55 protein-coding genes and 1 riboswitch (1 of these 56 running past the window's edge) are annotated in these 57,671 nt (G+C 46.8%); of the genes, 45 read left to right on the top strand and 10 right to left on the bottom strand.

Annotated elements, in window-relative coordinates:
• On the bottom strand, positions 1-302 hold the 5' portion of the coding sequence (locus IJ369_RS08780) for a nucleoside recognition domain-containing protein (protein ID WP_290718211.1). 802 nt of this gene lie to the left of the window's left edge; 302 of the gene's 1,104 nt are visible here — the first part of the coding sequence; it begins with the start codon at positions 300-302; its stop codon lies off the left edge, out of view.
• A 66-nt stretch (positions 303-368) separates the two neighbouring features.
• The gene (locus tag IJ369_RS08775) at positions 369-1,595 is read right to left on the bottom strand and encodes a nucleotidyltransferase (protein ID WP_290718209.1); all 1,227 of its coding nucleotides are present in this window, start codon (positions 1,593-1,595) and stop codon (positions 369-371) included.
• Positions 1,596-1,928: 333 nt separating this feature from the next.
• On the opposite strand from IJ369_RS08775, the gene IJ369_RS08770 reads away from it, so the two are divergent.
• The 16 genes from IJ369_RS08770 to IJ369_RS08695 all read left to right on the top strand — a co-directional run bounded on the left by IJ369_RS08770 (position 1,929) and on the right by IJ369_RS08695 (position 18,735).
• Positions 1,929-2,984, top strand: coding sequence for an ATP-binding protein (locus IJ369_RS08770; RefSeq protein ID WP_290718207.1), 1,056 nt, complete (start codon positions 1,929-1,931; stop codon positions 2,982-2,984).
• A 193-nt stretch (positions 2,985-3,177) separates the two neighbouring features.
• Complete coding sequence (gene pta, locus IJ369_RS08765) at positions 3,178-4,179, top strand: phosphate acetyltransferase (protein ID WP_290718205.1); 1,002 nt, start codon at positions 3,178-3,180, stop codon at positions 4,177-4,179.
• Between the two features lie 106 nt (positions 4,180-4,285).
• The gene (locus IJ369_RS08760; protein WP_290718203.1) at positions 4,286-5,482 is read left to right on the top strand and encodes an acetate/propionate family kinase; all 1,197 of its coding nucleotides are present in this window, start codon (positions 4,286-4,288) and stop codon (positions 5,480-5,482) included.
• Between the two features lie 48 nt (positions 5,483-5,530).
• On the top strand, positions 5,531-6,037 hold the full coding sequence (locus tag IJ369_RS08755; protein ID WP_290718201.1) for a YceD family protein: 507 nt from the start codon (positions 5,531-5,533) through the stop codon (positions 6,035-6,037).
• Positions 6,038-6,039: 2 nt separating this feature from the next.
• Entirely contained in the window at positions 6,040-6,219 is a 180-nt protein-coding gene (gene rpmF, locus IJ369_RS08750) for a 50S ribosomal protein L32 (protein ID WP_066090780.1), read from the top strand.
• A gap of 158 nt (positions 6,220-6,377) precedes the next feature.
• Complete coding sequence (gene plsX / locus IJ369_RS08745) at positions 6,378-7,370, top strand: phosphate acyltransferase PlsX (RefSeq protein ID WP_290718197.1); 993 nt, start codon at positions 6,378-6,380, stop codon at positions 7,368-7,370.
• 111 nt (positions 7,371-7,481) lie between these two features.
• On the top strand, positions 7,482-7,724 hold the full coding sequence (locus IJ369_RS08740) for an acyl carrier protein (protein ID WP_290718195.1): 243 nt from the start codon (positions 7,482-7,484) through the stop codon (positions 7,722-7,724).
• A 2-nt stretch (positions 7,725-7,726) separates the two neighbouring features.
• Entirely contained in the window at positions 7,727-8,425 is a 699-nt protein-coding gene (gene rnc / locus IJ369_RS08735; protein ID WP_290718193.1) for a ribonuclease III, read from the top strand.
• Between the two features lie 226 nt (positions 8,426-8,651).
• Positions 8,652-9,683 (top strand): Bug family tripartite tricarboxylate transporter substrate binding protein, encoded by a 1,032-nt coding sequence (locus IJ369_RS08730; RefSeq protein WP_290718191.1) that lies wholly within the window; start codon positions 8,652-8,654, stop codon positions 9,681-9,683.
• Positions 9,684-9,754: 71 nt separating this feature from the next.
• Positions 9,755-10,261 (top strand): tripartite tricarboxylate transporter TctB family protein, encoded by a 507-nt coding sequence (locus IJ369_RS08725; protein ID WP_290718189.1) that lies wholly within the window; start codon positions 9,755-9,757, stop codon positions 10,259-10,261.
• A 14-nt stretch (positions 10,262-10,275) separates the two neighbouring features.
• A complete protein-coding gene (locus IJ369_RS08720) occupies positions 10,276-11,778 on the top strand; it encodes a tripartite tricarboxylate transporter permease (protein WP_290718187.1) in 1,503 nt (500 codons plus the stop codon).
• Positions 11,779-11,957: 179 nt separating this feature from the next.
• The gene (gene uvrB, locus IJ369_RS08715; RefSeq protein WP_290718185.1) at positions 11,958-13,931 is read left to right on the top strand and encodes an excinuclease ABC subunit UvrB; all 1,974 of its coding nucleotides are present in this window, start codon (positions 11,958-11,960) and stop codon (positions 13,929-13,931) included.
• A gap of 148 nt (positions 13,932-14,079) precedes the next feature.
• Positions 14,080-16,911 carry an excinuclease ABC subunit UvrA gene (gene uvrA, locus IJ369_RS08710; RefSeq protein ID WP_290718183.1) on the top strand — a complete coding sequence of 944 codons (2,832 nt, stop codon included), beginning with the start codon at positions 14,080-14,082 and terminating at the stop codon, positions 16,909-16,911.
• Positions 16,912-17,083: 172 nt separating this feature from the next.
• Positions 17,084-17,392 carry a hypothetical protein gene (locus IJ369_RS08705; protein ID WP_290718181.1) on the top strand — a complete coding sequence of 103 codons (309 nt, stop codon included), beginning with the start codon at positions 17,084-17,086 and terminating at the stop codon, positions 17,390-17,392.
• Positions 17,393-17,526: 134 nt separating this feature from the next.
• Positions 17,527-18,201 (top strand): single-stranded DNA-binding protein, encoded by a 675-nt coding sequence (locus IJ369_RS08700; RefSeq protein WP_290718179.1) that lies wholly within the window; start codon positions 17,527-17,529, stop codon positions 18,199-18,201.
• Positions 18,202-18,225: 24 nt separating this feature from the next.
• A complete protein-coding gene (locus IJ369_RS08695; protein WP_290718177.1) occupies positions 18,226-18,735 on the top strand; it encodes a cob(I)yrinic acid a,c-diamide adenosyltransferase in 510 nt (169 codons plus the stop codon).
• A gap of 255 nt (positions 18,736-18,990) precedes the next feature.
• On the opposite strand, the gene dapB is transcribed toward IJ369_RS08695, so the two are convergent.
• From dapB to IJ369_RS08680, 3 genes are read right to left on the bottom strand one after another with little or no spacing between them, the layout of a single operon-like run.
• Positions 18,991-19,743, bottom strand: coding sequence for a 4-hydroxy-tetrahydrodipicolinate reductase (dapB, locus tag IJ369_RS08690; RefSeq protein ID WP_290718175.1), 753 nt, complete (start codon positions 19,741-19,743; stop codon positions 18,991-18,993).
• Between the two features lie 13 nt (positions 19,744-19,756).
• The gene (dapA, locus tag IJ369_RS08685) at positions 19,757-20,638 is read right to left on the bottom strand and encodes a 4-hydroxy-tetrahydrodipicolinate synthase (protein WP_290718173.1); all 882 of its coding nucleotides are present in this window, start codon (positions 20,636-20,638) and stop codon (positions 19,757-19,759) included.
• A gap of 53 nt (positions 20,639-20,691) precedes the next feature.
• Complete coding sequence (locus IJ369_RS08680; RefSeq protein WP_290718170.1) at positions 20,692-21,690, bottom strand: aspartate-semialdehyde dehydrogenase; 999 nt, start codon at positions 21,688-21,690, stop codon at positions 20,692-20,694.
• A 135-nt stretch (positions 21,691-21,825) separates the two neighbouring features.
• Positions 21,826-22,001, bottom strand: a riboswitch (Lysine riboswitch).
• 165 nt (positions 22,002-22,166) lie between these two features.
• Between IJ369_RS08680 and IJ369_RS08675 the strand changes: the two genes are divergently transcribed.
• The 14 genes from IJ369_RS08675 (at position 22,167) to IJ369_RS08610 (ending at position 35,020) form a co-directional block, all read left to right on the top strand.
• A complete protein-coding gene (locus tag IJ369_RS08675; RefSeq protein ID WP_442859676.1) occupies positions 22,167-22,388 on the top strand; it encodes a small, acid-soluble spore protein, alpha/beta type in 222 nt (73 codons plus the stop codon).
• Positions 22,389-22,475: 87 nt separating this feature from the next.
• A complete protein-coding gene (locus tag IJ369_RS08670) occupies positions 22,476-23,222 on the top strand; it encodes a class I SAM-dependent DNA methyltransferase (RefSeq protein WP_290718166.1) in 747 nt (248 codons plus the stop codon).
• A gap of 16 nt (positions 23,223-23,238) precedes the next feature.
• Positions 23,239-24,117: an Hsp33 family molecular chaperone HslO gene (gene hslO / locus IJ369_RS08665; protein WP_290718164.1), complete on the top strand. Its 879-nt coding sequence runs from the start codon at positions 23,239-23,241 to the stop codon at positions 24,115-24,117.
• A 22-nt stretch (positions 24,118-24,139) separates the two neighbouring features.
• Positions 24,140-24,565, top strand: coding sequence for an NUDIX hydrolase (locus tag IJ369_RS08660; protein ID WP_290718162.1), 426 nt, complete (start codon positions 24,140-24,142; stop codon positions 24,563-24,565).
• Between the two features lie 701 nt (positions 24,566-25,266).
• Entirely contained in the window at positions 25,267-25,593 is a 327-nt protein-coding gene (locus IJ369_RS08655) for a hypothetical protein (protein ID WP_290718160.1), read from the top strand.
• The gene (locus tag IJ369_RS08650) at positions 25,580-27,568 is read left to right on the top strand and encodes a V-type ATP synthase subunit I (protein ID WP_290718158.1); all 1,989 of its coding nucleotides are present in this window, start codon (positions 25,580-25,582) and stop codon (positions 27,566-27,568) included. Before IJ369_RS08655 ends, IJ369_RS08650 begins: the two co-directional genes overlap by 14 nt.
• Before the next feature lie 8 nt (positions 27,569-27,576).
• Positions 27,577-28,068: a V-type ATP synthase subunit K gene (locus tag IJ369_RS08645; RefSeq protein ID WP_290718156.1), complete on the top strand. Its 492-nt coding sequence runs from the start codon at positions 27,577-27,579 to the stop codon at positions 28,066-28,068.
• A gap of 30 nt (positions 28,069-28,098) precedes the next feature.
• Positions 28,099-28,659: a V-type ATP synthase subunit E gene (locus IJ369_RS08640; RefSeq protein WP_290718153.1), complete on the top strand. Its 561-nt coding sequence runs from the start codon at positions 28,099-28,101 to the stop codon at positions 28,657-28,659.
• A 14-nt stretch (positions 28,660-28,673) separates the two neighbouring features.
• On the top strand, positions 28,674-29,651 hold the full coding sequence (locus IJ369_RS08635; protein ID WP_290718151.1) for a V-type ATP synthase subunit C: 978 nt from the start codon (positions 28,674-28,676) through the stop codon (positions 29,649-29,651).
• Positions 29,644-29,961, top strand: coding sequence for a V-type ATP synthase subunit F (locus tag IJ369_RS08630; RefSeq protein ID WP_290718149.1), 318 nt, complete (start codon positions 29,644-29,646; stop codon positions 29,959-29,961). Before IJ369_RS08635 ends, IJ369_RS08630 begins: the two co-directional genes overlap by 8 nt.
• Positions 29,962-29,986: 25 nt before the next feature.
• Positions 29,987-31,762, top strand: a complete 1,776-nt coding sequence (locus IJ369_RS08625) for a V-type ATP synthase subunit A (protein WP_290718147.1) — start codon at positions 29,987-29,989, stop codon at positions 31,760-31,762.
• Entirely contained in the window at positions 31,759-33,135 is a 1,377-nt protein-coding gene (locus tag IJ369_RS08620) for a V-type ATP synthase subunit B (protein ID WP_290718145.1), read from the top strand. Before IJ369_RS08625 ends, IJ369_RS08620 begins: the two co-directional genes overlap by 4 nt.
• Before the next feature lie 6 nt (positions 33,136-33,141).
• Positions 33,142-33,846: a V-type ATP synthase subunit D gene (locus IJ369_RS08615; protein ID WP_290718143.1), complete on the top strand. Its 705-nt coding sequence runs from the start codon at positions 33,142-33,144 to the stop codon at positions 33,844-33,846.
• A gap of 103 nt (positions 33,847-33,949) precedes the next feature.
• Positions 33,950-35,020 carry a glycosyltransferase gene (locus tag IJ369_RS08610; protein WP_290718141.1) on the top strand — a complete coding sequence of 357 codons (1,071 nt, stop codon included), beginning with the start codon at positions 33,950-33,952 and terminating at the stop codon, positions 35,018-35,020.
• 281 nt (positions 35,021-35,301) lie between these two features.
• Here the strand turns inward: IJ369_RS08610 and dpaL are convergent, their stop codons facing one another.
• The 3 genes from dpaL to asnA form a co-directional block, all read right to left on the bottom strand.
• The gene (gene dpaL, locus IJ369_RS08605; protein WP_290718139.1) at positions 35,302-36,501 is read right to left on the bottom strand and encodes a diaminopropionate ammonia-lyase; all 1,200 of its coding nucleotides are present in this window, start codon (positions 36,499-36,501) and stop codon (positions 35,302-35,304) included.
• A gap of 24 nt (positions 36,502-36,525) precedes the next feature.
• On the bottom strand, positions 36,526-37,416 hold the full coding sequence (locus IJ369_RS08600; protein ID WP_290718137.1) for a LysR family transcriptional regulator: 891 nt from the start codon (positions 37,414-37,416) through the stop codon (positions 36,526-36,528).
• A gap of 382 nt (positions 37,417-37,798) precedes the next feature.
• On the bottom strand, positions 37,799-38,806 hold the full coding sequence (gene asnA / locus IJ369_RS08595) for an aspartate--ammonia ligase (RefSeq protein ID WP_290718136.1): 1,008 nt from the start codon (positions 38,804-38,806) through the stop codon (positions 37,799-37,801).
• 200 nt (positions 38,807-39,006) lie between these two features.
• On the opposite strand from asnA, the gene IJ369_RS08590 reads away from it, so the two are divergent.
• The 3 genes from IJ369_RS08590 to spoIVA all read left to right on the top strand — a co-directional run bounded on the left by IJ369_RS08590 (position 39,007) and on the right by spoIVA (position 43,554).
• Positions 39,007-39,390 carry a BlaI/MecI/CopY family transcriptional regulator gene (locus IJ369_RS08590; protein ID WP_290718134.1) on the top strand — a complete coding sequence of 128 codons (384 nt, stop codon included), beginning with the start codon at positions 39,007-39,009 and terminating at the stop codon, positions 39,388-39,390.
• 2 nt (positions 39,391-39,392) lie between these two features.
• Complete coding sequence (locus IJ369_RS08585) at positions 39,393-42,002, top strand: M56 family metallopeptidase (RefSeq protein WP_290718132.1); 2,610 nt, start codon at positions 39,393-39,395, stop codon at positions 42,000-42,002.
• A 73-nt stretch (positions 42,003-42,075) separates the two neighbouring features.
• Positions 42,076-43,554 (top strand): stage IV sporulation protein A, encoded by a 1,479-nt coding sequence (gene spoIVA, locus IJ369_RS08580; protein ID WP_290718130.1) that lies wholly within the window; start codon positions 42,076-42,078, stop codon positions 43,552-43,554.
• A 35-nt stretch (positions 43,555-43,589) separates the two neighbouring features.
• Here the strand turns inward: spoIVA and IJ369_RS08575 are convergent, their stop codons facing one another.
• Positions 43,590-43,949 (bottom strand): acylphosphatase, encoded by a 360-nt coding sequence (locus tag IJ369_RS08575; RefSeq protein WP_290718128.1) that lies wholly within the window; start codon positions 43,947-43,949, stop codon positions 43,590-43,592.
• 10 nt (positions 43,950-43,959) lie between these two features.
• A complete protein-coding gene (locus IJ369_RS08570; RefSeq protein WP_290718126.1) occupies positions 43,960-44,244 on the bottom strand; it encodes a DUF4491 family protein in 285 nt (94 codons plus the stop codon).
• Between the two features lie 214 nt (positions 44,245-44,458).
• On the opposite strand from IJ369_RS08570, the gene IJ369_RS08565 reads away from it, so the two are divergent.
• The 12 genes from IJ369_RS08565 to ftsY form a co-directional block, all read left to right on the top strand.
• Entirely contained in the window at positions 44,459-46,108 is a 1,650-nt protein-coding gene (locus tag IJ369_RS08565) for an HlyD family efflux transporter periplasmic adaptor subunit (protein WP_290718124.1), read from the top strand.
• Between the two features lie 39 nt (positions 46,109-46,147).
• Positions 46,148-46,867: a YggS family pyridoxal phosphate-dependent enzyme gene (locus IJ369_RS08560; RefSeq protein ID WP_290718122.1), complete on the top strand. Its 720-nt coding sequence runs from the start codon at positions 46,148-46,150 to the stop codon at positions 46,865-46,867.
• A gap of 31 nt (positions 46,868-46,898) precedes the next feature.
• A complete protein-coding gene (locus tag IJ369_RS08555) occupies positions 46,899-47,423 on the top strand; it encodes a cell division protein SepF (RefSeq protein ID WP_290718120.1) in 525 nt (174 codons plus the stop codon).
• Positions 47,424-47,443: 20 nt separating this feature from the next.
• The gene (locus tag IJ369_RS08550; protein WP_290718225.1) at positions 47,444-47,725 is read left to right on the top strand and encodes a YggT family protein; all 282 of its coding nucleotides are present in this window, start codon (positions 47,444-47,446) and stop codon (positions 47,723-47,725) included.
• Between the two features lies 1 nt (position 47,726).
• Positions 47,727-48,518: a YlmH family RNA-binding protein gene (locus IJ369_RS08545; RefSeq protein WP_290718118.1), complete on the top strand. Its 792-nt coding sequence runs from the start codon at positions 47,727-47,729 to the stop codon at positions 48,516-48,518.
• Between the two features lie 12 nt (positions 48,519-48,530).
• Complete coding sequence (locus tag IJ369_RS08540; protein WP_290718116.1) at positions 48,531-49,010, top strand: DivIVA domain-containing protein; 480 nt, start codon at positions 48,531-48,533, stop codon at positions 49,008-49,010.
• A gap of 117 nt (positions 49,011-49,127) precedes the next feature.
• Positions 49,128-49,616 carry a signal peptidase II gene (gene lspA / locus IJ369_RS08535; protein WP_290718114.1) on the top strand — a complete coding sequence of 163 codons (489 nt, stop codon included), beginning with the start codon at positions 49,128-49,130 and terminating at the stop codon, positions 49,614-49,616.
• A 2-nt stretch (positions 49,617-49,618) separates the two neighbouring features.
• The gene (locus tag IJ369_RS08530) at positions 49,619-50,533 is read left to right on the top strand and encodes an RluA family pseudouridine synthase (RefSeq protein WP_290718112.1); all 915 of its coding nucleotides are present in this window, start codon (positions 49,619-49,621) and stop codon (positions 50,531-50,533) included.
• A gap of 15 nt (positions 50,534-50,548) precedes the next feature.
• Positions 50,549-51,478 carry an aspartate carbamoyltransferase catalytic subunit gene (locus tag IJ369_RS08525; protein ID WP_290718110.1) on the top strand — a complete coding sequence of 310 codons (930 nt, stop codon included), beginning with the start codon at positions 50,549-50,551 and terminating at the stop codon, positions 51,476-51,478.
• Entirely contained in the window at positions 51,475-52,746 is a 1,272-nt protein-coding gene (locus IJ369_RS08520) for a dihydroorotase (protein WP_290718108.1), read from the top strand. The genes IJ369_RS08525 and IJ369_RS08520 overlap by 4 nt, the downstream gene beginning before the upstream one ends.
• 28 nt (positions 52,747-52,774) lie before the next feature.
• Positions 52,775-56,341: a chromosome segregation protein SMC gene (gene smc, locus IJ369_RS08515; protein ID WP_290718106.1), complete on the top strand. Its 3,567-nt coding sequence runs from the start codon at positions 52,775-52,777 to the stop codon at positions 56,339-56,341.
• 23 nt (positions 56,342-56,364) lie between these two features.
• On the top strand, positions 56,365-57,671 hold a 1,307-nt coding region (gene ftsY, locus IJ369_RS08510), incomplete at its 3' end, for a signal recognition particle-docking protein FtsY (RefSeq protein ID WP_290718104.1).

Here is a 57,671-nt window from a genome sequence, read left to right as displayed (position 1 = left end):
GTGATCTTCGCCCCCATGGGATAACCGGAAAGGATACCTAGAAAGAAAGAAAATGCGGCAATGCCGGGCAATTTAAACAGCGGCCCCATCAATGGGCGCAACGCGGCGCCCATCCGCTCTGCAGTACCAATGCGCAGAAGGATGCCACAGGCGGCAATGAAAGGGAACAGGGAAGGAAATACTTTCGTTAGCCAGAGTTGGATGCTCTCCGCAGAAGCGGCAAGCATGGCTTGGGGAAAACGCAATAGGGCATAAATCAGAAAACAGGCACAGAACCCTAGTATCATAGTCGATTTCTTCATGGGAAAACCTCGTTTCAGAGATAACTATGATACAAGAGTATGTGTGCCTGTTTCAAAAAATTCTATTTACAGGATGACCAAAGGTTTGGTAAAGTCCAGGTTTGGCCCGCGATAAATAGGGTTAGGATATGCCAGGGCATGCAGGTCTGTGGCTGTTTTTTCCAGAGCCAGCAGAGCCAAACCATCCTCATTGAGAATATCGGGGGCTTTTTTCAGATTGGTCAATACGGGACATCTAGCATTTTCTGTCAGGTCTGCCAGAATATCGGAACGTTCCTTCTGGAAGCCCAGCACGCGGATATAGGGCATTTTGGGTAGATTCAGAAAATAAGCCACTTCCTTTTCCTTGATATCCAGCAAGATATGCAGCAGGATGCGCTGGATCTTCGTGCGGGTATAGCGTTTTGTTTTGATGAAATCCATGATGTCCTTCATTTCATAGCAGGAATCGATGGAATGGAGGATACGATTTTCCAGACCTTCGACGACTTCTGCCATTTCCTTGATGTCCTCAGCGGAGGTGGTGCGCAGCTTATAGTGCAGAGCGGGTGCCAGTTCTTCCCAGAAAACAGGAGCCGTACCCAGAGACAATGCTTTATTATACAGATTATGGGTGTTTTCCGGCAGCTGTGTCATGGCTTCTGTACTGCGGCCTTCGGCAAGAGCTTTGCGGATGGCTGCGGCGGAAGCAAAGCCCTCTGTCAGGGAGGGACTGTTGTAATCGCCTTCCCGGCGGATGGTCATAGGCTCCATGGAGCAGGAATAATAATCCAGCGCTTTCAGATATTCCAGTCCAAGAATATCATTGGGGCGGGATAAGATCTGGCTGTTGATATGGGAAACGGTCTCCAGCGCTTTTGCGCGGGCAGCAGGGTAGGAAAGGCCTTCATCCAACTGTTCCTTTAGCAGGCGCTGAAATTCTTCTGTTTCATTGGCCATCACCTTGGCTGCTTCCTGCAGAGAATATAAATTTCCGATTTCGGAGCCGAAGCAAAGCACATCTACAATACCACTCTCCTCCAGAATACGGACGGCGGCCCGGGCAAAGGTTTCCGCGTTGGCGGCGGCAAAAAGGACAGGCAGCTCCAGTACCAGGTCTACGCCGTTTAAAAGGGCAGCCTCTGTTCTTGTCCATTTGTCGAAGATGGCGGGCTCGCCCCTCTGTACAAAACTGCCACTCATCACGACCACAACGCGGTCTGCGCCGGCTTTTCGTTTGGCTTCTTCGATCATATATGCGTGTCCCTTATGGAAGGGGTTGTATTCGGTAATGATACCAAGGGTCTTCATCATTTCTCATCCTTTCTTTATGCAGAATAAAATATTTCAAAAGCAGGATTTCTCTTAGTCCATACTGGATAAAATTTCCAGTTTTTTGCGCTTTTGTGGACAAATTTATGCCATAAAAAGACGATTTTGAATTTAGTAAAAGTATACCACATTTTTTGTAATTTTTTGAGAAAATCGTCTGGAAATTTTCTGAAATTAGGTCTATACTTGTGGTAACATGGGGGTAAAAGGGAAGTGGTAATAATCTCTTTCTTTTTTCCTTCTGCAAACGGAGTACGATTGAGCAAAAAAAGGAATGATAATTCCTTTGATATACAGTAGTAAGAGGATGATAAAGTGGAGAGGTTTGTAGAAAATCCAGATTTTCTGCAGGAACTTTTTCTGGAAGAGACCTGGAAAAATGTTGATAAGATCGATGGATTTATAGAATCCAAAGCAAATTTAGAAGAATTTGAAGTAACGGAAGGGGAAGTAAATAGTCTGTATCGCACGATGCACAGCATCAAAGGCTCTGCGGCGATGATGGGATATCCTGCTATTTCCGAAACAGCCCATGCGGCGGAGGATCTGTTTTCCTATCTACGAGAGGAGGCAAGTCCCGCCCAGAAGGATCTGCAGACGATTTTGCAGCTGCTGCGCATGGTTTCCGGCTTTTTGAAGCGGGAGCTGCGTCGACTGGAAACGGACGATGAAGTGACAGATTTCGGCTGGGCAGTGGTGCGCCGCATTAAAAATTTCCTTTCCCATGTGGACAGTGAAAATGAGCCGGAAGGCCCCAGCTATCAGATCGCCTATACCAGAAAAGGGAAAAAGCGGATTCCATATACCAATTTTGAAGCGTTGCTCCCTCAGATGGATCGCCTGGCAAAGGTAATGGGCCGAGAACTGGAAAAAGAATTCATGGTAAAAGTATCCGGTGCGGACACAGAGGTGCCCAGAGATATTTACGATAAAGTATCCATGGCGGTTTTGCAGATGATGAAAAACAGCATGGATCACGGGCTGGAAGCAAAGGCTGACAGAGAACAAATGGGGAAAACCCCTGTGGGTGAGATTTCTTTGGAAATCAGCAAGGCAGCCCAGAAAGTATTCGTTGCTTTCCGTGATGATGGCCGCGGTCTGAATCGTGATCAGATATTACAGAAGGCAAAGGAAAAAGGCATGCTGAAAAAGGCGGAAGAGAAATATGAGGACAGTGAAATTTATGCATTCCTGCTCCGCCCCGGCTTTACCACAAAAAGCAGCGCAACCCTGTTTTCTGGCAGAGGTGTCGGCCTGGATGTGGTGAATGCTGCGGTGGCTTCCCTTGGCGGCAGCATCCGTATCGAAAGCCGCGAATATATGGGCACGACCTTCTTTATGGAATTCCCCGTGGTGGATGAAATGCCCTGATATGACAGGGGAAAATTCCGGTGGAAAATGAAGATTTTTTTAAAAAAATTACGGTTTTTTGCGGGATGGTCTTGTATACAGAGCGTGTTTTGTTTATAATAAAATAGATATGCATGTCCGTTTTTTTGGACGGATTGCTATATAAAAGGTAACGTAAACTTAAAAGTATTTTATAAAATGGGAGGTAATACCTGTGGACTTTTTAAGCACAATGAAAGCAAAAGCAAAGGCAGACAAAAAAGTTATCGTACTGCCCGAATCCTATGAAAAAAGAAACCTGGAAGCAGCAGCTGAATGTCTGAAAGATGAACTGGCAGACATCGTTCTGATCGGTAATAAAGAAAAGATCATCGAAGCAGCTGGCTCCTTCGACGTCTCCAAAGCAATCTTCGTAGACCCCGAAAACTACGAAAGAATGGATGAAATGGTTGCTGGTCTGGCAGAAGCTAGAAAAAGCAAAGGCATGACTCTGGAAGAAGCAAGAAAGATCCTGCTGGACGATTCTTTATTCGTAGCTGTTATGCTGGTTAAAATGGGCGTTGCCGACGGTATGGTATCCGGCGCGATCCACTCCACAGCTGATACACTGAGACCTGCTCTGCAGATCCTGAAAACAGCACCCGGCACAGAACTGGTATCCTCTTTCTTCATCATGGTTACAAAAACACCTCAGTACGGCGATGACGGCATCCTGCTGTTCGCTGACTGTGCGCTGAACCAGAACCCCAACCCCGCAGAACTGGCTTGCATCGCTGGCGATTCCGCAAAATCCTATGCTGCATTCGTAGGCAAAGAAGCAAGAGTTGCTATGCTGAGCCACTCCACAATGGGTTCCGCAAAACATGCTGACGTAACAAAAGTTGTTGACGCAGTTAAGATCGCAAAAGAAAAATTCCCCGAACTGAAACTGGATGGCGAAATCCAGCTGGATGCTGCTATCGTAAAAGAAGTTGGCGAACTGAAAGCTCCCAACTCCGACGTTGCTGGTAAAGCAAACGTTCTGGTATTCCCTGATATCGACGCAGGTAACATCGGTTACAAACTGGTACAGAGATTCGGCGGCGCTGAAGCCTTCGGTCCTATCCTGCAGGGTATCGCAAAACCCGTTAACGACCTGTCCAGAGGCTGCTCCGCAAGCGATATCGTTGCTGTAGTTGCTCTGACAAGCGTACAGGCTCAGGTAATGGGCAAATAATTTTCCCTAAGTTAAAAAAGTAATACATCGGCTGGTGGCTCAGGTTCCCTGAGCCCATAGCCATTTAAAAAACTAAAAAACAAAGAGAATTAAAGGAGAGAAAAAAATGAAAGTTCTTGTACTGAATTGCGGCAGCTCCTCCCTGAAGTATCAGCTGATCGACATGGAAACAGAAGGCGTACTGGCAAAAGGTCTGTGCGAAAGAATCGGTATCGAAGGTTCCAGACTGAAACACCAGCCTACAGGCAAAGATGCAGTTGTTTTTGATGACTACCAGGAAGACCACAGCGTATCCGTTAAAATGGTTCTGGATGCACTGACAAACCCTGTACATGGCGTTGTAAAATCCATGAAAGAAATCAATGCAGTTGGTCACCGTGTAGTACATGGTGGTGAATACTTCGCTAATTCCGTAATCATCACACCCGAAGTTATCGAAGCGATCGAAAAATGCTGCGAACTGGCACCCCTGCACAATCCCGCAAACCTGATCGGTATCCATGCTTGCGAAAAAATCATGCCCGGCGTTCCTCAGGTGGCAGTATTCGATACAGCTTTCCATCAGACAATGCCCGAAAGAGCATATATGTACGCTCTGCCTTACGAATACTATGAAAAATACAAAATCAGAAGATATGGCTTCCACGGCACATCCCACAGATTCGTATCCGAAGAAGCAGCTAAAATGTTGGACAGACCTTATGATCAGACAAAAACAATCACATGCCACCTGGGCAACGGCGGTTCCCTGTGTGCTGTAAGAAATGGTAAATCCATCGATACAACAATGGGCTTCACACCTCTGGAAGGTCTGGTAATGGGTACTAGAGCTGGTGACATCGACGCAGCTGTAATCACATACCTGATGGAAAAAGAAAACCTGACAGCAGCACAGATGGATACAATCCTGAACAAACAGTCTGGTGTACTGGGTATCTCCGGTGTATCCTCCGACTTCCGTGACATCGAAGAAGCTTCCGAAGCTGGTAACGAAAGAGCAGGTATGGCTCTGGATGTATTCGCCTACAAAGTAGCTAAGAGAATCGGTGCTTACGCTGCAGCTATGAACGGCGTAGATGCAATCGTATTCACAGCTGGTCTGGGTGAAAACTCTGCTTCCACAAGAAGAGAAATCTGTGACTACCTGGGCTTCCTGGGCGTTCACATCGACTCTTACAACAACTCTCTGAGAGGCAAAGCAATGGAAATCTCCGCTCCCGATTCCAGAGTAAGAGTATTCGTTATCCCTACAAACGAAGAACTGGTAATTGCAAGAGATACAAAGGAACTGCTTGACAAATAAGAGTTGTTTTAGTATAATACTGTGGTATGACTGTTTAGGGGTGATAAAATGATTATCGAAATGGGATATTTGTTCAATAGAAAAGGGGCGACCCTGCCTGTAGAACTGGTAAAACAGATCGATGATGCAAAAGATTATCCCGATGTCGTGGAATTTGTAGAGCCTGTAAAAATTGAGGGAACTCTTAAGAATGAAGACGATGTTTTCGTTCTGGATGCAAAGGGCGAAACAGCAGTGCTGATGGAATGCAGCTGTTGTCTGGCCCCTGTCAGAAAAGAGCTTTGCTTCGAAATTAAGGAACGTTTTGCTCATACAGGCAGAGATGACGAAGAGACAGAAACTTTTACGGGAGATCAGATCGATCTTGCGGATTTTGTGAAAAGAGGTATCATTGGAGAAATCCCTATGAAGGTAATTTGTAGGGAGGACTGCAAGGGGCTCTGTCCTGTCTGCGGCAAGGATCTGAATGACGGTGATTGCGGATGCGATCGTACCATTAGAGATCCTAGGTTCGAAAGTTTGAGGGCTCTTTTCAATGATGACGAGGAGGTGTAGAAATGGCTGTACCCAAAGGTAGAGTGTCTAAATCCAAAAGAGACAAGAGAAAAGCACAGAGCTGGAAAATCGCAACACCCAGCCTGGTAAAATGCAGCAAATGCGGCGAACTGATGGTTCCTCACCAGGTTTGCAAAGCTTGCGGCGCTTACAACAAAAAAACAATCATCAAAGTTGACTAATTAGCGATTTTGATTGAGGGCGACCTTTTGGTCGCCCTTTTGTTGTTTGAGTGATATTTCTGCCATTTTTATATCGGAAACGGCATTGTAATTTCTTCAAAATTTCGGTATACTTAAATATAGTGTATTGAAAAATCCCACAGAAAGGTGGAAGAAATATGGAAAAACGAATCGTTGTAGCGATGGACGCTATGGGCGGCGACTATGCACCTGTGGAAACAGTCAAGGGTGCTGTAGAGGCTGTCAAGGAACTGAATGTAGACATCAAACTGGTAGGCCAGGAAGATGTGATAAAAGCGGAACTGGCGAAATATGAATACGATAAGGATCGTATCCAAGTGGTACATGCTTCTGAGGTCATTGGTACAGATGAATCTCCCACTATGGCAATCCGTCGCAAAAAGGACTCTTCTCTGGTAGTGGCGCTGAATCTGGTGAAGAATGGCGAAGCGGATGGTATCGTTTCCGCCGGCAGCACAGGGGCGCTGCTGACAGGCGCGCTGCTGATCATAGGTCGTCTGCCCGGTGTGGAACGTCCTGCTCTGGGTACATGCCTGCCCAATAAAAAAGGCTTCTCTTTCCTCATCGACAGTGGTGCTAATGTAGACTGCAAAGCGAAATATCTGGAACAGTTTGCAAAGATGGGCTCTGTGTATGTAGAAAATGTTTTCGGCATCAAAGATCCCAAGGTTGCTCTGGTGAATATCGGCGCGGAAAAGGAAAAGGGCAATGCCCTGACAAAGGAAACATATGAACTGCTGGAACAGGCGGAAGGCATCAATTTCACAGGCAATATTGAGCCCAGAAACATCCCTTATGGCGATGCTGATGTAGTGGTTTGCGATGGTTTCGTTGGCAATACGATCCTGAAACTGTCCGAAGGTCTTGCAAAAACAATTTTTGATATTCTGAAAGGCGAGATCATGAAGGGCTTCTACAAAGTAGGTGCTATGATCCTGAAAACCCCTTTCAAAAATATGAAAAAATTTATGGACTCCGATGAGATCGGCGGTGCGCCTTTCATCGGCCTGAAATCCCTGGTAGTAAAGGCTCATGGCAGTTCCAATGCCAAGGCGTTCAAGAATGCAGTGCGCCAGTGCGTGCTGTTTACGGAAGCTGATATCATTGGCAAGATCAAAGATAAAATTTGATGAAAGAAGTGTAAATTTTTTCTCAATTTTCCTGGATTATTGCTGACAAAAGCAGTGAAATGGGGTATAGTAGGAAAGGTAATCAACGACTTAAATTTGGAGGTAATGAATATGGACGAATCTTTAGTACTGAGCGTAATTGCTGAACAGCTGGGCGTGCCCGCAGAAAATCTGTCTGCAGAAACAGCATTTGCAGATCTGAATGCTGACTCTCTGGAACTGTTCCAGATCATTGTTGCACTGGAAGAAAAATTCGAAATCGAATTCGATAACGATAGAGCAGAAAACATCAAACTGGTAGGCGATGTGCTGGATTACATTGCAGAACTGGTTGCTGCTAAGGAAGAAGAATAATTATGAATCATCTGAATCTGGAAGAATTTGAACGAAAAATTGAATATACTTTTTCGGATAAAAACTTGCTGATTCTGGCTCTGACACACAGTTCTTATGCCAATGAGATCAAAAAAGGCAGCCATGAGAACAATGAACGACTGGAATTTTTGGGGGATGCCGTGTTGGATATGGTGGTAAGTGAATATATGTACCGCCATTTCCCCAAAATGCCGGAGGGTGAATTGACAAAGCTGCGTGCAGCAGTGGTATGTGAAGGCTCCCTGGCGGAGCTTTCCAGAAAGCTGGGCATCGGCCGCTGTATGCTGCTGGGCAAGGGCGAAGAAAGCACCGGCGGCAGAAATCGTGATTCCATTCTGGCGGATGCTTTTGAAGCTATCATTGGCGCTATCTGTATCGATGGCGGCATGGAAGCGGTGACAAAATATATCATGCGTTTCATGGTGGATCAGATCGAGCATACAAAGAGCAATTTCCGCAATTTGGATTGCAAGACCCATTTGCAGGAAGTGATCCAGAAGATCAGCAAGGTGCCCCTGAAATATGCCATTGTAGACGAGCAGGGCCCCGACCACAACAAAGTATTTGTGGCAGAGGTGACCCATGACGGACGTGTGCTGGGCAAGGGCAGCGGCAGAAGCAAAAAAGAAGCGGAACAGAATGCCGCCAATAACGCATTGGAGCATATGAACCGTCCCTAAGGCGGGGTATGCTCGAGGGTGTTGTAAAAAAATGACCTCAAGTCTTAAAAGGACTTGAGGTTTTTGTTTATCATAAAAAAGAATAAAATATAACGATTTTATCAACAATTTATATTAATTTGTAAAAAGGCTTGCTAAATTTAGTAAAATCTGATAAACTTTAAGGCAACAAAGCGTAAAAGCATAACAGCACGAAAGCGTGAAAGTTACTAAGGGAGAGATTATTATGAAATTGAAAAAACTGATGTCCATTATGTTGACAATGTGTTTGTCTGTTGGCGTACTTGCTGGTTGTGGCGGCGGCACAGAAGAAGCGGCTGATGCAGCAACTGGCGAATACCCTGCACAGAATATCAGCGGTATCATCCAGTGGGGTGCAGGCGGCGGCACTGACTCTCTGATGAGACCTTTGGGTACTCTGGCGGAAAAAGAACTGGGCGTTTCCATCGTTATGGAAAATAAGACTGGTGGCACCGGCTCTATCGCAACACAGTATGTTTACGACCAGGCAGCAGATGGCTATACATTGCTGCTGGGCGCAGAAAATCCTCAGTTGTATGAGGCTTTGGATATCATTGATCTGACATATGCAGATTTTGTTCCCGTTTTTGTAATTGGTGATGAAACTGTTGGTGTTGCAGTTGGTAAGAATTCTCCTTATACATCCCTGACAGAAATCATCGACGCAGCGCTGGCTGCACCCGGCACAGTAAAACTGTCCACAACAGGTACAGGTGGTTTGCCTTGGGAAGTAGCATCCTTCCTGACAGCAGTAACAGGTGCTACATTCAGCCAGATCCCTTACGATTCTGATGCAACAGCAAAAGCAGCTGTGCTGAGCGGCGAATGTGATTTTACAATTTGTAAAGTACAGTCCGGTATCGAAGATTATAAAGCAGGCGAACTGAATTTCCTTTCCATGCTGTCTACAGAACCTGTAACCCAGATGGAAGATGTTCCTCTGATCACAGCAGAATATCCTGATTTTGAACAGTATCTGCCTTGGGGTCCTTTCTATGGCGTATTTGTAAAAGCTGATACAGATCCTGCAGTAGTGGAAACACTGGCAAACGCATTTGCAGCAGCCTTTGCAGATGCTTCTTATCAGGAACTGCTGGCAGGCTTTAATATCAACGCACTGGGCCTGACCGGCGATGAAGCCAAGGCTTACCTGGATACATGGCAGAAAAATACGATCACAGCACTGGTAGAAAGTGGTGCGATCACAAAGAGCCTGGAAGAACTTGGTGTTGAATAATAATGATAGCTGCGAAAAAGCTGCTTTTTCAAAGGCAGCTTTTTCGTTTTCTCCTGGAGGTTTGAGTATTTATGGATGAAGAAAAGAAAACCATTCGACCGGATGAGCAGGCGCCCTACCAGCCCGGAGAAAAGGGATTTGCAGTATTTCTGCTGTTGATCGGTTTGTTTTTCACCTGGCAGGCAGTCAAGCTGTATCAGCAGGCGCCGGGAGCATCTTCCTATGGCGCGGTGCCTTTATTTTGCAGCGTCCTGATCGATCTTTTTGCAATTTTGATTTTGATTTTTGATCGAAATAAAAAATCCGCGAACAGCGGGCAGCCTTTTGCGGCAGCGGTGAAAAATGTGGCGAAATATTTATTCAATGCAGATATCCTGGTGGTATTGGCAATGGTAGTCGTTTATTGCGCTGCATTGTATTTCAAGCTTGGCTTTATGCTGGCAACGCCTGTGTTTCTGTGGGCGATTATGACATATTTGGGGCGAGGCAATTTTTTCAAAAATGTATGCTGGACAGCATTGTGTATGGTATTCATCTATCTGGTGTTTAAAGTGCTATTCAGTGTTGTTTTGCCCTGATTGGAGGTGAAAGTTTGGAAGCGTTACAATATTTACTGATTCCTTTTCAGGAACCTATCCTGATTTTATACGTGGCTCTGGGTTGTTTTGCGGGGGTCTATGTAGGGGCGATCCCTGGTCTGTCTGCAACCATGGCAGTATCCCTGCTGGTGTCCTTTACCTTTGGTTGGGAGACCCATGCGGCGCTGGCACTGATGATCGGTATTTTCGTTGGTGCCGTTTATGGCGGTTCCCGTTCGGCTATCCTGCTGAATATTCCGGGTGCGCCTGCGGCAGTTGCAACAGCATTGGATGGCTACCCGATGGCGCAGAAAGGGAAGGCCGGCGAAGCAATGGGTATCGCGACGACCCAGTCTGTTTATGGTACATTGATCGGTATTCTGGTGCTGGCGTTGTTTGCACCTATCATTTCTAAATTTGCCCTGAAATTTTCTTCTGTAGATTATCTGCTTTTGGGTTTCATGGGTATGATGATGGTAGGCAGTCTGGGCTGCAAATCTCTGTTCCGTGGCCTTTTGGCAGCAGCGCTGGGTGTGCTTCTGGGCACTGTTGGCATGGACTCCATGACAGCCACACCTCGATTTACCTTTGGTCTTGTTTATCTGCATACTGGTGTTGACTATGTTGTTGCTATGATCGGTCTGTTTGGTGTATCGGAAGCGCTGATCCAGATCACGAAAAAAGATGTAGCAATGGTCAAACAGAAGGTAGACAAAATTTTGCCTTCCTTCAGCACAGCGAAAAAATATTTTGGTCTGACCCTGCGTTCTTCTGTGATCGGCGTTCTGGTCGGTGCATTGCCCGGCGCAGGCGGCGATGTGGCGGCACTGCTTTCTTATGATACAGCGAAACGTACGGTGAAAAATCCTGAAGTTCCTTTCGGTGAAGGCGCTGTAGAAGGCCTGGTGGCACCGGAAACAGCCAATAATGCGGCCATTGGCGGCGCATTCATTCCTATGTTGACCTTGGGTATTCCTGGTGACTCTGTTACGGCAGTCTTGCTGGCGGCTCTGATGATCCATGGCCTGAAACCCGGCCCTAATCTGATGACGACATCTCCTGACCTGTTCTATCTGATCGTCAGCTGTCTGGTTCTGGCAGCGCTTTTCCTGGTTGTTTTCGGCCTGACGGGGGTAAAACTTTTCACAAAGATCGTAGAGATTCCCAAAGCCATCCTGCTGCCTCTGATCTTCATTCTGTCTGCAGTAGGTTCCTTTGCTATCAAAAACAGCCTGTTTGATGTGTTCTGGATGTTTGGCTTCGGTATCCTGGGTTATTTTATGAAACGATTCGATTATCCTGTTGCGCCCTGCGTACTGGGTATTATTTTGTCCGGTCTGCTGGAAGAAAACTTCCGCCGCGGCGTTATGCTGCATAATTCCATCGGCGGTATGATTCTGAGCATGTTCCACAGCCCCATTTCCATTGTGCTGCTGGCGCTGATTATCATTATGTTCGCGACTCAAACAAAAGCATATAAAAACTGGCGTGCCCGCCGCGATGCAAAAACAATGTAAGTAAAAAAGAAACGCTGTTCCAATAGTTTCAAATGTTGGAAGGGCGTTTTTTTATTGCCTAAATCTATGAAAAAACAGAACAAATGTTTGGAAATTTTGCGTGTTCGCTATACAATATTATTTTTCTATGATATAATCTTGAAATGATTTGAAAGGTTTATGGGAGGTGAAATGGAAAAATGGAATTTAAGATGCATTCGAGCTATCAGCCTACAGGGGATCAGCCTCAGGCAATCGATACCCTGGCAGAAGGCTTTCAAAATGGAATGAAATTTCAAACGTTGCTGGGGGTGACAGGTTCCGGCAAGACCTTCACCATGGCAAATGTGATTCAGAAGCTGCAGAAACCAACACTGGTCATTGCCCATAACAAGACCCTGGCGGCTCAGTTATATAATGAATTGAAAGAATTTTTTCCGGAAAATGCTGTGGAATATTTCGTATCCTATTACGATTACTATCAGCCCGAAGCCTATGTGCCCAGTACGGACACTTATATCGAAAAGGATTCTTCTGTTAATGACGAGATCGACAAGCTGCGCCATTCTGCCACAGCGGCATTGGTGGAGCGGGAAGATGTTATTGTCGTTGCCAGTGTATCCTGTATTTATGGTCTGGGCGATCCGGAGGAATACTATGGCATGATGCTTTCTCTACGTCCCGGCATGGAAAAGGACAGGGATGAAGTGCTGCGTGCTTTGATCGAAATGCAATATGATAGAAATGACATGAATTTTGAACGTGGTACCTTCCGTGTTCGTGGCGATGTGGTGGAAATTTTTCCTATTGGCTCTTCGGAACATGCGGTCCGCGTGGAATTTTTTGGTGATGAAATCGACCGTATCACGGAAATCGATTTGCTGACAGGTGAAATCATGGGCACAAGAAATCATATTTCCATTTTCCCTGCGTCCCATTATGTAACTGCTCCCGATAAAATGAAAATTGCTATCGAACGTATTGAGGCAGAATTAGAAGTGCGACTGGCGGAACTGAAACGGGAGGACAAGCTTTTGGAAGCCCAAAGATTGGAACAGCGCACCAATTACGATGTGGAGATGCTGAAGGAAATGGGCTTCTGCACGGGCATTGAAAACTATTCCCGTCACCTTTCCTTGCGAGAAGAGGGCAGTACACCTTTTACACTGATCGATTTCTTCCCCGATGATTTCCTTATCATTGCGGACGAATCCCATGTTTCCATCCCTCAGATTCGCGGGATGTATGAAGGCGACCGCTCCAGAAAGACTACTCTGGTGGAATATGGTTTCCGTCTGCCCTCTGCGTTGGATAACCGTCCTCTGAAATTTACAGAATTTGAAAGCAAGATCAACCAGTTGCTGTTCGTTTCTGCGACACCTTCCGTCTATGAGAAGGAACATTCTGAACAGACAGCAGAACAGATCATTCGCCCCACTGGGCTCCTTGATCCTGAAATTTCTGTGCGCCCCATCCATGGGCAGATCGATGACCTGCTGATGGAGGTCAGAAAGACAACAGAAGCGGGGGACAAAGTCCTTGTGACCACACTGACCAAAAAAATGGCGGAGCGCCTGACGGATTATCTTCGCGAAGCGGGCGTCCGTGTGCGCTATCTGCATTCCGATATTGATACGCTGGAACGACTGGAAATCATTCGCGATCTGCGTATGGATGTATTTGATGTATTGGTTGGTATCAACCTTTTGCGAGAAGGTCTGGATATTCCAGAGGTCAGCCTTGTGGCGATTCTGGATGCGGATAAGGAGGGCTTCCTCCGTTCCGAAACATCCCTCATCCAGACGGTAGGCCGTGCGGCTAGAAACGCCAATGGTCGTGTTATCATGTATGCGGATGTGATGACGGAAAGTATGGATAAAGCCATCACCGAAACCAACCGCCGTCGTGCCATTCAGGAGGCCTATAATGAGCAGCATGGTATCATTCCTCAGACCATCAAGAAGAAGGTCCATGATGTCATCCAGATCACAAAAGCGGCAACGGAAAAACAGAAATTCGGTCTGGAAAAAGACCCCGAATCTATGAGCGTGGAAGAACTGAACAAGCTCATCAAAAAACTGGATAAAGAAATGAAGCAGGCCGCTATGGAGCTGCAATTTGAGCGGGCGGCAGAACTGCGTGATAAGATATTGGAACTGAAAAAATTGATATGAGGGCTTTGCCCTCAAACTCCCACCAGGGAAATGATTTCCCTGGACCCTCGTTTGCAGAAGCATATACATGCTTCTGCGTGTCGGGTCGAGGGGGTGACCCCCTCGCAGGGGTCGAGAGGGGACAGAGTCCCCCGAAGAGGAGGTAAATATGAAGGATAAAATTGTAATTAAAGGGGCCAGAGAGCATAACCTGCAGAATATCGACCTGACTATCCCCAGAGACCAGCTGGTAGTCTTTACGGGCGTCAGCGGCAGCGGCAAAAGCTCCCTTGCCTTTGATACCATATATGCAGAAGGGCAGAGACGCTATGTGGAGTCTCTTTCTTCCTATGCAAGACAGTTCCTGGGCCAGATGGAAAAGCCTGATGTAGACCTGATCGAAGGCCTTTCTCCTGCCATCTCCATCGACCAGAAAACCACCAGTCATAACCCCCGTTCCACGGTAGGTACAGTAACGGAAATTTACGATTACCTGCGTCTGTTGTATGCCAGAATTGGTATCCCTCACTGCCCCAAATGCGGCAAGGAGATCAAAAAACAGACCATCGACCAAATCGTTGACCGTATCATGGAATTGCCCGAACGGACGAAGCTACAGCTTCTGGCGCCTGTGGTGCGCGGCAGAAAAGGCGAGCATGTAAAACTGCTGGAAGACGCCAAAAAGAGCGGTTATGTCCGTGTTCGTGTGGACGGCATCATGTATGAACTGTCTGAAAAAATCGAACTGGAAAAAAACAAAAAACATAATATCGAAATCGTTGTGGATAGATTGATGGTAAAGGAAGGAATGCAGATGCGCCTGACGGAATCCATCGAAACGGCTTCCGCCCTCAGCGGCGGTCTGCTCATCGTAGACGTGAATCAGGGGGAAGATGAACTGATGTTCAGCCAGAGCTTTTCCTGCCCTGACTGCGGCGTAGACCTGATGGAGATCGAACCCAGAATGTTTTCTTTCAATAACCCCAGCGGTGCCTGTCCTACCTGTACGGGTCTGGGGATGCAGATGAAATTCGATGAACAGCTGATCGTGCCCAATGAAAACCTGAGCATCAATCAGGGGGCAATTGCGGCACCCGGATATAATTCCGTCAATGCCAAGGGCAGCATGAGCAAGGTGCTGTTCGATGCGCTGGCGGAAAAATATGCATTTTCTCTGGATACACCTTTTAAGGAATTGCCCAGAAAAATCAAGGATATCATTTTCTATGGTTCCAATGAAAAGCTGCGTATCACCTATACCAATTATCGTGGTACAGGTACTTACGATTATGATTTCGAGGGGATCATCAATACCCTGCAGCGCAGATATAACGAGACTTCCGAAACCATGCGGGCGGAATTCGAAGAATTTATGACGAATATCGAATGTCCTGATTGCCACGGCAGAAGACTGCGTCCTGAGGTGCTTGCCATCACCATTGGCGGCAAAAATATTTCCGAGGTGACAGAGCTTTCCATTGGCAAGATGCAGAATTTCTTTGCGGAACTGCAGCTGACAGAACGGGAAAATATGATCGCAGAACGTATTCTGAAAGAAATACATGCCAGAATTGGTTTCCTGATGGATGTGGGTCTGGAATATCTGACTCTTTCCCGAACTGCAGGCACTCTTTCCGGCGGGGAAGCCCAGCGAATCAGACTGGCGACCCAGATTGGTTCCGGTCTGGTGGGTGTGGTGTATATTCTGGACGAACCCAGCATCGGTCTGCATCAGAGAGATAATGATAAACTCTTGGCAACGTTGAAACACCTTCGTGATATCGGTAACTCTCTGATCGTTGTTGAGCATGACGAAGATACCATGCTGGCGGCGGATTTTGTGGTGGATATCGGCCCCGGTGCGGGCCGTGACGGCGGCGAAATCGTAGCAGCAGGCAGCGTTCAGGATATTATGAAAACAGAGCGCTCTGTCACAGGGGCATACCTGAGCGGACGTAAGCGCATTGAAATTCCCAAGGAACGCAGACCTTTTACACCTGAAAATAAACTGGTCATCAAAGGGGCCGCGGAAAACAACTTGAAAAATATTGATGTGGAAATTCCCTTGGGGCTTTTTACCTGTGTCACAGGGGTCAGCGGCAGCGGTAAGAGTTCCCTCATCAATGAGATTTTGTATAAACGACTGGCAAGAGACCTGAACCGTGCAAAGACCCGCCCTGGTAAACATGAAGACATGCTGGGGCTGGAAAAACTGGATAAGGTCATCAACATCGACCAGTCTCCCATCGGACGTACCCCCAGAAGCAACCCTGCGACTTATACAGGCTTATTTGACATGATCCGTGATGTATTTGCCCAGACCACAGAAGCAAAGGTCAGAGGCTATCAGAAGGGCAGATTCAGCTTCAATGTAAAAGGCGGACGATGTGAAGCCTGCACCGGCGATGGTATCGTGAAGATCGAGATGCACTTCCTGCCTGATATTTATGTGCCCTGTGAAGTCTGCCATGGCAAGAGATATAACCGTGAGACTCTGGAAGTGAAATACAAAGGCAAGACCATTTCTGATGTGCTGGATATGACAGTGGAAGAAGCGTTGGTTTTCTTTGAAAACATCCCGAAGATCAAATCCAAGCTGCAGACGCTGTATGATGTAGGTCTTTCCTATGTGCAGCTGGGCCAGTCTTCTACGACGCTTTCTGGCGGGGAAGCGCAGCGCGTGAAACTGGCAACAGAACTGAGCCGCAAGAGCACAGGCAAGACCATGTATATCCTGGACGAGCCTACCACAGGTCTGCATACGGCGGACGTGCACAAACTGGTGCACATCCTGCAGAGACTGGCAGAAGGTGGGAATACGGTCGTTGTGATCGAGCATAATCTGGATGTCATCAAGACAGCAGACTATATCATCGACCTTGGCCCGGAAGGCGGCGATGGCGGCGGCACCCTGGTGGCAGCCGGCACGCCCGAGGAGATCTGTCAGGTTTCCGCATCCTATACGGGAAAATATCTGAAGGGTATTCTGGAAAGAAAATAAACAAGAAAAAGCGTTGTATGAGTAAAAAAAGCTGTGTTTTTCTACAAATGCAACGTTTTTTTCGTGTAGAAAAGAGAGGCTGTCATACAAGAGCTGGGCAGTTTTTTATTGACAATTGACAAAAAAGTAAGTACCATATAAGAACAAGTATTATGTTATTTTGGAGGAAGTTATGGCAAAAGAAAAAGGACCAGTAATGGACTTTGAGCAGGCGAGAAAACGAATCAACAGTTATTTCGGCTGCGATGGGGATTTCTTCGTGAAACCTCTGCTCGACTTTGAATGGGCAGTGAGGGAAGATGAGGATTTTACCTTCCTCTGCTACTGGACAAAAGAAGGAAAAAAGGTAGATGCTGTCGTTGTGAAAAAGGGCGGCGAACCTATGATTTATAGAACGAAAGATTACACGATGGTGGTTGCCATCGACTGTGTAAAGATTGGATTCATTTTCCGCAACGGGAAAAATCTGACAGAACAGTGAGAAACGGACTAAGGTGTGCGCAAAAAGCAGGATCTTGACAAGGTTGATTCTGAAAGGCTGTTTTTTCGCATAAACTGAATTACTGAAGGATCACTGCCAGGGGCCATCCCTGGTGAAGCAAAGGGGAGAAAGAGATGCAAATAGATGGATTGCCGGAAAATAACACTGTTCTGATTGCCGGTAAGATCGTGGAAGGCTGTGTCTTTAGTCATGAGGTATATGGCGAAGGTTTCTATACGTTTCAGATTTCTTCTGAACGCCTCAGTGATAAGGCAGATATCCTGCCTGTTACCGTTTCCGAGCGGCTGATCGATAAAGAATTGCTGCAGGTGGGCACGAAGGTGGATATCATCGGGCAGCTGAGAAGTTATAATAATTATAATAGCAAAAAAAATCGTCTGGTTTTAACGATTTTCGTAAGAGAGATCCGTTTGATGGAGGAAGAAGAAACAAAAAACGAAAATCAGATCTGCCTTAACGGTTTTATCTGTAAACCCCCCATTTATCGAAAAACACCTTTTGGCAGAGAAATTTCCGACATCCTGGTAGCAGTAAATCGTGCTTACAATAAGTCTGATTACATTCCCTGCATTGCATGGGGGAGAAATGCCAGATATATGGCGAATCTGGAGGTTGGCTCCAATATTCGCGTGTGGGGTCGTGTGCAGAGCCGGACGTACCAGAAAAAAATAGGCGAGATCATGGAAGAGAGGGTCGCCTATGAGGTTTCTGTTTCCAAGATTGAGCTTCCCGGCAGAATGGAGCAGGAAGGAACAGAGGACCGGATTACAGATAAGGAAAAAGCCTGAAATAGAAACAGGAGTGAAAGAAACGTGAGACAAGGTCATATAGCGATTTATTACGGCAAGGGAAAAGGCAAAACGGCAGTAGCAGTGGGGCGCGGGATGCGTGCCATTGGCGAAGGTCTGCGGGTGGTGATGATCCAGTTTATGGATTATCATAACAGCAAGGAGATTGCTTTGCTGAAAAAAATGGAACCGGATTTTCGTATTTTCCGTTTTGAAAAGGATCGTACCGGCATGGATGTGCATGATGACGCTTTGGATGAAGCAGTCCGCAAGGAACTTTCCGGCGAGATTCGGAATGCCTTTAATTTTGCGAAAAAGATCGTAGATACAGGGGAATGTGAGATGCTGCTGCTGGATGGTGTGCTGGAATGTGTGGAAAAGGGCTATCTGCAGGAAGCAGATCTGGAAGAACTTGTGGATAAGAGACCGGAATATATGGATTTTATCCTGACAGGAACGATCCTTCCCGAAGGGATGGTCTCCAGGGCTGCAAATATTTACCAGATTGTACTGGAAAAAGAAGGAAGAGCATGATAAAAATGGGGCTCTGGGCAATTTTGCTCAGAGCTTTTTTATATGGAGCCGCAAATAAAAAGAGCCCCATGGTGCATCCAAATGAGAAAACATGAAAAAAGGCTAAATCGTTAAATGAAAAAGATTTAGCCTTTTTGTATTCTATAAGGTCAGTTTTCTTATTTGGAAAGCCGCTAGCAGTTCTGCTTAAGAAATCAATTCATTTTGAAAATAATGTTTTCTTAAGCGGAACCTACGAAACGGTATTTTTTAAAATCACTGCAGAACTTCTTTCATGGTATACAGACCTGCAGGCTTACCTGCCAGGAATTTTGCAGCTTTCACTGCGCCAACGGCAAAAACTTCACGGGAAGTTGCACGGTGGTTCAGTTCGATCACTTCGTCTCTGCCGGCGAAGATGACGTCATGTTCTCCAACGATGTTGCCGCCGCGAACTGCATGGATACCGATTTCTGTTTTTTCGCGTTTTTCACGAACCTGAGAACGGTCGTAAACGTAATGATATCTTTCATCCATTGCCTGATTGATGGCGTCTGCCAGGGCAATTGCTGTGCCGCTGGGGGCATCGATTTTCTGGTTATGGTGTTTTTCTACAATTTCAATATCGAAGCCGCTTTCTGCCAGGATAGCAGCTGCGCGCTGCACCAGATCCAACAGCAGGTTTACACCAACAGACATATTGGCAGATTTCAGAATGGCTACATCCTTGCTTGTTTCTTTCATCAGCGCTGTTGTTTCATCGGACAGAGCTGTTGTGCAGAGAACAACGGGGATGTTTTTTGCTTTGGAGAATGCCAGCAGGGCGGGAACTGCCCTTGCTGTGGAAAAGTCGATGATGACATCGCCTGCAACGTCGCAGGCGTCACAGCTGGGGAATACAGGAAATTCCAGTGCGGGTGTTGTAGGGTCGATGCCCGCTACTACCTGGCAATCAGGTTCATTTTTTACCAGTTCGGCTACCACGCGGCCCATTTTGCCGCCGCAGCCGTGAATAATAATATTAACCATAGTTATACCTCAATTAGATCAAACCATAATTTTTCATTGCTGTTTTCAGTGTTTCCAGGTTCTTGGGTTCCATGTCGCACAGAGGCAGTTTGCAGGAACCAACTTCATAGCCCATCAGGTTCATAGCAGCTTTAACGGGGATGGGGTTTACTTCGCAGAACAGAGCGCCGATCAGTTCGATCGCATCCAGCTGCAGTTTTGTAGCAGCTTTTGTATCACCATTCAGGTAGTTCATAACCATATCGTGTGTGTTTTTAGGTGCTACATTGGACAGAACGGAAATAACGCCTTTGCCGCCCAGGGACATGATAGGCAGGATCTGGTCGTCGTTACCGCTGTAGATATCAAAATCGGGGCCAACCAGAGAAGCGATTTCTGCTACCTGGGACAGGTTGCCGCTTGCTTCTTTTACAGCTACGATATTTTTCACTTTAGACAGTTCAGCTACTGTTTTAGGAGCGATGTTGCAGCCTGTTCTGCCGGGTACGTTGTACAGGATGATAGGAATATTGATGCTTTCAGCTACTGCTGTGTAGTGCAGGATCAGGCCCTTCTGTGTTGCTTTGTTGTAGTAGGGTGTTACCAGCAGAACTGCATCAGCGCCTGCTTTTTCGCAGCCCTGAGCCAGTTCGATGCAGTGAGCTGTGTCGTTGCTGCCTGCGCCTGCGATGATGGGCACACGGCCTGCTGCAACTTCTTTTGCAAAGCGGATGCATTCGATCTGTACTTCGTCGGACATTGTGGATGCTTCGCCTGTTGTACCGCAGATGATCAGTGCGTCGATGCTGTTTGCGATCTGGAATTCGATCAGTTCTTTCATTTTTGCAAAATTTACGCTGCCGTCAGCGTTCAGGGGTGTTACGAGAGCTGTACCTGCGCCAGTAAAAATAGACATATGTATGACCTCCTCGAATATTGAACCTATATTTCTTTTTATCCTAAATTATATTACTTGTTCATTGCTTTTACGATTTCTTCTGCGATCTGTACTGCGTTTGTTGCTGCACCCTTACGGATGTTGTCAGCTACTACCCACAGGTTTACGCCGCTGTCAACGGATTCGTCACGGCGGATACGACCAACGAATACTTCGTCTTTACCAGCTGCTGTGACTGCCATAGGGTATTCGTTGTTTGCGCTGTCGTTCTGAACGACTACGCCGGGAGCATTTTTCAGCACTTCGATCAGTTCATCCAGTTCGAAGGGTTTTTCGAATTCCAGGTTGATGGATTCGCTGTGGGAATCGAAAACGGGAACACGAACTGTTGTTGCTGTTACGCGCATATCGTCGTTGTGCAGGATCTTTCTTGTTTCGTTCACCATCTTCATTTCTTCCTTTGTATAGCCGTTATCAAGGAAGGAGTCGATGTGGGGCAGGCAGTTGCTTGCGATGGGGTGAGGGAATTTCTTGGGTGCTTCACCCTTGATGCCGTTTTCCAGATCCTGCCAGCCTGCTACGCCTGCGCCGGATACTGCCTGATATGTGGAGTAAACCACACGTTTGATTTTGTATTTGTCATCCAGAGGTTTCAGAGCAACCATCGCCTGGATCGTGGAGCAGTTGGGGTTAGCAATGATGTTTTTGTGCCATGCGATATCTTCGGGGTTAACTTCGGGAACTACCAGGGGAACTTCGGGGTCCATTCTCCACTGAGAGCTGTTGTCGATTACGATACAACCGTGTGCAGCAGCGATGGGAGCAAATTTTTCACTTGTGCCGCCACCTGCGGAAAACAGCGCGATGTCGATGGGTTTATCGAAGGAGTGTTCTGTCAGTTCTTCTACAACATATTCTTTGCCGTTGAATTCCAGTGTTTTACCAGCGGAACGGGAAGATGCCATTACATAAAAGTTTTCGATGGGAAGCTGTCTTTCTTCCAGTACCTTCAGGAAAGTTCTGCCTACCATACCTGTTGCGCCAACAACGGCCAGATTGATTTTTTTCATTTTTGATTCCTTCTTTCTTTTGCATTTGTGTATTTGTTGCTTCAAAGCAGATTATTTTTGAAACAAAAAAGAGCCGACACACCTGCGCCGACTTTCCAAGGAAACTGTGGTATATGCCTATGCCGCAGTTTGATTGTTCTTTGTAGCGCTCCATTGGGTTCCAATGACAGTCATACGGCTCTTAACCGCACAACCAGAGAAGAAAAGATAAGGCATTTTCTTTCTTCGGCGTTTTCCCCTTTTTACAGGCTGCATCTATCCCTTATGATATTCACCTGTATACTCTTGAAAAACGCACCTCTACTTTGAAAAATTATGTATTTGCCTCATAGTCTAACACCAGTTCTCCATTCTGTCAAACAAAATCGAAGGAAAATACTGTATTTTTTCTGAAAACCATTCGTCTGTGCACAAAATACATATTTTACCTGAAATCGTGCATACTGTGAGGACAAAAAACAGGGAGGAAAGGCGTGATTTCATTGAAGAAAAAAGAACTGACGGAAGCGGAAAAGCGGGACTTGGCAATGAAATATGAGATCGCAGAGGAACTGGGCCTTCTGGAAAAGGTGGAGCAGCTAGGCTGGAAAGGGCTGACCGCTAAGGAAAGCGGACGCATCGGCGGCATTATGGGCAGACGGAAAATCGAAGCACGGAAACATGGCACTGTTCAGGAAGGAAATCTGCGGGATGAATGAGTAATTACCTATATTTATGCTTGCAAAGGCAGGTATATAGAGATATAATAAACTATTGTGAAAGAATATCTCTTTGGAGGAAGGAATATGAGTGCATACGAAGCCTTTGCATCTGTATATGATCTTTTTATGGAACAGGTAGAATATGACCAGTGGCTGAGCCATATCCATGCTGTTTGGGACAAGCATGGACTGAAGCCTAAAACAGTGATCGACTTGGGCTGCGGCACAGGCAGTATTTTGCTGCCGTTGGCAAAGGAAGGCTTCGATGTGATCGGCGTAGACCTTTCCCCCGAAATGCTGACGGAAGCAGACCATAAGGCCATGGAAGAAGGCCTTTCCGTTCGTCTGGCCTGCCAGGATATGACAGAACTGGAACTGGGCGAAGAAGCAGATTGCATTCTCAGTCTGTGCGACTGTATGAATTATCTGACAGAGGATGGTCAGCTGGAGGATGCGTTCAAAAGCATTGCGCAGCATATGAAAAAAGACAGCCTCTTCCTGTTTGATATGAATACGGAATATAAATTCCGGGAAGTGCTGGGGCAGAATGTCTTTGGTTCTGCGGAAGAAGGCGCGGCGTATATCTGGGAAAATGATTACGATGAGGAAGAGAAGATTAATGAATATTACGTAAGCTTTTTCATCGAACAGGAAAACGGCCTGTATGAAAGAGTAGAGGAATACCACTACGAAAGAGCTTACTCTGTGGAAGAAATTGAAGATGGACTGCGGGCAGCGGGCATGGAACTGGTAGAAGTCATGGACGGATATAGTTTTGATGCGCCCCATGAAGAAAGCGAACGCCTGCTTTTTGCAGCCAAATTGAAATAGAATCGGAGGAATCAAAATGAGTGACTATATCGTAAGAGCAACGGCAGGCAACGGCAGTATCCGTGCTTTTGCCGCTACAACAAAAGACCTGGTGCAGCATGCCAGAGAGATCCATCATACATCCCCTGTGGCTTCTGCAGCCCTGGGCAGAATGCTGACAGCAGCGGCCATGATGGGCAGTATGCTGAAAGGGGATAAAGACCTGCTGACATTGCAGGTAAGAGGCGAAGGCCCTCTGCAGGGCATCGTGGTAACCAGCGATAGCAAGGCCCAGGTAAAGGGTTATGTATTCAACCCCGGCGTGGAAGTACCCGACCTGATTCCCGGCAAACTGAACGTCAGCGGCGCTATCGGCAATGGTTATATGAGCATCATTAAAGATATCGGTATGAGAGAACCTTACGCAGGCAAGATCGAACTGGTAACAGGGGAAATCGCGGAAGACCTGACATATTACTTTGCACAGTCTGAACAGACGCCTTCTGCAGTAGGTCTGGGTGTTCTGATCGAAACAGATACATCCATTCGCAGAGCCGGCGGCTTCATCATTCAGCTGATGCCCGATGCAACAGAGGAAATGATTTCTAAACTGGAACAGAAACTGGCAACGATTCCATATGTATCCGATCTGCTGGATATGGGGCAGACGCCTGAAGATATTCTGCAGATGATCCTGGGCGATATGGATCTGAAGATCGTTGATACTATCCCTACAACTTTCTACTGCAACTGCACAAAAGAAAGAGTAGAAAAAGCGCTGATCAGCATCGGCAAGGAAGAACTGGAAAAAATCATTAAAGAAGACAAGAAAGCAAATCTGCACTGCCATTTCTGCAGCAAAGAATATGACTTTAATGAAGAAGAGCTGATCAAACTGCTGGAAGAAGCAAAATAAAAAAGCCAAAGGGGGCGATCCTTTGAAAAGGGATTTTGCGGTGGCTGTAAAAGCTGTCATCATAAAAGAGAATAAAGCACTGGTGCTTTGCCGTTCCAAGCATGAGATGGAGGGCAGCTTCATGAATAGTCATCAGAAATGGGATCTGCCCGGCGGCGGCCTGCATTTCTTCGAAAAGGCAGAAGAGGGGCTGCTCAGAGAGATCAGAGAGGAAACAGATCTGAACGTTTCCATCGGTCCTCCCTTATCCCTGTTCGATGCCATCAAGCATCATATTCATCTTTGCATTTTTACATATGCCTGTCGCTGGAAGAGCGGAGAGGTGAGCCTGAGTGCAGAGCATGAATCTTATTTCTGGGTGACGGAAGAGGAGATGCAAGAAAGCGAACTGCCCCACTGGATGAAGCGGGACATTCGCGCAGCTTTTGCGGCGCTGAAAGAAAATTAGAATGAAGATGAAATAATAAAATCTGGCAAGAGACTCTATTTCTTGAAGAAATAGGGTCTCTTTTTCAGTTTATTGAATTTGCATAAAGAGATCTATATACAGATAAAATGGTGTAGGAAAAATACATTTTTTGGTTATACAATGAATAATTTTTCATTCAAAAGAGTTTAATTCAGTAAAAATGGATTTTTCCTAAGAGGAAACTGGCAAAAAAACACGTAAATTTTTTGTTTGTTTTGTATATATTTTTATGCAAAAATCAGGAAAACATAGTAGGTAAAAATTGGGATACGAATAAATTGCATGCGAAAGAACATCGTCAAACCCCGTAATTCAAACGAAAACCGCTTTTTTGCGAAAGTGAATTCTGATGGATTTTTAACAAGCGTGTTCGCGAGGGAAAATGGTTTGTCATTTTGTGGTAAATGGAAGAAACATTGACATACTGGCTTAAATTTCGTATTATTTAAATTGAGGTATGTTTGATTTCTCGTACATGCCAAGAATTTTCATGGAAATCATTGGAAAATTCGAATCAACCTTCAAAGGTTGCAGGAAAAAGAACGAGTCGAACAGGAACAAATCTCTATACATTTTGAAAAATACAAACGTTATAACTTTAACAAGGTAATTTTGACGGGAGTAAATATTGTACCTGTGCAATTTGTTCAAACAAAAATACAGCAAGAGAGGTGAGTAACATGGCTTATGAGATCCTGAAAAGCATCGTGGAAGCAGAAGCACGGGCTGTGGAAATCAAAAAGCAGGCTGTCGCACAGGCCGAAGAAATGAAGGCCAATGCGCTGAAACAGCAGGAAGCCCTTTTGGAAGAGGCCAGACTGCATGGGAAAAAAGAAATGCAGGAAGCTGTAGAAGTAGCTGTAGAGGAGAGCCGCGAGGTGATCCAGAAGATTTTGAAAGAAGCTGATGAGACTTGTTCTCAGATCAGAGAGCAGGCGGCAGCAAAGCAGGAAGAAGCCGTTCAGGCTGTGATCGGAAAGGTCGTGGGAACGTATGGCAGTTGTTGAGATGCGGAAGCTTACTGTCATTGGTTTGAACAGCGGCAGAGCCCCCTTCATCTACGAACTGATGCATCTGGGAGTTGTAGAGATCAACTCTCAGGAAGGTATTATCAGCGATGAAGACTGGATGCCCGATATTTTCCGAACCAGTAACAGTGCCGATGTTTCGCGTCTGGAAGGGGATATCATCCGTGTCAGCACTGCCCTTGAGGCCATTCAGAAATATGATACGGCGAAGAAACCTTTGCTCATCACCAGAAAGGAAATGGGCAGAGAAGCATTTATCGCCTATATGAATGAGGTCAGGACAGATACGGAACGAAATATGGATAAGGCGGTAAATGCCTACAAAAATATTACAGATGGCAACGCTGAGATCAACCATCTGCGTTCCCAGATCGCAGGGCTGCAGCCCTGGCTGAAACTGGATATCCCGTTGGAAATGAATGAAACGGAATTTGCCAGTGTCGTTTATGGCACGACCGGGGCAAAGACCGATACAGGGCAGCTGATGACAGCTGTTCTGGAAGGAGCACCTTCTGCCATCGTGCAGGAAGTGAGTGCGGACAAACAGCAGAAATATTTCTCTATCATCGTATTGAAAGAAGAAAAAGATGCTCTTTATGAGGCGCTGCGTCCCTTCAACTTCTCCGCAATCTCCATGGCAGACCAGAAGGGGACTCCTGCAGAAGCGACACATCGTTATGAAAAAGAAATTGAAGCGATCGAAGCAGAGATCGCTGAAAATGAAAAAGTGCTTGCGGGACTTTCCCATGCACGCAAAGATATTGAATTCCTTTACGACCTGCTGGTTACGCAGAGAGACAGGGCAAGAGTCGTAGGGGATATGCTGAGTACCGATACGGTATTCTATTTCGATGGCTGGATGCCCGCAAAGGCACAGCCTGAGGTCGAAGCTCTTCTGAAGAAATATGAATTCTATTATGATATTCAGGTTCCCGATGAAGAGGAAGAAGTGCCTGTATTGCTGCATAACAGCAGTGTAGCGACACCCTTCGAGGCAGTTACCAATATGTACAGCCTGCCTTCCAGAAGTGATATCGACCCTACAACAATTCTGGCACCATTCTATTTCATCTTCTTTGGTATGATGCTTTCCGATGCGGCATATGGTATCATCCTTTCCGTATTGTGCTTCTTCGTACTGAAGAAATATAAGCCCGAAGGTATGATGTACCGTATGTTCAAGATGTTCTTCTTTTGCGGTATCTCCACCTTTATCTGGGGTGCATTGTTCGGCGGCTGGTTTGGTGACTTTTTCCAGGTCGCAGCAAGAACATTGTTCAATAAAGAGATCACCATTAACCCCATTTGGTTCAATCCTATGGACGACCCTATGAAGCTGTTGATCTTCTCCCTGATTTTGGGTGCGATCCACTTGTTCGTAGGTATGGGCATCCAGGCGTATATGTCTATTCGGGATGGCCATCCCATCGATGCTCTGTGTGATATCGGTCTGTGGTATGTACTGCTGATCGGTCTGGTGCTGTTTGGCGTAGGCGGCATGGTCGCTCCTGCGCTGACAACAGTGGGTAAGGTAATGTCTATCGTAGGCGCAGTTGGTATCCTGGTAACAGGCGGCAGAAAGAAGAAAGGCATCATCGGCAAGGTGACAGGTGGTCTGGGCAGCCTTTACGGCATCACAAGCTATTTGTCCGACGTACTTTCCTACTCCAGACTGCTGGCGTTGGGTCTGGCGACCGGTGTAGTTGCACAGGTTATCAATACCCTGGGTTCTCTGGCAGGCGGCGGCGTAGTTGGTGCCATCCTGCTGACAGTAGCGCTGGTGTTTGGTACGATCTTCAACCTGGCGATCAACGCCCTGGGTGCATTCGTACATTCCTGCAGACTGCAGTATGTAGAATTCTTTGGTAAGTTTTATACGGGCGGCGGCAGAGAGTTCCGTCCTTTTGAAAGAAAAACAAAATATGTCAAGATCATGAAGGATCGAGATGAATAAGGAGGAGAATGAACATGGTAGAAAGTTTATTCAGCGGTGAATTTTTAGCATTATTAGGCGCAGCAACAGCAGCTCTGGCTGGTATCGGTTCTGCGATGGGCGTAGGCGTTGCAGGTGAAGCTGCAGCGGGCGTTGTTTCTGAAGACCCCAATAAATTCGGTCAGGTTCTGCTGCTGCAGGCTCTGCCCGGCACACAGGGTATCTATGGTCTGCTGATCGCATTTATCATCATGGTAAAAGTTGGCCTTCTGGGCGGCGATGGCATGCTGGATCTGTCTGTAGCACAGGGTGCTTCCATTTTTGCAGCGGCTGTTCCCATTGGCCTGGTTGGTATCTTCTCCGGTATCGCGCAGGGCAAAGCAGCGGCTTCCGGTATCATGCTGGTTGGTAAAAAACCCAGCGAACTGGCAAAAGGTATGCTGTTCGCAGCCATGGTAGAAACATATGCCGTACTGGCTCTGCTGGTTTCCTTCCTGATGCTCAACAGCATCCAGTTGTAATCAATATAAGGAAAAGGAGGAGAAACTCCTATGAATGACGGCAAGATCATTATCGATAAAATCATTGCAGAAGCAGAGAAAGTGGCAGAAGCGACCCTGAAACAGGCCCAGAAGGAAGTAGATTCCATCCTGAAGGCTGGGAAAGATAAAGCGGAAAAAGAAGCAGATGCACTGGAAAGAAATGCCCAGGCGGAAGCGGAAAAAGTAAAATCCAAGGAAATTTCCGGCGCGGAAATGCAGGCGAAAAAAGCCGTTCTGGAACAGAAGCAGACGATTCTGGCTGATGTGATCGCAGAAGCGGAAAAAAGACTGCTTTCTCTGGAAGATGCGGAATACGCAAAGGTCATCGGCGGCATGCTGGCGAAACTGGATAAATCCCTGGGTACAGAGATCATCGTTTCCCCTAAAGATGTCGCAAGACTGGCTGCAACGGTGAAGGAAAACGGCTTCGACCTTTCCGAAAAAACTGCGGATATCAGCGGTGGTTTTATTGTGAAAAACGGAGATATCGAATATAACTATTCTTTTGAATCTATCATTACAGTAGAAAAAGAAGCGATCCGCCAGACAGCAGCACAGATCTTATTCTAAGGAGGGGGTAGAGCATGGCTAGAAACAAGATTTACCCTTTCGCCGTGGCGAGTGTTCGTTCCATGGAAAATAAACTGCTGACAAAGCAGAAACTGATGCAGATGGCAGAAGCCAGAGATGCTGGCGAAGCATTGCGCATGCTTTCTGAAACCGATTACGGTAAAACAGAGATCAAAGACGTTCACGAATTCGAAAAAATGATTCAGAACCATCTGGAAACGGAATATCAGGCAGTTGGTAAGCTGATTGCCTCCGAAACCTTCATGGATATTTTCCGATTCAAGAACGACTATCATAACGTAAAAGTGTTGATCAAAGAAGAAATTTCCAAGGTCAACGGTAAAAAATATCTGATCCAGGGCGGCAGCATCCCCGTGGATATCCTGCAGAAAAACTTCCGTGAAAGAAACTACATGGAACTGCCTAATATCAAGGCAGATGCAGTGCAGGAAGCCACAGAAATGTATGCGAAAACAAAAAATGCCCGTTATATCGATTCCATTCTGGATAAGGCCTGCTTCCAGGTCATGTCTGATGCGGCAGATAAACTGGGCAACGAATACGTTTCCAAATACATTCGCAGACTGGCCGATGTGACGAACCTGAAAACACTCCTGCGTATCTGGCAGATGAAACGCAGCGATGAAGAACTGGAAGAAAGCATCGTGCCCGGCGGCGAACTGCCTGCGGAACTTTTGATCAGAGCATTGAAAAACGATACTGTCATCCAGATGCTGAAGGAAACATCCTATGGCCCTCTGTGCGAAACCTATATGCCCCAGGGCTTCACGGTGTTCGAAAAAGCCTGCGATGATTATCTGATGGAATGTATCAAAGATGCAAAATATAAAACGCTGACGCCTGAACCCGTTGCCGCTTATATTCTGGCGAAGGAAACAGAGGCGAAATGTGTGCGCATCATTATGACATGCAAACTGCATGACATTGATGCGGAAACGATCAAAGAAAGGGTGAGAGAAGCATATGTCTAAAGTTGGTATCATTGGCGACAAGGACACAGTTATGGGCTTCCTTGCTCTGGGGATCGATATTTTCCCTGCTTACACAGCAGAGGAGATAAAAAAGACCATCCACAGACTGGCGGAAAGAGAATACGCGATCATTTATATCACGGAAGAAGCCAGCCTGAAGGCAAAGGAAAGCATTGCCAAATACAAAGATATGGAATTGCCCGCCATCATCGTTATCCCCGGCATCGGCGGAAACATGGGCCTGGGCATGAATGAGGTGCGCGAATCGGCAAAACGTGCCATCGGCGCAGATATATTGTTTAGTGAATAAAGAATGATTGTAGGTGAATGAGCATATGAAAACAGGCACGATCGTAAAAGTGTCAGGTCCACTGGTCATTGCGGAAGGCATGAGAGATGCCAACATGTTCGACGTGGTTCGTGTATCTGACAAACACCTGATCGGCGAGATCATCGAAATGCACGGAGACAAAGCCTCCATTCAGGTATACGAAGAAACCGCAGGCCTTGGCCCCGGTGAAGAGGTTGTATCCGTTGGCATGCCTATGAGCGTAGAACTGGGCCCCGGTCTGGTTTCCACGATCTATGATGGTATCCAGCGTCCTCTGGAAAAAATGTACGAAGTAGGTGGCACAAACATCCGCAGAGGTGTTGAAGTACCTTCTTTGGACAGAGAAAAGAAATGGAAATTTGAACCCACAAAACAGCCCGGCGATGCCGTTGCTGCAGGCGATATCATCGGTTTCGTTCAGGAAACTGCTGTGGTTCAGTGTAAAATCATGGTGCCCTACGGTCTGAAGGGTGTCATCAAAGAAATCTTCATTGGTGATTTCACTGTTGAAGAAACCGTTTGTGTCATCACAGATGAAAAGGGCAAAGACGTAAACGTAACCATGATGCAGAAATGGCCCGTACGTCGTGAAAGACCTTACAAGGAAAAACAGTCTCCCAATGCGCCCCTGATCACAGGTCAGCGTGTTGTTGACACATTCTTCCCCATCACAAAAGGTGGTGTAGCAGCCATCCCCGGCCCCTTCGGTTCCGGTAAAACTGTTACACAGCATCAGCTGGCAAAATGGGCGGATGCAGACATCGTTGTTTATATCGGCTGCGGTGAACGTGGTAACGAAATGACAGACGTACTGAATGAATTCCCTGAACTGCTGGACCCTCGTACAGGTCAGTCCCTGATGCAGAGAACTGTTCTGATCGCAAATACTTCCGATATGCCCGTAGCGGCTCGTGAAGCATCTATTTATACAGGTATCACTATCGCAGAATTCTTCCGTGATATGGGCTATAGCGTAGCGCTGATGGCTGACTCCACATCCCGTTGGGCAGAAGCCCTTCGTGAAATGTCCGGTCGTCTGGAAGAAATGCCCGGTGAAGAAGGTTACCCTGCTTATCTGGGTTCCCGTCTGGCGCAGTTCTACGAACGCGCTGGTAGAGTCGTTTGTCTGGGCAGTGAAGGTAGAATCGGTACACTGACAGCCATCGGTGCCGTATCTCCTCCCGGCGGTGATATTTCTGAACCCGTATCTCAGGCCACTCTGCGTATCGTAAAGGTATTCTGGGGTCTGGATTCCGCATTGGCGTATAAACGTCATTTCCCTGCCATCAACTGGCTGACAAGCTATTCCCTGTATCAGGCAAAGGTTGACGCATGGGCAGATGAAAACGTAGAACCTAACTTCTCCGCACAGCGTACAGAAGCCATGAGACTGCTGCAGACAGAAGCAGAGTTGAATGAAATCGTACAGCTGGTCGGCGTGGATGCTCTGTCCCACAGCGACAGATTGATTCTGGAAGTTGCCCGTTCCATCCGTGAAGACTTCCTGCATCAGAACTCCTTCCACGAAGTTGACACATACACATCCCTGCATAAACAGTATCGTATGATGAAGCTGATCCTGACCTTCTATAAAGAAGCAGGCGAAGCCATCAAGCAGGGCGTAACGATTCAGAAACTGGCAAAACTGGACGTGATCGAACACATCGGCCGTGCAAAATACGTAGAAGAAATCAACGTAGATAAGCGTTACGATGAAATCGAAAACGAAATCAAAGCAGAAGTAGCAGAACTCATCAGAAAGGGGGCAGATGAATTATGATAAAAGAATATCGTTCCATTCAGGAAGTAGCCGGCCCTCTGATGGTTGTTTCCGGTGTTGAAGGCGTAACATATGACGAACTGGGCGAGATCGAGCTGGCCAGCGGCGAGATCAGAAAATGCAAGGTTCTGGAAGTAAATGGCGACACTGCTCTGGTACAGCTGTTTGAAAGCGCAACAGGTATCAACCTGGCAGAAAGTAAAGTACGTTTCCTGGGCAAGAGCCTGGACTTCGGCGTATCCCCTGATATCCTGGGTCGTGTCTTCGACGGTATGGGTAACCCCATGGATGGCGGTCCCGAAATCATCCCTGAAAAGAGACTGGATATCAACGGTGCGCCCATCAACCCTGCGGCTCGTGTATACCCCGCAGAATTCATCCAGACAGGCGTATCTGCCATTGACGGTCTGAATACACTGGTTCGTGGTCAGAAGCTGCCTATCTTCTCCGCTTCCGGTCTGCCCCATGCAAATCTGGCAGTACAGATCGCAAGACAGGCGAAGGTTCGCGGTACAGATTCTAAATTCGCGGTAGTATTCGCAGCCATCGGTATCACATTCGAAGATGCTGAATTCTTCATCAACGACTTCAAACAGACAGGTGCTATCGACCGTTCCGTAGTCTTCATCAACCTGGCAAATGACCCTGCGGTAGAACGTATCTGTACCCCTAAAATGGCGCTGACAGCGGCAGAATATCTGGCATTTGAACAGGATATGCACGTTCTGGTCATCCTGACAGATATCACAAACTATGCGGAAGCTCTGCGTGAAGTTTCTGCAGCGAAAAAAGAAGTTCCCGGTCGTCGTGGTTACCCCGGCTACCTGTATACAGACCTTGCGACTATGTACGAACGTGCAGGTCGTATGAAAGGTCATGAAGGCTCTATCACAATGATCCCTATCCTGACAATGCCTGAAGAAGATAAGACACATCCTATCCCCGACCTGACAGGCTATATCACAGAAGGTCAGATCATTCTGAGCCGTGAACTGGATAAAAAAGGCATTCAGCCTCCCATCAACGTTCTGCCTTCCCTGTCCCGTCTGAAGGATAAAGGTATCGGTAAAGGCAAGACAAGAGAAGACCACGCAGATACCATGAACCAGCTGTTCGCAGCGTATTCCCGTGGTAAGGATGCGAAGGAACTGATGGCGATTTTGGGTGAATCCGCATTGTCCGACGTAGACCTGATCTATGCAAAATTTGCAGATGAATTCGAAAAGCAATACGTTTCTCAGGGCTTCCAGACAGACAGAACCATCGAACAGACGCTGGAAACAGGTTGGAGCCTGCTGCGTATGCTGCCTAAGAGCGAGCTGAAACGTATCCGTGACGAATATCTGGATAAATATCTGAACAGCGGGGAGTGATGAAGTGTGGCTAGATTGAATGTCAACCCCACCCGTATGGAAATGACCCGCCTGAAAGGCCAGTTGAAAACAGCGACCAGAGGTCATAAGCTGCTGAAAGATAAGCTGGATGAACTGATGAAACAGTTCATGGAAATTGTGCGGGAAAACAAGCGTTTGAGAGAAGAAGCGGAAGCGGCTCTGGAAAATGCTTATAAAAACTTCATCATCGCCAGAGCGGTGCTCAGTGAAGCCAGCCTGGGTGAAGCACTGATGATCCCCCAGCAGTCTGTATCCGTTAAGGTTACGAATAAAAATATCATGAGCGTAAATGTGCCTGTGTTTGACTTCCAGAAGGAAGGCGGCAGCGAAGGCAATATCTATCCTTATGGTATGGCGTTCACATCCGGTGAACTGGACAGCGCGATGCTTTCCTTCTCCGATGCTATGGAGCCTCTGCTCCGTCTGGCGGAAAGTGAAAAGACAGCGCAGCTCTTGGCGCAGGAAATCGAACGTACCCGCCGTCGTGTAAACGCACTGGAAAACGTTATGATCCCCAACTATCAGGAGACCATCAAATATATCACCATGAAGCTGGAAGAAAACGAACGTGCCAACACGACTCGCCTGATGAAGGTAAAAGATATGGTAGCGAAAAAGGCTATCGAAGCGAAAAAACAGCAGGAAGCAGAAGTGGTTGTCTGCAAACGCTGTGTACAATCTGAAGCATAAATAAAAAAGAGGTGTCTATGGGCACCTCTTTTTGCGTGCAGAAAACAGGCACGTTTCTCTCCACTCTACATAAACTGGCAGCAACGGAAAGGAGCGTGTAAGCATGGCAAAGATCAGTTTATGCATGATCGTGCGGGATGAAGAGGATACCTTAGAGCGGTGTTTGAAAAGTATCGTGGATTGTGTGGATGAAATTATCATTGTGGATACAGGTTCTGTGGATAAAACGAAAGAAATTGCAGAAAAGTTCACCGATAAAATTTATGATTTCCATTGGATAGATGATTTTTCAGCAGCACGAAATTTTGCTTTTTCCAAGGGAACAGGAGACTATCTCATGTGGATGGATGCGGATGACGTTTTTCCTGAAAAGGAGAAGCAGAATTTCTTAAATTTAAAAGCGGATTTAGATAAAAACCCATGCCATATGGTGATGATGCTCTATGATGCAGGATTTGATGAAGAGGGTAAGGCAGCCTTTTCTTATTACAGGGAACGATTGCTGCGCAATTGTTCCCTGGCAAAATGGGTGGGCTGTGTCCATGAGGTGGTCGTTCCCTTTGGAGATGTGCGGTATGAAGAGATTCATTTTGAGCATCGGAAAGAAAAGGTAGAATATTCTGAACGAAATCTGATGATCTATGAAAAAATGCTGGAGCAGGGGCGAAAATTCGATGCCAGAGAGTGGTTTTACTATGGGCGGGAACTATATTATCACGGCAAATATGAAAAAGCAGCGAAGGTCTTTCGGGGATTTCTGGCAGACCCCGACGGCTGGCTGGAAAACAAACTGGAAGCCAGTCGATTCCTTTCCTATTCTTTGGCGGCGGCAGGAAAGCCAGAAGAAGCCTTCGATGCTCTTTTGCAGGGGCTGAAACTGGCACCGCCTACAGGGGAGCATTGTTGTGATATCGGAAAATATTTTTATGGGAAAGAACAGTGGGAACAGGCCATCTTCTGGTATGAAAATGCCTTGCGGGCAGAGCGGCGGACGGAGCAGGGGGCTTTCGTACAGGAAGAATGTTATGGTTATCTGCCCTGTATACAGCTTTGCGTCTGCTATGACAGACTGGGAGACCGGGAACGGGCGAGTATGTATAACGAAATGGCGGGGGTATTCAAACCTCATGATGAAGCCGTAGCACATAACAGAAGCTATTTTGCAAAAAAATAGCAGTTCTCCCAGAGGAAGAACCGCTTTCACACTTGGTTGCCCGGAGAAAGAGAAATGGGCTATTCTATCATGAGCCGTATGATGATTTTGTGTGATAAAAATAGTGTCTTTTTGGTACAAACCGATTGTAGCATATTTGTAAAAGAAAGTGAAATTGATAGATTTAAAGGTTTCTATTAAAAATAATGATAAGATTAGTTCCTGTAAAATATCTGGTCTCAGCGATTTAAAAAATTGATAGTTAGAAACAAAAACAGTCCTCAAAAGAGGACTGTTCTGCATCATGCTTTGGCATATTTGCCGCGCCAAACCACATCCTGATAATTTTGTTTATCTGTATCACCTTCTGTACTGATGCAGAGGATACGGGAGCTTTCATCCAGCTGCAGCAGTTTTTTCCATTCTGCCAGGTTTTCATCCAGAAGGATATTTGCCATACATCCAAAAGCCGCTGCGCCGCTTTCTCCTGCGGTAACGGGAGTGTCTCCCTTTGCGGGAGCAGCCAGGATACGCATGCCGTCTGCTGCGGCATATTCGGGGCAGCGAATGAAAGCATCTGCATAGCCTTTCAGCACATCCCAGCCGATGGTGCAGGGTTCGCCGCAGGCCAGACCTGCCATAATGGTATCCATATCCCCGGTAACGATATGGAGTTTGCCGTCATCTGCTTGGGCCGTGCGGAAGAGACAGTCAGCCTTGGCGGGTTCGACGATGGTGATGATGGGCTTTTCTTCGCCAGGGTAAAGGTTAGAGAAGAAGCCGGTCATGGCGCCTGCCATACTGCCTACGCCTGCCTGCAGGAAGATATGGGTGGGTCTTTCGGGGATCTGTTCCATGATCTCATAGCCCATGGTGGTGTAGCCTTGCATGATCCAAAGAGGGATATCTTCATATCCTTCCCACGCAGTATCCTGTACCACTACCCAGCCTTTTTCCTCTGCCATTTTCTGGGCAAGGCGTACGGCTTCATCGTAGTTCATATCCGTGATTTCTGCCTCGGCGCCTTCTTTGCGGATGTTTTCCAGTCTTTCCAATGCGCTGCCCTTAGGCATATAAACAACGGATCTCTGTCCCAGCTGATTGGCTGTCCAGGCAACGCCTCTGCCATGATTACCGTCGGTGGCTGTGACGAAGGTGATATCGCCCAACTGTGCCTTTGTTTCGGCGGAAAGAATACTTTCGGCGGTCAGTTCAGTGATGTCTTTTTCGATGCGCTTGCCGATCTCTTTGGCGATGGCATAGCTTCCGCCCAGGACTTTGAATGCATTCAGGCCGAACCGATAGCTTTCATCCTTCAGATAGATGCTTTTTACCTGCAGTTTTTCCGCCAGCTTTTCCAGGGAGACCAGGGGTGTTTTCTGGTAAACAGGGAATGTTTTGTGAAAGTCATGGGCTTTTTTGGCTTCTTCTACGCTGAAAGAAGAAATGCCTTCCCGACGTTCTTTCGCTTTTTTGTTCAGAATCAAATCAAAATTTTCCATATGTATTCTCCTTTTGGGGCAGTTTCAAAGATGATAATATTCCTGCAGCAGTTTCAAAAAAGCATTCATTTGGGGAGTAATGGCCTTCTGCTCATGGTGCAGCACCTGCAGCCATACGGGGAAATGCAGTTCAGGCACATTCAACACACAAAGCTCGCTTTTTTCTACAGCATCCTCGATAAGGTAGGTGGGCAGAAGCGCAATGCCGCAATCCAGCTTTGCCAGTTCCATGGCGGCAATGGGATTCCAAAGATCAAAACGTGGCCTGATAATATAAGACAGTGTATTTTTTGTATGTTCGTTGGATATATCCGAATAGAACTGTTGGTTGGTGATGATCACGTCATTTTCTGCAATTTCTGCCAGAGTGACGATATCCTTCTTTGCTAAAGGATGGGAAGGTGCGGCTGTGAAAACAAGCTGGGCCTCCAACAGGATCGTTTTAATGAAATTTTGGGTGCTGCGCTGGTCGTGGGTAATGAAAGCCAGATCTACTTCGTTCTGGGAAAGGTGACGCTCCGCATCGAACACATTGTCAGCGGTCTTCACAATGATATCCACTTGGGGGTGCCGTTGATGGTATTCCCGCAGTATATCGGGAAGAACGGCTGTAAAAAGAGAATCCAGGCAGGCGATGCGCAGGGTGCCCTGCAGTTCCTGTTCCTCTCCGCCGATGGCAGCGGCCTTCTGAGATAAGGCGACGATCTGTTGGGCGTAGGCTTCCAGTTCCCGCCCTTTTTCTGTTATATAGATCTTTTTACCGATACGGTCGAAAAGCTGCACGTTCAGTTCTTTCTCCAACTGCTGGATCTGCACGGTAACAGTGGATTGGGAATAGGTCAGTTGTTCGGCCGCGTTGGAAAAGCTGCCGGTTTCAATGATTTTCAAAAATGTGATTAAATTGCGCAGTTCCATAAAAGAACCTCCTGTAAAAATGACTCAGATAAAAATATCATAACACTGAAGAAGGTATTTGTAAAACAAAATGATTGAATTGCTTTTATTATTAAAAATAATAGTTGTATGGCTGTTAAAAGAAAAAAGCAGCCCTGAGGGGAGGGCTGCTTTTTGCATTTACCTATGAACGAAAAAGGAAGAGTGACAGTGCGTAGATAAATGCATGGTCAATTTGGAGTGCTCTTTTGTACACTTATGTCTTTTCTTTTGTACGTTACCATTGTACCACTATGCAGAGAAAAAGTGAAGTAAATGTTTTTAAAGTTTAAAATTTATTTCTTTGAAGGGCTGACGTAAAAAAAGACCACCTTCCAGTGGAAGATGGTCGATTTTTTAAAAATTATAGCAGTGCCACACCTGCAGCGTTGCAAACTTCAAATGTTTCTTCATCCCAGATAGAGGACTGCACTTCGCCGATGTGGGCTTTACCCAACAGCAGCATGCACAGTCTGGACTGGCCGATACCGCCGCCGATGGTGCAGGGCAGCTTGCCTTCCAGCAGCATTTTGTGGTATGTCAGCTCTCTGCGGTCATCGCAGTTTGCTTTTCTCAGCTGCTGATCCAAAGAATATGCATCAACACGGATACCCATAGAAGAGATTTCCAGAGAGTTATCCAGAATGGGGTTATAGAACAGCAGGTCGCCGTTCAGCTGCCAGTCGTCATAGTCGGGGGCTCTGCCATCATGGGGTTCGCCGGAACGCAGTTTGTCGCCGATCTGCATGATGAATACTGTTTTATATTTTCTTGTGATAGCATGTTCTCTTTCCTTGGATGTCAGATCGGGATACATATCTTCCAGTTCCTGAGAAGTGATGAATTTTACTTCGCGGCACAGTTCTGTTGTGATCCGAGGATATTTTTTCTTAACTACTTCCAGTGTATCACAGATGGCCAGAACGATGCCCTGTACTGTGAATTTCAGTTCCTGGATGTTTCTTTTTTCGGGAGTGATGACTCTTTCCCAGTCCCACTGGTCAACGTAGATGGAGTGCAGGTTATCCAGTGTTTCATCGCGGCGGATGGCGTTCATGTTTGTATACAGACCTTTGCCAGGACGGAAATCATAGCGATACAGCGCCATACGTTTCCATTTTGCCAGGGAATGTACAACTTCCGCAGTTGTGCCTGTAGCGGGGATTTCGAAGCTTACAGGGCGTTCTACGCCGTTCAGGTTGTCGTTCAGACCTGTTGCAGGGTCAACGAACAGGGGGGCGGATACACGTTTCAGGTTCAGTGTCTGGCCCAGGTGTTCTTCGAATGCGTGATGGATGACGCCGATGGCATTCTGTGTTTCATACAGTGTCAGTACGGACTGATAGCCCGCAGGGATATATGTCTTGCTCAAAACAAGCACCTCTTTTCCTAATGTATTTTTATCCTATTACAGATGAAGATTTTCCATACCTTTTAGGATAACACAGAAGTTGATTTTGTCAAGGGAAGTTTCTATCAGAAAAACAGATAGGAGGTATTGACATAAAACTCCTACAATTGTATGATAAAGATATACTACAAATGTAAGAGTTTGAAAAGGAGTGGATGAAAATGGGAGAAATCCTGCGTTTGCCTGATACGGAACTGGAAATTATGAAAGCGATCTGGGAAGGCGGAAAGACGCTTTCTACATCGGAAGTAAAGACCTTGTTGGAACGACACAGACCCTGGAATGTTTCTGCCCTGCAGACCCTATTGAATCGCCTCATCGACCGTGGATTTCTGGAAAGCTATAAGGAAGGAAAGAATCGTTTTTATACCCCCTTGGTGACGGAAAAGGACTATCTGGCAGTGGAAAATAAAGTTTTTCTGGAAAAGGTCAACGATCGTTCTGTGACGAAACTGGTGGCTTCTCTTTATGACAGCCATTCTATTTCCGAAGCGGACTTGGATGAACTGGCGGCCTTCATCCGCTCGAAAACGGGAGGTGAATGACAATGGATGCGATTTTTCAAAATGTATGGGAAATGAGTTTGTTTGTCATTCCTGTGATCATGGTTTTGGCCCTCTGCTCTGATCTTCTGGGGAAAAGATATGGTGCGAGGTGGAAATATCTGGTGTGGCTGGTGGTAGCCATTCGTTTGTGTGTGCCTATACAGATCGACCCCCCTGCTCCCATGGCAAAAATACAGGTGGAGGTGCCGAATGTGGCAGTACAAATGCAGGAAATGCGAAGCGGACAAGGTGAATTTACAATAGAAAAAACACAGCCTGCTCCCGTAGAAACGATCATCGAGGCGCCTGATCGGCAAAGCCCTCCTATGTTGGCAGAAGCAGAACACAGCATGGCTGAAATCCTGATCGATTTCTTTCTGAATTATCCTGATATGCTGTGGTTCGTGGGCGTGGTGCTGTTTCTGGCATGGCAGGGATGGAAATATTTCAGTTTTAAAAGAATGCTGAAACGAAACAGAAGAAAGGTTTTAGATGCGGCAGTGTTGGATACGTATTATACCCTTTGCAGAAAAATGGGTGTGGAAAAACGACCTGAAATATATTTCTGTGAACCCTTGCCCAGCCCTCTTTGCGTGGGATTTTGGAAACAGGAAATTTATATCAATTCAGAGGAAAGAGAAGAAAATGACATTCGACTGATTTTGAAGCATGAACTGACCCATTGTAAACGAAAAGACCTCTGGTTCAAGGGTATCCTGATGCTTGCGAGGGCTTTACACTTCTTTAATCCTTTTGTGCATTGGATGGCGAAGCTGGCGGAGAAAGATATGGAGCTTTCCTGTGATGTGGCAGTGATGGAAAACTGCGATATGGAGGAAAGACAGGCTTACAGTATGGCAATTTTGCGTACAGTGAAAGAAGCCAACAGTAAAAATATGCAGATGAGTACGGCTTTTTCCGGTGGGAAAGAAGAACTGAAAGCAAGATTCGAGAACATTTTCGATATGACAAAGAAAAAGCGCGGAATCGCGCTCTTCACTGCGGCGGCAGTGCTTGTCTGCGGCGGTACGGCTTTTGTGGGCTGTGCAACACCTGCGCCCGATGTGGAAATCATGGAAACAAAAGTGGTCTATGGTGGCTATACGGAAAGAATCGTCCATGATCTGTACGAAGCGAAGCTGGACTATATCGGGGACGCTTCCGGTGTTGGCAAGATCTTCGGATTATTACCATTGCCTGATGGCGTGACACCAAATGAAGAAGGAATGGAACTGTTTACAGATGAGGGAGAGCCTTATGGCGCTATGCGACACCTGAATTTGATTTATACTGGAGAAACAGCCTTTGCCGATGTAAGTCAGGAAAGTTTTTTGGATGGGCGTTGGCTGCGTATTCATGGGATGATTTTCCTTGCGTTGGTGGACAATGCAGATTATATGAAATATGCCATCCATTTGGAAGAAATGGGAGAAGGTTACGTTACCATACCATTCGACAGGGAAATGGCAAAAACATATTTTGGAGAAAAAGACTTGAGAGAATTTGCTGCTGACGAAGAAACGTTTCTGAACTTTGTATCTGCGATTAACAGATACTTCTATGAAGGTATCACAAAGCCGGAACAGATTCTGCAACTGTCTGAACTGGATGCAGAAGCGGCACAGGCCCGTATGAACGATATGCTTTACGGTGAAGAAAAGGCAGAGGTGACTTACGAAAGCGACCAGAGCATGCTCTATCAGATGATCCATGCGGACAGTTTGCTGTATCATATTGCCAATGAGCAGGGACTGACTTCATCCAATCCACTGGAATATATCAACTGTGCGGAATATGAAGAATTGGTGGATATCGGCGAGCCTACCCTGCGGGAATTCCTTTCTTCCTTTGGGGAAGGGCGTGTAGGCGATAATCTGGAAGGGTATATCATGATGTTTGCCTGTCAGGATATCCTTGGCGAACCAAGACAGGCGGATGTGACGCCGACGGAATGGTATCAGTTATATTCTGCATTGGATTCTACGCTGGCGGTAGCATTTCGGTATGATGAGAAGGTGTATCCTGCCGAATTGGTGAGGGAATATATCATGGGGGATGTAGATGAATGGAGCGTCCTGAAAGCAAGAGAAGATGACCGAGTACGGGCAGTTTATGATGCGTTGGAAAACAAATATAATGTGAAAGGTATTCTTTTGGGACATACAGTAAATATTTATGCACCCTATATCCACAAAATTTACGAAAAGGGAGATACCATGCAGGTCTTTGCCACCATCATGGAACAGACTTATGCCCTGAGCCGCACGAATACAGGCTATGGCTTCTTTGAACGAGGCGGCTCTGTTATTCCTTCTCGATTGGATTTTAAAAAACAGAATGGCAAATGGGTGCTGACAGATTGGATCGAAGCTGAGGATGGCAGCTACTATGATGATTCTATCAAGGAAATGTGTAAAGGGCATATTGGCTTAGCAAGCAAGATGATGGATGGGGGCGAAAATGCTTATCTGCTTCTATGGCAGAATATCATCTATTATATGCAGGCACATTATGGTGGCATGGATATCCCCGTTTACTTCACTTCCTATCTGGGCGGCGCGGATATCGCCAAAATCAATCATTATATAAAAGCAATTCCAATGTTCGAATAACAGAATATTCCTCTATTTTACGGCATAGTTATCATTGTATGGATACGATTGCAAGAGAAACGGAGGAATCAAGATGGAAAAATTTGATATTTATCAGGACATTGCGGAACGGACAGGGGGCGATATCTACATCGGCGTAGTAGGCCCCGTACGTACAGGTAAGTCCACGTTTATCAAGCGGTTTATGGACTTGCTCGTTCTGCCGAATATCGCCAACACCTATACCAGAGAACGGGCAAAGGACGAACTGCCCCAGTCTGCCACAGGCAGGACCATCATGACGACAGAACCGAAATTCGTTCCCAATGAAGCGGTGGAAATTTCTCTGGGGGAAAATGCAGACGTAAAGGTACGGATGATCGATTGCGTGGGCTATCTTGTGCCCGGTGCGGAAGGCCATATGGACGGAGACATGCCCCGTATGGTACATACCCCCTGGTCGGAAAATGCTATGCCTTTTCGGGAAGCGGCGGAAATGGGGACGAAAAAAGTTATCACTGACCATTCCACTATCGGCATGGTGGTGACAACGGATGGCAGCGTAACAGAACTGCCCAGAGAAAATTACGAAGAAGCGGAAGCACGGGTGATCGAGGAATTGCAGGAGCTGGGCAAACCTTTTATCATCCTGCTGAACACGGCAACGCCTTACAGCGACGGTACACAGGCTTTGCGGGCAGAAATGGAAGAAAGATACGGTGTACCCGTGCTGGCGGTGAATGCGGCGCAGCTGAAAGCAGAGGACATCCGAAAGATTCTGGAGCAGATGCTCTACCAGTTCCCCATTCGTGAGCTGCGGTTTTTCTTCCCCGGCTGGGTGGAAACTCTGGAACAGGATCACTGGCTGAAGCAGGGGATGATCTCCGTTTTGAAGGGCGTGATGGAAAAAGCAAATAAGCTGGCAGATGTGGAAACGGCTATCAGCGCTCTGGCGGATGCAGATTTCCTGAAAAAAGCCTATACCGACCATATCCTCCCCGGGGAAGGAGCGGCGGATATTGCCTTAAATTTTGATGATGGTCTCTTCTATCAGATTTTGAGCGAAACAGTGGATATGCCCATTGAAAATGATTATGCTCTTATCAACACCATCAAGATGCTTTCTGAAACGAAGCAGGAGTATGATAAGATCGCCACCGCGCTGAATGATGTGCGGCGGAAGGGTTATGGCGTGGTGACGCCTGTATTTGAGGAAATTATGCTGGAGAAACCGGAAGTGTTCAAACAAGGCAGCCGCTACGGCATCAAGCTGCGGGCGAAAGGGGAATCTATCCACCTCATCAAGGCGGATGTGGAAACGGAAGTTTCTCCTATCATCGGCAACGAGGAGCAGTCCAGAGAATTCATCGATCATCTGATCTCCGATTATGAGGAAGAACCGGAAAAAATCTGGGATCTGAACATTTTCGGACGGACATTGAGTTCTATGGTCAGCGATGGCATGCAGAATAAGATCTATCGTATGCCTGAAGATGCCCAGATGAAGCTGCAGGAGACATTGCAGAAGATCGTCAATGAGGGCAGTGGCGGATTGATCTGCATTATTCTTTGAAAAAAAGAAAGCGACCGAAAGGTCGCTTTTTTACTTTAGATGATCAGAAATTCCGTTTCATCCTGTTTCAGGGATTTAGGTTTATTTTCCATTTTTTTGATTTTGATGCGCTTCAGGGAACACATAAATTTTAGCAGAAAGCGGATGCGGCTTTCAAAGCCCTGAAATTCAGCCGCAACATCGCCGTTTTCCATGTTTTTCACCCAGCCTGTCAGCTCCAGTTTTTTTGCCAGCTGTTCGATCTCCAGGCGGAAACCTACATGCTGCACACGCCCGCTGAAGGTGATATGGCGGCGGACGAAGCGGTCCTCCTCAAAATCGGGCAGTTTGATTTTTGCTACCTGGTTGATGACATAATCATCTCTTACTTTTTTGAATTTATCGATAGGTCTCATGGGGATCACCTCATTTACGATTGGGGTTTTTCGGAAACCAGCCTTTAGCTACGCGTTGTTCCTGTTCAAATAATTCCTTGATGCTCCAGAGGGAGGACATGCCGATGACAGCACAGCCTGCACTGGCGATGATATTTTTCAGCTTTGCGGAAACAGCCAGCATAATGGCGCCGAAAATGCCGAAAACAGGCCAGATGTTTTTAGAGAAATAATATTCGCTTTTGATAACGATAGGGTGAAACAGCCCAATGGAAAGAAAAGAAATCAGGCCGATAGAGATACCTTTCAACTGCATGGGAACCTCCTGTAAAAGAAATTTTTTCCAATGTTTCTTCAATTATACAAAGAAGGACGGGATTTGTCATCCGCCTTTTGAAAAAAGAATATTTTTAGTGAAACAAGTTGGGCTTTGGGGTTTGCGTTTCTGGAAAAATGTATTATAATAAAACGATACTATGGTATCATGCCAGCAGTATGGAAAAGTAAAAGGAATGAACAGGAGGATTCCCATGAAAAAAGGTTCCTCAGGGAATAGAAAAAGACCTCCCCGACAGGAAGCGCCCGCCAGCCGCTACCCGACCAGAGACAATGTTTACAGTCTCCAGCAGGAACGGCAGAGGCGACAGGCGCAGGAGGCAATGCAGGCAAGAGAGCGACAGCAGTACCAGAATGGATACTATCAGAACGCACCTGTGCCGAAAAAAAAGAACAGAAAAAGAAAAAAGAGTAACCATATGATCATGCCTTTGATCGTATTTGCTATCATCGCCATTTATCTGGTGGGGCAGATCGGCAACCTGATGGCCAAGCGTTCTGATATCGATGTGGAAACGGTTGCTTATGGCACCATTGATACACCGGAGATCTATACGGGCTTGATTCTGCGCGATGAATATCTGGTGACCAGTACCCGGGCGGGGCAGCCCTTTTATCAGTTTTCTCAGGGGGATTATGTGCCCAAGGGAGCGGTTGCCTGCGTGGTCAAGGATACGGATTCCACAGATAAACTGGAAAGCAAGCTGGATCAGATCGACAAGGATATCCTGAAAAGCCAGAAAACGAGAACAGATCTTTCTGCGTTCTCCGAGGATATTTCCCGACTGGAGGATAATGTGACCCGCACAGTGGATGCTTATTCCGGCCGTGCCATGAAGTCGAACCTCTCTTACATGTACACCATGAAGAGCCAGGTGACTTCTTTCATGGATCAGAGAAATGAGATCTGGCTGACGGAAAATGTGGAAAGCCTTTCTCAGCTGACAGAAGAAAAGAATATCTATGAACAGCAGTTGGCCCAGAGCCAGAGTGCTATCACCGCCGGGGAAGCGGGTGTCCTCTGCCTGACTTATGATGGCTTGGAAGAAACATTGCATCCCGATATGGCAGCGGAAGTAACAGAAAAGCAGATCGGCAGCAGCAAGACCCAGTATATTTCCAAGGCGAAGGGCGTACAGGAAGGCGACCCTCTCTTTAAAATCGTGGAAAGCAATAAATGGTATATCGTTGCATATCTGCCCAATACAGCGGTTGCCGGCTGGGAGCCCCAGACGGGCAAGGTGCTGAATGTGATGACGGAAGAAGACACTTTCCGGATCAACACTTTGATCGAATCCCTGGATGCGGGGGAAAAAGAGACGAAGGTCGTTTTCTCCAGCTATGAACACATGGAAGAATTTATGGAAAGCAGAACGGCTTCCTTCAGCCTGGAGGGGGCAGTATCGGAAGGGCTGAAGATCCCTAATGGCGCCATCGTAGAAAAATCCCTGATGAAGATTCCCAGAACCTGTCTGACGGAAAGCATGGGCAATACAGGCGTCCTGCTGGTGAGCGGTGAAAAGACCAAGTTTATTGATCTGACAGCCGTAGCCAGCGATGAGGAGTCTGTTTATATCGAACAGGACAATGGTTCTCTGAAACTGGGTGATATCATCATGCAGGGCACGGGGGAAGAAGCAAAACAATATACGCTTTCTGAACTGGAACCTCATGCGGGGGTCTATGTAGCCAATAGTTCTGTGGCGAATTTCGTTGTCATCGATATTATCGAGCAGAATCAGGAATACGCTATCGTGAAGGCGGGCAGCATCACAGGCCTGCAGCCCTACGATACCATCGTTTCTGATGCAAAGAATATCAATGAAGGTGACAGCATCTATTGATGCTTGGAATAAAAAATTTAGGAAAGAAGGCAATTTAAAATGAGTGTAGCTGAAAATATCAGAGAAGTAGAAGCGAAGATCGCAGCTGCTGCGGAAAAAAGCGGCAGAAAGGCAGAGGATGTTCTTCTGCTGGCGGTAAGCAAAACAAAACCCGTAGAACTGATCGGTGAAGCGGTACAGGCGGGCTGTGTTTCTCTGGGGGAAAACAAGGTGCAGGAGATCATGGAAAAATATGAACCCATGATGGTATATGCCCCTGAAGGTGACCGTATCCACTGGCATCTGATCGGCCAGCTGCAGACAAATAAAGTAAAATACATCATCGACAAGGTAGATATGATCCATTCCGTAGAAAGCCTGAAGCTGGCAGAAGAAATCGAAAAACGTGCTGCCCAGAAGGATGTTGTGATGGATATCCTGATTGAAGTAAACATGGGCGGCGAAGAAAGTAAATTCGGTGTAAAGCCTGAAGAGACAGAAGCCTTATTGAGAGAGATTTCCAAAATGGAACACATTCGTGTGCGCGGTCTGATGACAGTTGCACCTTTTGTTGAAAATCAGGAAGAAAACAGGGAAGTTTTCCGTCAAATGAGAGAATTACTGGTTGACATGAACGGTAAAAAAATTGATAATATAAAGATGGATACATTGTCCATGGGCATGACAGGAGACTATGAAGTTGCCATCGAAGAAGGCGCTACCATCGTCCGTGTCGGCACAGGTATTTTTGGTGAAAGATATTATCCCAACAAAGGATGAGAAATAGAGAACAGCTTAGGAGGAACATACTGTGGCTAAGATTTTTGACAAAATGAAAGATTTGATGTTTAGCGAATATGAAGACGATGACGATTACTATGAAGATGATTATGTGGCTGCGCCCGCGCCCGTAAGAGAATCTCCTGCTCCCAGCTACGGCCTGAGAGATACAAGTGCAGATTATACACCTGCACCCCGTAAATCTTCTGCGAAAAACAACAACAATCCTCAGATCTACAGCGTGAATACAAATGTACAGATGCAGGTAGTGATCATCAAACCTGAATGTTACGAAGATGCACAGGAAATCTGTGATCAGATCAAAACAAAACGTCCCGTAGTAGTAAATCTGGAAAAAGTAGAATATCCCGTTGCACAGCGTATCATGGACTTCCTGAGCGGCACATGCTACTCTCTGGAAGGCTCCATCCAGCGTGTTGCAAATAATATTTTTATCATCGCTCCCGAAAATGTGGATATTTCCGGTGATTTTAAAGAAGAATTAAAAACAAAAGGCGTTCTGCTGCCCTGGATGAACGGCACAAGCGCTAGATAAGGTGGTCATATAGATTGAATATGGAATTGTTATTGACACAGGCATTGGGGTATTTCTTTTATCTTTTGGAGATCCTCATCTTTGTGCGTATCATTCTTTCCTGGTTCCCTATGGGGTATAACAATGCCATTGGCCGTTTTCTGTATAACATGACAGAACCCATTCTGGGACCTGTGAGAAATATGGTCGATAAATCTCCCATCGGCGGCGGCATGGGTCTGGATTTTTCTCCTATCTTTGCACTGATCCTGATGCGACTGGTACAGAGCCTGCTGGTAGCGGCGGTGCAGATGGTCTTCTGATATGGACAGACAGGCATTGCTGAGAAGCGTACCGGAAGGGGAAGAACGACTGCTGTTCGCGAAGGCACTGGATCAGGCATTATTCAGCATGAAACGCAGACAGCCTGCTTTCACAGACTTTATGGACAGGGCAAAGTGTGCCCGTTTTGCGGAGCGGCTTCGTGGCATTCGTGAATTGAATGTGACCCTTTTTGGCGGCACGGAGGACTGTGAACGACAGATGATGGGTTTTTCCTTGGCGGAAGAAGAACTTTCCGAAGAGGATTTCCCCATTAAAATCATCAAAATTAGAAGAAAAAGCAAAAAATTCGGACAGGCAGATCTGAGCCACAGGGATTATCTTGGCTCTATCCTCGGGCTGGGTATCGACCGCGGCAAGGTGGGCGATATTCTGGTGGCGGAGGATACCGCAGTCTGCTTTGTGGCGGAAGAAATTTCGCCCTACATAACTGCTGTGCTGGAGCAGGTCTCCAAAACTGCCGTGGTGGCGGAGGAGACGGAGGGAGCAGAGGCGATCCCTCAGCGACAGACAGAAACAAAGAGATTAACGGTGGCTTCCATGCGGCTGGATGCCGTGGCGGGGGAAGCCTTCAACCTGGCAAGGGGGAAGGTGCAGACCCTTATCGGTGCGGAAAAGGCACAGGTGAATTGGAACATCGTAACAAATACGTCCCATCAGTTAAAGGAAGGGGACATGGTATCCCTGCGGGGCTTTGGGCGTTTTCGCATCAAAAGCATTGGCGGGAAGACCAAGAAAGACAGAATCGGATTGGAAATCGAAAAATATGTGTAAGGAGGGTTTTTCGTGATCACACCCAATGATATCGCGACCAAGGACTTTAAAAAGGTAGCAGTCGGCTATTCTCCCGAAGAAGTAGATACATTCCTGGATGACATCTACGAGGACTATGAAAAGCTGTACAAAGAAAGCCTGAGAGAAAGAACAAAAGTAGAAGCAGTGGTTGAGGACACAGACCGGTTGAAAAATCTCGAAAAATCCATCGAGCGCACACTGAGCTTTGCGGAGGCCGCTGCAGAAGAAACAAAGGCGGCAGCAAAAACAGAAGCAGATGCCATCATCAAAGAAGCGAAGCAGCAGGCGCAGGATATCCTTTCCGCCGCAAGAACAAAATCTTACGAACTGGAACAGGAAATCGCGGCGCTGGAAAACCGCTACGAACTGATGAAAACAAGAGTGAAACTGCTGCTTTACGCAGAAATCGAACTGCTGGATAAAGGTGAGATCCTGGCAGAAAAAGAAGCAAACGCACAGGAAATAAAATAAGAATGAACAAGCTGCGGAGGGGAAATGCAAAATTGCATTTTTCTAGCCGTGGCTCGTTTTGCGTTCGGGGATAAACAGTTTATCCCTGAAAAATATAAAATTTTAGGGGTGATTTGTTTGAATTTACTTCCCATTATTGCAGTAGTGGCTTTGATCTTATTAGACCAGGGGACGAAGCTTTGGGCATTGGCGAGCCTGAAGCCTATCCACAACATGACCCTGGTGGAAGGCTTTATGGACTTAACTTTCGTGGAAAACAGAGGGGTAGCCTTTGGAATGTTTTCCGGACAGAGATGGTTCATTCTGCTGCTGACAGGCGTGATCGCTGTTGGCCTGATTTATTTCTATCATACATTGCCTAGGAAAAAAGAATATGTGCCTGTCAGATTTTCTTTGATTTTGGTGCTTTCCGGTGCCATCGGCAACATCATTGACCGTGTGTTCCGCGGCTATGTGGTGGATTTTTTTGAATTTACGTTTTTTGAATGGCCTGTGTTCAACGTGGCAGATATCTATGTGGTCGTAGGGGTCATCCTGATGACATTCCTTGTTTTGTTTGTCGTGAAGGACGAAGACCTTTCTTTGAAAAAGAAAAAGGATGAATGAGTATGGATTACTTTACTTTTGGGGCGGAAAAGGAAGATGTTGGTACAAGAATTGACGTGTTCCTTGCCGAAAATATGGAAAATCTTTCCCGCAGCGGGGTGCAGAAGCTCATCGATGAAGGGCATATCACCCTGAACGGCGGAAAGACAAAAGCAAATTATAAGCTGCGGGAAAAAGACATCATCGATGTGCAGGTTCCCGAAGTGAAAGAAGTGGAAATTTTGCCGGAGGATATCCCTCTGGATATTTTATATGAGGATGAAGACGTGATCGTGGTGAATAAGCCACAGGGTATGGTGGTGCATCCTGCCCCTGGCCATACCAGCGGCACTTTGGTCAATGCCCTGATGTTCCATTGCGGCGATGATCTGAGCGGCATCAACGGGGAAAAACGCCCCGGCATCGTTCACCGCATCGATAAAGATACTTCCGGTGTTTTGATGATCGCCAAAAACGATATGGCCCATCAGTCTCTGGCAGCCCAGTTAGCAGAACACAGCATTACGAGAAAATATAATGCCGTGGTTTATAACGGTTTTACGGAGAATGAAGGCACGGTGGACAAGCCCATCGGCAGAAATCCTCAGGACAGAAAGAAAATGGCGGTAACAGAAAAACATAGCCGCCATGCAGTGACCCATTACCGTGTCATTGAAAGAATGGAGAAATTTACGCTCATTGAAGCGCAGCTGGAAACAGGCAGAACACACCAGATCCGTGTTCATATGACCTATATCGGCCATCCTCTTCTGGGCGACCCTGTTTATGGTCCCAAAAAACAGCCCATCCAGCTGGAAGGACAGGCTCTCCATGCCCGGGTATTGGGCTTTATTCACCCCAGAACAGGGGAATATCTGGAATTTGAGGCGCCTTTGCCGCCTTATTTCGAAGCATTGCTGGAACGACTGCGTAAATAAGTGGGAGGAAACAACATGCCACTGACAAAGAAAGATTTTTTTGGCCTGCGGGATATGAGCGCGGATGATATCCGCTATATCCTTGGCACGGCTGAGACGATGAAATACATCCTGAATCAGAAAGATAAGAAAACACCCCATCTGTTGGGAAAATCTGTCATTATGCTGTTCTATGAACAGAGCGCCCGTGCAAAACTGGCTTATGAACTGGCGGCCCAACATCTGAGTGCCAATGTGATCGATATGACCAACTCCATCCATTCCATCGAAAAGGAAAGCCTGCAGGATATGGGGCAGCTGATCGACCAGATGGGGGCGGATTTTATTATCCTGCGTCATCCCATGGCCGGCGCACCCAGATTGCTGGCGGATTGTGTGGAAGCATCTGTCATCAATGCGGGGGATGGCTTTAATGAAAACCCTGGTCAGTCTCTGCTGGATCTTCTGACCATCAAAGAGCAGAAGGGCGGCTTTGAAGGGCTGAAGGTTGCCATGATCGGGGATCTGATCCATAGTCGTGTGTCCAAAAGCAATATCTGGGGGCTGACAAAACTGGGGGCAGAGGTTTCTGTTTCCGGCCCGCCTACGCTGATGCTGCCTGATATTGAAAAATTTGGTGTAAATATGTATTACGATGCCAGAGAAGCGGTGAATAATGCGGATGTTATTCTGACGACCCGCATGCGTCTGGAGACCCAGGATAAAACTTTCCTGCCTTCCCTGGATGAATATAAGAGATTCTTCCGTATCGATGAAAATCTGTTGAAATATGCGAAAAAGGATGCCATTGTTATGCATCCCGGCCCCATCCAGAGAGGCATCGAGATTTCTCCCGGTGTTATCGACGGTAAGCAGTGTATCATCAATGACCAGATCGCCAACTCTGTTGCGGTGCGCATGGCCATGTATTATATCCTTTCTCAGGTGGGAGGTGCTTGGAAATGAAAACCATTTTGAAAAACTGCCGTATCCTTGCAACTTCCCATGATAAAGAACTGCTCCATGATATCTATGTAGAAAATGGTATCATTGAAAAGATTGGCCTGAATATTGAGGTGGAAGGAGCAAAGGTGCTGAATGTAGGCGGACATGCTGTTTTGCCAGGCCTCATTGATATGCATTGTAATATCTGCGACCCCGGTCAGGAATATATTGAGGATATTGCAACGGTTTCCCGCGCTGCTTTGCGCGGTGGTTTTACGACAATCACCTGTGAACCTAACACCAGCCCTGTCATCGACAATAAGACTGTAGTGGAATACATCGTTTCCAAGGCAAAAGAGAAATCTTCCGTGAATATCCATCCTTACGGCAGCATGTCTGTTGGCTGCGAGGGTAAAGAAATGGCAGAGATCGGGGAAATGTATGATGCGGGTATCGTTGGTATTTCCGATGGGGATGAGTTTACAGATTCCGCATCTTTTCTGAGAAATATCATGATTTATGCGAAAATGTTTGATTTGCCCGTTATCACCCATTGTGAAGACAGGGGCCTTTCCGGCAAGGGGGTTATGAACGAAGGCTATACGGCGGCCTGCCTTGGCCTGACGGGGATGCCCAGAGATGCGGAGGAAGTCATCGTTGCCCGCAACTTGATTTTGGCGGAACGCACAGGGGCAAGGCTTCATCTGGCTCACATCAGCACCAAGGGTTCCGTGCAGCTGATCCGTGAAGCAAAGGGCAGAGGGGTACAGGTGACCTGCGAAACATGCCCCCATTACTTCATCCTGACGGAAGAAGCCGTTGGTGATTATAATACGCTGGCGAAGGTGAACCCTCCCCTTAGAACGAAGGAGGACGTATTCGCTATTATAGAGGGCATCGTAGACGGCACCATCGATGTGATTGCTTCCGGTCACAGCCCCACAAACAGAACAGAAAAAGAAAAAGAATTCGATACTGCGGCTTATGGCATTTCCTCTTTGGAAACAGCCTTTGCCCTGAGCTATACCCACCTGGTGGAAAAAGGGTTCATCACTGTGGAAAAGCTCATCCACATGATGGCTGTAAAGCCTGCAGAAATTTTGAAATTATATAATAAGGGCATGTTGGCGGAAGGAAATGACGCCGATATCATCGTGGTGGATTTCATGGAGACCCATCGCGTTGACCCCGAGCATTTTGCATCCAAGGCGAAATTTTCTCCCTTTGCCGATGAAGAAGTGCGGGGAAAAGTCCTTTATACCATGGTCGGCGGAAAGCTGCTGACCTAAACCGAACGTACAAATGAGGTGTAAATGAATGTATTTGAAACGATTGGACTTACAGGGTTTCAAATCCTTTCCTGAAAAAGTGAAGCTGGAATTCAACCCCGGTGTGACGGCGGTTGTTGGCCCTAATGGCAGCGGCAAAAGCAACGTCTCCGACGCGGTGCGCTGGGTGCTGGGGGAACAGCGTGCCAAAAGTCTGCGTGGTGATAAGATGGAGGATATCATCTTTGCCGGTACGGAAAACAGAAAGCCTCTGGGTTTTGCGGAAGTTTCCATCCTCATCGACAATCAGGACGGTAAACTGCCTTTGGAATACAGCGAAGTGCAGGTGACGAGACGTGTGTTCCGCAGCGGCGAGAGCGAATATCGCATCAATGGCACCGCCTGCAGGCTGAAGGATATTCAGGAATTGTTCATGGATACGGGCGTTGGCCGAGAGGGGTATTCCATCATCGGGCAGGGGCGTATCGATGAAATTTTGAGCGCAAAAGGCGATGAACGCCGTAGAATTTTCGAAGAAGCGGCGGGTATCGTAAAATATAAAACAAGAAAAAACGAAGCTGTCAATAAATTGGAAAAGGAACAGCAGAACCTGCTCCGCGTGGATGATATCATCGGGGAACTGGAAGTGCAGGTAGGCCCTCTGGAACAGGCCAGCGAAAAGGCGAAAGAATATCTGCGCCTGAAGGAACACCTGAAACAGGCGGAAACGGCGGCTTTCTGCAAGGATGCAGAACGTATCGATTCCCAGTTGGAAAAACTGGAGCAGGATGAAGCTGCAGCCAGTGAACAGATGGCAGAGAGCATTGCGAAGAGTAACACCGAAAAGGAAAAAGCTGTTCAGCTGCGGGAAAAATCTGAGGAACTGGATGCCCTTTTGCAGCAGCAGAATGATGAAATGACAGAATTGCGCGGGGAAATGGAAAAGACCGAAGGGGAAATCCGCCTGAGGGAAGAACAGCGTGCCAATGACGAAGCCAATATCTCTCGTATTCAGGCAGAAATGGCGGAAAAATCCCGCAAGCAGATGGAAAACGAAGCAGAACAGACGACTTGCCAGAGCAAAATGGCAGCCCTGAAGCTGGATATGGACCGCCGACAGAATGAACTGGACGCTTTGGAAGAAAAATACGCTTCCCTGAGCAACGCTTTGACGCAGGATGAAAATAAAGCGGAATCCTTCAAGGATGAAATTTTCGAACAGATTCGAATCGGCACAGAAGCCAAGGGTGAAATTTCCAAACGAGAAGCCATGAAGGAACAGTTCCTTTCCAGAAAGGAACAGCTGCTGGCGGAAAAGGAACATAACGAAAGCCGTCTGCATCAGTTTGACATCCACCTGCAGGCGCTGGAAAAGCAGGAAAACGACAGAAAAGAGCACATCCGATACTTAGAACAGGAATTGGATGCGCTGGAACAGGATAGAAAACACGCGGCACAGGAAAAACAACGGGCGGAATCCAGCCTTTCTGGACAGGAAAAGCGGATTTCTGAAACCCGTTCTCGTCTATCCTTGCTGATGGAGATGGAAAAAGAACATGAAGGCTATTACAATAGCGTAAAGAGCCTGCTGAATCTGCATGATGCGGCGGAAAGAGGTATCTGCGGTGCCGTTGGTCAGCTCTTGAAGGTGGAAGAGGAATACGAAACTGCTATTGAAGCGGCCTTGGGCGGTGCATTGCAGAATGTAGTCACAGAAACGGAAGAAGATGCCAAGGATGCTATTCAGTATTTGAAGAAGCATAACTTAGGCAGAGCGACTTTCCTGCCTGCGACAGCCATCAAAGGCAGACCTCTGGAAGGCAAGAATGCCATCATGGCGGAAGTGGGCGTTATCGGCACGGCCCATGATTTGGTGACCTTCGATGAAAAATTCCGACAGATCGCATTGAACCTGTTAGGAAGAATCATCGTGGTACAGAATCTGGATAAAGCAGTACAACTGGCGAAGAAATATCGCCATCAGTATAAATTGGTTACTCTGGAGGGCGATATCCTGAACCCCGGCGGCGCTATGACTGGTGGTTCTGCCCAGAAAAAAGCCCTGCATGTTTTCGGCAGAAGCAGAGAAATTCGCAATCTGCGTCAGGCATTGCAGAGCGCAACAGACGAAGCATCCATGCTGCGGGAAAAACTCCTGCTGGCAAATGAAGACCTGCAGGAAATCGAGGATGAAACTGTCGATAAGAAAATGGAACTGCAGAAGGTTATGGTAACTTTGAGCAGCGGCAGCGGCGAAAAGGACAAGACCCTTGCAGACCAGAAGGAAGCGGCGGAAAAACTTTCCCTGCTGAAACTGGAAGAAACACAGCTGACGGAACAGTTGGAGGGTGCAGAAGCTGAGATTGAAAAATTCCGCAAAGCAGAGGAAGAATCTCAGAAGGCCATGCAGTTTGCCAACGAACAGTTGGAAGCCTTCCAGAGCAGCCTGAGCGGCGAAAAAGAAGAACGAGATGCCCTCATGGCAGAGATCACTCAGAAAAAGATCGACCTTTCCTCTGCAGGGCAGAGCGTTTACAGCATGGAAGAAACTATGCTGCGCCTGAAGGAAGAAGCGGCGGCGCTGGAAAAAGAACAGAAACGTGCGGCGGAACAGGCAGCCTTCTATGAAAAGAATACCGACCTGCGATTGGAACAGCAGGAAGACCTGAAGCAGAAAGCAGCAGATTTGGCACAGCAGGCGGACTGCCTGCAGAACCAGTTGAATGATACTGCAAACGAAAAGAGTCAGACTTCTGAAACAGCGGCGAAAGCAGAAGAAGCCGCTGCCCAATGGAAGGAAACGGCGAATAAACTGGAAAACGAACTTTTCCGTATTTCCGCCAAAAAGGAAAAACTGGAAGAGGAAAAACAGCGTATCACCACCCAGATGTGGGAGGAATACGAAATGACCCTGCGCATGGCTCAGGAATATGCGGCGAATCTGCCTGAGGACGGAGAAAAACGTCCTGTCAAGGAATGGAAAAATCTCATCCGCGCTTTGGGGGATGTCAATGTGGGTGCCATCGAGCAGTATAAGGAAGTCAAGGAACGGTACGAATTCCTGACAGCCCAGAGAGAGGACATCTTGGAAGCGGAAGAAAAACTGCGCCAGATCATCGAGGAACTCTCTACTCTGATGGAAAAACAGTTCAGAGAGCAGTTCAAGGTCATTTCTGAAAACTTTTCTCAGGTATTCCAGGAAATGTTCGGCGGTGGCAAGGCGTATCTGAAACTGACGGATACGGAACATGTGCTGGAATCTCCCATCGAGATCGTGGCACAGCCCCCCGGCAAAAACCTGCAGAATATGCAGCTGCTTTCCGGCGGCGAGAGAGCATTGACGGCAATTGCCATCCTGTTCTCTATTCTGAAGATGAAACCTTCTCCCTTCTGTATTCTTGACGAAATTGAGGCGGCGCTGGATGATGCTAACGTCAGTCGCTACGCCCAGTATCTGAAGCGGTTCAGTGAGGAGACACAGTTCATCGTCATCACCCACAGAAAGGGCACCATGGAGCACGCGGATGTGCTGTATGGTGTGACGATGCAGGAAAAAGGTATTTCTAAATTGATCTCTGTAAGCTTTTCTGAAGCGGAACAGAGTATTACAGCATAAATTTTTTAAAGGAGATTGAAAAAATGGGTTTATTTGATTTTTTCAAAAAGAAATCAGCAGAAGAAACTCCTGTGGTCGAAGAGCAGCGCGAAGGCGTTGTGGAGATCGACGGGGTGGAAGTAGAAGCAGATGCACAGAATGAGGAAATCGTTCTGGATGTGGAAGGCAATAAAGATATGAATGCCGCTGTCCATGAAGTGATGGATGAGGAAGAAATTCAGATTGACTGCGCCAATGAAGATATCCTGTATCAGGAAGACGCAGTAGAAGAGGACGAGATCGAAATCGAATTTGTGGATGAAGAGGGCGAAGAACTGCTGACAGCGGAAAGCGAAGAAGAAGCGGAAGCTGTTCTTGCAGAGCTGACAGATATGGCTGGTGAAATTCTGGCGGAAAAACCTCTGGCAGATGATGAAGTTGTTGTCGCGTTGGAAGACGGTGAAGTTTTCACAGCGGATAATGACGAAGATGCCATTGCTTTCGTGGAAGAACTGGTAGAAGAAGTGGCAGAAGAACTGAACAAAGAAGAACCCGCGGAGGAAACTCCTGCAGAAGAAGTTGCAGAAGAAAAACCTGCCAAAATGGGCTTTTTTGCGAAGCTGAAGGCTGGTCTGGATAAAACAAGAAAGAATATCCTCGGCGGCGTAGACGGCGTTCTGGGCGCATTCACAAAAATCGACGAAGACCTCTTCGAAGAACTGGAAGAAGCCCTCATCATGGCTGATCTGGGCGTGCAGACGACCATGGATATCGTGGAAAACCTGCGCAAGAGAGTAAAAAGAGAACATGCCACAGACCCTTCCTTGATCAAAGGTATGCTGATCGACGAAATTACAGCCATTCTGGAAGAAGGCGCAGAGGAGGAAGAAAGTCTGCCTAATCCTTCCGTGCTGTTGGTAATCGGTGTTAACGGCGTTGGTAAAACAACTACCATCGGTAAACTGGCTCATAACTATAAAGAAGAAGGCAAATCTGTGATGCTGGCTGCAGCGGATACTTTCCGTGCGGCTGCCATCGATCAGCTGGAGATCTGGGGCGAAAGAAATAATGTTCCTGTCATCAAACAGGAAGAAAATTCCGACCCTGCGGCTGTCGTGTTCGATGCGGTCCATGAAGCAAGAAAACAGAATGCAGACCTGCTTATCTGCGACACAGCAGGCAGACTTCACAATAAAAAGAACCTGATGGAAGAACTGAAAAAAATCGCTCGTGTCATCGAGAGAGAATATCCCGCTGCCCATAAGGAAGTATATCTGGTGCTGGATGCGACAACAGGCCAGAATGCCCTGCAGCAGGCGAAGCTGTTCAAGGAAGTTGCTGATATCACAGG

The sequence above is a fragment of the Anaerotignum sp. genome (assembly GCF_017483025.1).
Taxonomy (GTDB): Bacteria; Bacillota; Clostridia; order Lachnospirales; family Anaerotignaceae; genus Anaerotignum_A.
Note: the sequence above shows the minus strand (reverse complement) of the source record. Positions and strands in the feature narration are given on the sequence as shown.

What these genes read in the sequence shown, in the direction of transcription:
- IJ369_RS08755 (WP_290718201.1), top strand. Translation starts at nt 5,531, where the DNA reads ATGATTATCGAAATGGGATATTTGTTCAATAGAAAAGGGGCGACCCTG.
- IJ369_RS08575 (WP_290718128.1), bottom strand. Translation starts at nt 43,949, where the DNA reads ATGAGACCTATCGATAAATTCAAAAAAGTAAGAGATGATTATGTCATC.
- IJ369_RS08585 (WP_290718132.1), top strand. Translation starts at nt 39,393, where the DNA reads ATGGATGCGATTTTTCAAAATGTATGGGAAATGAGTTTGTTTGTCATT.
- rnc (WP_290718193.1), top strand. Translation starts at nt 7,727, where the DNA reads ATGAATCATCTGAATCTGGAAGAATTTGAACGAAAAATTGAATATACT.
- rpmF (WP_066090780.1), top strand. Translation starts at nt 6,040, where the DNA reads ATGGCTGTACCCAAAGGTAGAGTGTCTAAATCCAAAAGAGACAAGAGA.
- IJ369_RS08705 (WP_290718181.1), top strand. Translation starts at nt 17,084, where the DNA reads ATGGCAAAAGAAAAAGGACCAGTAATGGACTTTGAGCAGGCGAGAAAA.
- IJ369_RS08680 (WP_290718170.1), bottom strand. Translation starts at nt 21,690, where the DNA reads ATGAAAAAAATCAATCTGGCCGTTGTTGGCGCAACAGGTATGGTAGGC.
- IJ369_RS08565 (WP_290718124.1), top strand. Translation starts at nt 44,459, where the DNA reads ATGAAAAAAGGTTCCTCAGGGAATAGAAAAAGACCTCCCCGACAGGAA.
- IJ369_RS08650 (WP_290718158.1), top strand. Translation starts at nt 25,580, where the DNA reads ATGGCAGTTGTTGAGATGCGGAAGCTTACTGTCATTGGTTTGAACAGC.
- IJ369_RS08775 (WP_290718209.1), bottom strand. Translation starts at nt 1,595, where the DNA reads ATGATGAAGACCCTTGGTATCATTACCGAATACAACCCCTTCCATAAG.
- IJ369_RS08645 (WP_290718156.1), top strand. Translation starts at nt 27,577, where the DNA reads ATGAACATGGTAGAAAGTTTATTCAGCGGTGAATTTTTAGCATTATTA.
- IJ369_RS08550 (WP_290718225.1), top strand. Translation starts at nt 47,444, where the DNA reads ATGGAATTGTTATTGACACAGGCATTGGGGTATTTCTTTTATCTTTTG.
- IJ369_RS08570 (WP_290718126.1), bottom strand. Translation starts at nt 44,244, where the DNA reads ATGCAGTTGAAAGGTATCTCTATCGGCCTGATTTCTTTTCTTTCCATT.
- dapB (WP_290718175.1), bottom strand. Translation starts at nt 19,743, where the DNA reads ATGGTTAATATTATTATTCACGGCTGCGGCGGCAAAATGGGCCGCGTG.
- dpaL (WP_290718139.1), bottom strand. Translation starts at nt 36,501, where the DNA reads ATGGAAAATTTTGATTTGATTCTGAACAAAAAAGCGAAAGAACGTCGG.
- IJ369_RS08590 (WP_290718134.1), top strand. Translation starts at nt 39,007, where the DNA reads ATGGGAGAAATCCTGCGTTTGCCTGATACGGAACTGGAAATTATGAAA.
- IJ369_RS08730 (WP_290718191.1), top strand. Translation starts at nt 8,652, where the DNA reads ATGAAATTGAAAAAACTGATGTCCATTATGTTGACAATGTGTTTGTCT.
- IJ369_RS08640 (WP_290718153.1), top strand. Translation starts at nt 28,099, where the DNA reads ATGAATGACGGCAAGATCATTATCGATAAAATCATTGCAGAAGCAGAG.
- IJ369_RS08530 (WP_290718112.1), top strand. Translation starts at nt 49,619, where the DNA reads ATGGATTACTTTACTTTTGGGGCGGAAAAGGAAGATGTTGGTACAAGA.
- IJ369_RS08740 (WP_290718195.1), top strand. Translation starts at nt 7,482, where the DNA reads ATGGACGAATCTTTAGTACTGAGCGTAATTGCTGAACAGCTGGGCGTG.
- plsX (WP_290718197.1), top strand. Translation starts at nt 6,378, where the DNA reads ATGGAAAAACGAATCGTTGTAGCGATGGACGCTATGGGCGGCGACTAT.
- IJ369_RS08725 (WP_290718189.1), top strand. Translation starts at nt 9,755, where the DNA reads ATGGATGAAGAAAAGAAAACCATTCGACCGGATGAGCAGGCGCCCTAC.
- IJ369_RS08655 (WP_290718160.1), top strand. Translation starts at nt 25,267, where the DNA reads ATGGCTTATGAGATCCTGAAAAGCATCGTGGAAGCAGAAGCACGGGCT.
- IJ369_RS08610 (WP_290718141.1), top strand. Translation starts at nt 33,950, where the DNA reads ATGGCAAAGATCAGTTTATGCATGATCGTGCGGGATGAAGAGGATACC.
- IJ369_RS08520 (WP_290718108.1), top strand. Translation starts at nt 51,475, where the DNA reads ATGAAAACCATTTTGAAAAACTGCCGTATCCTTGCAACTTCCCATGAT.
- IJ369_RS08630 (WP_290718149.1), top strand. Translation starts at nt 29,644, where the DNA reads ATGTCTAAAGTTGGTATCATTGGCGACAAGGACACAGTTATGGGCTTC.
- IJ369_RS08760 (WP_290718203.1), top strand. Translation starts at nt 4,286, where the DNA reads ATGAAAGTTCTTGTACTGAATTGCGGCAGCTCCTCCCTGAAGTATCAG.
- IJ369_RS08525 (WP_290718110.1), top strand. Translation starts at nt 50,549, where the DNA reads ATGCCACTGACAAAGAAAGATTTTTTTGGCCTGCGGGATATGAGCGCG.
- hslO (WP_290718164.1), top strand. Translation starts at nt 23,239, where the DNA reads ATGAGTGACTATATCGTAAGAGCAACGGCAGGCAACGGCAGTATCCGT.
- uvrA (WP_290718183.1), top strand. Translation starts at nt 14,080, where the DNA reads ATGAAGGATAAAATTGTAATTAAAGGGGCCAGAGAGCATAACCTGCAG.
- IJ369_RS08635 (WP_290718151.1), top strand. Translation starts at nt 28,674, where the DNA reads ATGGCTAGAAACAAGATTTACCCTTTCGCCGTGGCGAGTGTTCGTTCC.
- uvrB (WP_290718185.1), top strand. Translation starts at nt 11,958, where the DNA reads ATGGAATTTAAGATGCATTCGAGCTATCAGCCTACAGGGGATCAGCCT.
- dapA (WP_290718173.1), bottom strand. Translation starts at nt 20,638, where the DNA reads ATGTCTATTTTTACTGGCGCAGGTACAGCTCTCGTAACACCCCTGAAC.
- spoIVA (WP_290718130.1), top strand. Translation starts at nt 42,076, where the DNA reads ATGGAAAAATTTGATATTTATCAGGACATTGCGGAACGGACAGGGGGC.
- IJ369_RS08625 (WP_290718147.1), top strand. Translation starts at nt 29,987, where the DNA reads ATGAAAACAGGCACGATCGTAAAAGTGTCAGGTCCACTGGTCATTGCG.
- IJ369_RS08670 (WP_290718166.1), top strand. Translation starts at nt 22,476, where the DNA reads ATGAGTGCATACGAAGCCTTTGCATCTGTATATGATCTTTTTATGGAA.
- IJ369_RS08545 (WP_290718118.1), top strand. Translation starts at nt 47,727, where the DNA reads ATGGACAGACAGGCATTGCTGAGAAGCGTACCGGAAGGGGAAGAACGA.
- IJ369_RS08560 (WP_290718122.1), top strand. Translation starts at nt 46,148, where the DNA reads ATGAGTGTAGCTGAAAATATCAGAGAAGTAGAAGCGAAGATCGCAGCT.
- IJ369_RS08700 (WP_290718179.1), top strand. Translation starts at nt 17,527, where the DNA reads ATGCAAATAGATGGATTGCCGGAAAATAACACTGTTCTGATTGCCGGT.
- smc (WP_290718106.1), top strand. Translation starts at nt 52,775, where the DNA reads ATGTATTTGAAACGATTGGACTTACAGGGTTTCAAATCCTTTCCTGAA.
- IJ369_RS08620 (WP_290718145.1), top strand. Translation starts at nt 31,759, where the DNA reads ATGATAAAAGAATATCGTTCCATTCAGGAAGTAGCCGGCCCTCTGATG.
- IJ369_RS08600 (WP_290718137.1), bottom strand. Translation starts at nt 37,416, where the DNA reads ATGGAACTGCGCAATTTAATCACATTTTTGAAAATCATTGAAACCGGC.